Origin of the sequence: Microbacterium sp. OVT16B (genome assembly GCF_019969705.1) — a bacterium.
Taxonomy (GTDB): domain Bacteria; phylum Actinomycetota; class Actinomycetes; order Actinomycetales; family Microbacteriaceae; genus Microbacterium; species Microbacterium natoriense.
The window spans coordinates 2,320,110-2,377,082 of sequence record NZ_JAHXZA010000001.1; the positions used below are offsets into that span (position 1 = coordinate 2,320,110).

Here is a 56,973-nt window from a genome sequence, read left to right on the forward strand (position 1 = left end):
ATGCCGTAGGACTTGCCGTTGATCGTGTCGTAGATCTGCCCCTTCATCCCCTCGACGATGTCGTCGCCGAAGTTCGGGATCAGCTCGAGGTTGAGCGGCTGCACATCGCCGCCGGCGATGAGGCGGAGGCTCGCGTCGCCCGAGGCCGACACCAGGTCGTAGTCCCCCGTGCGCATGAGCTGCACCATCTCGTCGCTGGTGCCGGCGACGCGGCGGTTCACGACGCACCCCGTCTCCTCGGTGAACGCGTCGCTCCAGTCGGACTCGACGAAACCGCTCCAGGCGACGATGTTGACCTCTCCCTCATAGTCGCCGAGCTCCTTCTGCATCGGGATGTCGGGGACGTCGATCTCGAGCTGGCCTCCCCCCTCCGCGGGGGCATCGGTCGTTCCGGAACAGGCGGACAGGGAGAGCACGGCGACGGCGGTCATCGCCGACACGGTCAGGATCTTCTTACGCATGGATCGCTCCTTTGTGATCAGTGCTGCAGGTGGGTGTACGGGTGTTTCAGGGGAGCCGCGCCGCATGGTCAGGTGTCCACGCGACGCGGACGTGGTCCCCGCGGCCGAAGGCGGCTCCCGCCGCGGGGTGGTGTGCGTTCGGGCGTTCGGCGATGATGTCGGCTCCGGCGTCCGTCGAGACGAGGAATCGCGTCGCCGGCCCTGTGTAGACGACCTCGCGGACGACCCCCGTCAGCGAGACCTCGCCCTCGTCGTGCGCGTCGTCGGCGCCGAGCAGCCGAACGCGCTCCGGCCGGATGCTCATCGTGCGGCTGTCGCGCGTGAGCTCTTCCGCGAGGTCGCCCCCGATGAGGTTGGAGAGACCGAGGAAACGCGCGACGAACTCCGTCTGAGGGAACTCGTACACGTCGCGTGCTGTCCCGATCTGCTCGATCCGTCCGTTGTTGAAGACGGCGACGCGGTCGCTGAGGGTGAGCGCCTCTTCCTGGTCGTGCGTCACGAAGATGAACGTGATGCCCACTTCGCGCTGGATCTGCTTGAGCTCGATCTGCATCTGCTCGCGGAGCTGCTTGTCGAGCGCTCCGAGAGGCTCATCGAGCAGGAGCACCTGTGGACGCAGGATGAGCGCACGGGCGAGGGCGATGCGCTGCCGCTGTCCTCCGGAGAGCTGATGAGGGAGTCGGCCGGCGACATGGTCGAGACGAACCTGCTCGAGCGCACGACGCACGCGCTCGGTGCGCGTGGCCCTGCCCTCTCCCCTCACCTTGAGCCCGTAGCCCACGTTCTCCGCGATGGTGAGGTGCGGGAACAGCGCGTAGTCCTGAAAGACCGTGTTCACCTGCCGCGCGTGCGGCGGCGTGCGGGTGACGTCGACCCCGGACAGGCGGATGACGCCGCTCGTCGCATCCTCGAACCCGGCGATCATGCGGAGCACCGTCGTCTTGCCGGAGCCGGAGGGACCGAGCATCGAGAGGAACTCCCCCGATGCGACCTCGAGCTCCAGGTCGCGGACGGCGGTGAACTCGCCGAACGACTTCGTGACGCCGTGCAGAGTCACGGCGCCATCGGTCTTGGGGGGATCGGCGACTGCGTCGGCGACGGGGGCTGTGGCGATCATCTCGCGCTCCTCGGATCAACGTCGAACTCGGAAGGTTTCCTAAACATATAAACACAGAGGTAATATTTCAAGTACCGATTTTGTCGCGTTCACCGACAAGGGTGGAGAATCTGAGGATGGAACCGATTGCAGCGCCCACGGAGGCCGCCGCCGATTCCGCTGCGACGGCGTCTGAGAGCCGCGCGCAGCAGCATCCTCACCGCCTGCAGGGCGCGCTCTTCCAGCCGATCGGAGACGAGGGCCGCGCCGAGCTCGTCGAGCGCAGGCTCGTCGACGCGATCACCCGCGGCCATCTGCGGGCCGGCGAACGGCTTCCCACCGAGGCGGATCTCGCCAAGAGCCTCGGAGTCGCTCCTGTCACGGTCCGCGAGGCGCTCCTCGCCCTGCGCGGGCGCGGGCTCGTCACGACACGCCGCGGACGCAACGGCGGCAGCTTCGTCGCGGAGCACGCGGACCCGCTCTCCTTCGCCCGCGAGGCCGTCCGGTCGACCTCACGCGTGGCGCTGCGCGATCTCGGCGCGCACTATGCGGCGATCACCGGCGCCTGCGTGCGTCTCGCGGCACGCCGAGCCGATCCCACGGAGACGCAGCAGGTGCGGCGGCGCATCGAGCGGCTGAGCGAGCTGGACGGCGATCAGCAGCGCCGTCTCCTCGACGACGTCCAGATCGAGATCGTGGCGCTGAGCCAGTCCGCGCGTCTGACCAGGGAGCAGATGAAGCTGCAGGCAGAGCTCTCGCCGTACCTCCGCCTGGTCGCGTCGGAGAGCGATGACAGACTGCGACAGGCCCGGCATCTCGCCGCCGTCATCGACGCGGTCGAGGCCGCGGATCCGGATGCCGCGGGCGCCAGGACCGAGCTCATGGTCTCCGAGACCATCGACGCACTCATCCAGCTGCAGGCTGCAGCCGGCTGACAGATGACCGACATCGACGTGCACAGGAGGACGCGATGACCACAGGAACCGAGACCACAGCGGTCGAGGCCGCGGCCGAGATCGTCCGGGGATACTTCTCCGAGCCCATCCGCGCGCTGCGCGCCTGGGCTCCCCGGTTCGCAGCACAGGTGGCGGACGTTCGCGCCACCAGCCCGCTCACCAGCGCGAGGATCGATGCGCTCGTCGAGCCGCACGCCCTCGCATCCCTCGAGCTGCCCGGCGTTCCCGTGTACGGAGCGGGTTTCATCGCCGCGATCGATCTCCTCGCCGACGCGCGCAGCCACCTTGCGTGGTGGCAGGGCGCCGACCGCCGTCAGCTGGTGCTCGCCTCCCAGACGGTGAACAAGGAGGACATCGACTACAGTGCCCTGGAGTGGTATCGCGTGCCGATGACCACGGGAGAGTCGCACGTCGCCGGCCCGTACGTGGACTACCTCTGCAGCGACGAGTACACCATCACGATCGCCGTCCCCGCCGACATCGACGGGGAGCGCATCGGCGTCGCCGGCCTCGATCTGCTCGTGGCCGCCGTCGAGAAGGAGCTCACACCGCGCTTCATGGCACTCGGCCACCAGGTGACCCTCACCAACGGTGTCGGACGCGTGGTGGTCTCGACCGATCCGCGGTGCGCGACGGGCGACTCGGTGCGCGGCAGCCGGCTCGCCGCTCTCCCCCGGATCGCGTGCGAGGGTGTGGCCCTCGATGTGATCGTCGAGGAGATCTGACCCCGAAGGGGGCGCGAAGAAACCTCTTGACACCCGAGAGCACCGGGTGCACCCTGTTTACAGATCAACTCAGCGCCCGGTAGACATGCAGGCATCGCCGCAGCACCGGGCGCTGAGTCTTGCTACGACGTACCACTGCGACCGGAGCCTCGGCCCGCTCACTCCCGACCGGAACGGGCTTCTGCGGCGTACCCCTCGAGCATCACCGCGAGCTCGACGGGGCGGCTGAGCGGAACGCAGTGGCTCCCCGTGATGTCATCCGCGACGACACCGAGCCGCTCGAGTGCGAGCGCCCTGAGGAACTCCGGCGGGAAGAAGCGATCCTCGGTGCAGACGATGTACTTCGTGCTCACGCGGGGCCACTCGGCCAGCGGCCAGGGCGCCGCCATCGCGGCAGAAGACGGATGCGCGCGCTCCTTGCTCATCGCCTCCTCGGCGAGTTCGCGCGGCACGTCATGATAGAAGCTCACGAAGGGATCCTCGTTGCCCGTGAGGCCCCCGTCGCGCTCCGCGGCTGCGGCGACCGCGTCGCCGCAGCCGGTGCGCGTCCACCATTCGTCGGGCGACTCCCCCGGTGAAGGGATCATGCCGGCGAGGAGCACGAGAACGTCGGCCGACAGCCGCTCGGCGAGGATGGGAGCGGTGAAGGCTCCCATCGAGTGCCCCACCACGACCAGATCGTGCAACTCCCCCACCTCCGTGACGACGGCGTCGGCGTAGTCCGCGAACCCCTGGGTCTCGTCGCCCCCAGGCAGATCGGGCGCGAACACCTCGTGGCCGCGCGCGCGGAGCTCGGCCCCCACGAGGTGCCAGGACCAGCCGACGTCACCGGCGCCGTGGATGAGGAGGAACGCGCTCATGACCGTCTCCGCTCAGTACGCCAGCAGTGCTGCCCTGGTGGCACGGGTTCGCACGAGGAGCGCCTGTTCGTCCTGCGCGGCGAGCGGATCCCGCCCGGTGATCGCACGCTGACGCACCGATGCCAGCGTCGTCGCGTCCTTGATGAACTCGCGCATCAGCGGACGCCTGTCGCCCCGGAGCTGCGCAGCCCAGCTCATGCCGACCTTGCGGCCACCGGGGGTCGCCAGCATGTTCACCTCCTCGGGGGTGAACCACCCGGCCGCCGCGTACTCGCCCAGACGCGACCGCGTCAGGCGCGCCTCCTCCCGACGGAGCGCGACGATCCCGAAGATGAAGCCGACGAACAGCGGCACCTGCAGCGTGAAGTACAGCAGGAAGAAGTCGGAGAAGGTGGCGGTGCCGTTCCACAGCGCGTGCAGGAGCATCGCGCCGATCCAGCCGAGAACCCCGAACCCGAGGGCCGCTCCCGCTGACGCGTGACGACGCGCCGCCAAGCCGATCGCGAGGCCGGCGAGCGAGGTGAACATCGCGTGGGCGAAGGGCGACATCAGAGCGCGCACCACGAAGGTCATCGTCAGCTGGGGACCTCCGCCCTCGATGAGGCTGATCGCGAAGTACTGGATGTTCTCGGTGAACGCGAACCCGGCGCCGACCAGCGCGCCGTAGACCACACCGTCGACCGGCCCGTCGAAGCTCCGCCTGGCGATGAGGAAGATGAGGAAGACGCCGACGCCCTTCCAGAACTCCTCCACGACGGGCGCCTGCACGACCGCAGCGGCCGCGTCGCTGCGCGGGCCGAAGAAAGCACTGAGACCGAAGTCCACGAGCAGCGTGAGCCCGATGGCGGCGATCGCACCCCAGGCGATCGCGAAGAACACCAGGAGCTTGGGCTCGGGCTCCCACCTGTCGATCATGCGCACGACGAAGAACACGATCGTGAGCGGGATGAGCGCCAGCACGAGCCCGATGACGGATGCCCAGGTGCCCAGGAACATCGCGAAGTAGCCGATCAGCGCCATCAGCAGGAAGCCGAGGACGCCGAACAGGCAGTAGAGGGCGATGCGGCCGCCGCGCCGCGGCGCCGGGAGCGACGGGAGCCCCTGAGCCGGCGACGGCGCGACGGGAGCGGGAGGCGCGTAGGGAGTGGGCTGGGCGAGCACCGATCCGTAGACCGGCTGCTGGGCGAAGGCCGCCGGCGTGTAGTCCGACCGGGCGTACTGCTGAGCACCGTACTGCGGTGCGGGCGCGCCGTAGGGCGGCTGCGGCGGGGGTGCGTACTGCGGAGCGGGCGCCGCCGGCGGACCGGGCTGCGGCGCCGGCTGAGGCTGCCCGGCGGGCGGCGGAGTGTACGGCGATGGCTGGAACGGTCCTCCGGAACTCATAGGCACAGCATATTGGCCACAATCAGGATCCTCCCGTCATGGCGACTTCCTCCAGGCGGCGCAGCGGCATGGCGGCTACCGTAGAGGTATGCGGTTCGCTCATCTGCGCCGTGCCGACTCCCCCGCCGCTCATCTCGCGGTCGTGGAGGGCACCGACGCCATCCTCGTCTCTGATCTCCTGTCCGACCCTCCTGCCACCCTGCAGCAGCTGATCGGGGGAGGCGACGAGACTCTGGACGCCCTGCGCTCCGCGCTGTCGTCGGCGTCAGCGCCGCGTCATCCGCTCGACGAGTGGGCGTTCGCATCCGCCGTCCTCGCGCCGCCGGCCGTGCTGGCCGTCGGTCTCAACTACGCCGCGCACTCCAGCGAGCTCGGTCTGAAGACCGATGCCGCCCCCACCGTCTTCACCCTGTGGCCCAACTCGCTCACGGGTCACGGAGAGACGACGACCTGGCCGCGCGCGCTCAGCGAAGCGGTCGACTACGAGGCGGAGCTCGGCGTGCTCATCGGCACGCCGGCGAAGGACGTCGCCGAGGCCGAGGCCCTGAGCCACGTCTGGGGCTACACGGTCGTCAACGACATCACGGCTCGCAACGTCCAGTTCGCCGAGGCGCAGTGGTCTCGCTGCAAGTCCTTCGACGGGTTCACCCCGACGGGTCCGTTCGCGGTCACCGCCGACGAGATCCCCGACCCGCAGGATCTCCACATCTGGGCCGTCGTCGACGGCCACACCGTGCAGGACGCCACCACGGGTCAGATGGTGCGGTCTGTCGCGAAGCTCATCGCGCACCTGTCGCAGTCGCTCACGCTGCTGCCCGGCACTCTGATCTCCACGGGAAGCCCGGGCGGCGCCGGCTACTCGCGCGACCCGCAGATCTTCCTGCGCGACCGCTCCACGGTCACGGTCGGCATCGACGGCATCGGCGAGCTCACCACGCACTGCCGCATGATCGACTGACCGCGGTCGCCGTCAGCCGGCGCAGCCGCAGCTCTCACCGCGCTGGAGCCCGACGCCGAGGCGCACGGTCTTCGGCGCCATCGAGCCGTCGCCAGGGTCCGTCAGCAGAAGGTGCGCGGCGATCCTGCCCATCAGCTCCATCGGCTGACGGATCGTCGTGAGCGTCGGCGTCGTCGTGCGAGCCGCGAGGATGCCGTCGAATCCGACGATGAGCACATCGCGAGGCGCCTCGACGCCCTCGGCGCGCAGCACGTCCATGAGGGCGATGGCGACCTGATCGCTCGCGCAGACGAGCGCATCCGGCAGCGTGCCCGCGCGAGCACGGGCGACGACGTCGGCGAAGTCCGGCGCGATGTCGAGGTCGACCTCGTCGAGCTGCTCCCCCGTCACGGCGTCTCCGCGTTCGGACAGGATCCGGAAGAACGCGTCCCCGCGCTCCGCGTAGTCGTGCGAGAGGCGCGCGCCGATCCACCCCAGCGTCGACGCGCCGTGCACGTCGACGAGGTGATCGATGAGTAGTCGTTCGCCGCCGACGTTGTCCACGAGAACGTGGTGGCCGTCGCCGGTCTCGCTGCTGAGCACCACGACGGGGAGATTCGACGCCACCGAGGCGAGAGAGGCCATCGCCGACTTCCCCGGCAGCACCGCGAGCCCGTCCACCCGTCCCGCGGTGTCGGCGACATCGGACAGTCCTGTCCCGCCCGTGCTGAGCAGCACGGCGCGGCCGTTGCGCTTGCACTCCAGCACGAAGCCGCGCTGCACCTCGTCGACGTAGAGGGGGAACGTCTGGGGCTCGCTGAGGCGCGCATCCTCCACGGCATCCCAGGGCACGAGCCCCGCGTCGAGATCCAGTGTCTCGATGTCGACGCGCTTCTCGTGGGCGCCCGGCTGCTGCGGCAGAGCGCCGTCCTGCGGGCCGTCGAGGAGCAGATCGAACAGGTGGAGACCGAGGACTCCCGTGCGGCCCCTGGCGAGGTTGCGGGCGGAACCGCTCGGGACGTAGCCGATCTCCCGCGCCGCCTCCAGCACGGCATCCCTCGTCTCCGGGCGGACCTTCTCAGGCCTGCGGAATGCGAAGGACACCGTCGCGATGGAGACGCCCGCGCGTTCGGCGACGTCGTAGACGGTGGGGCGGCTGGACGCCATGGACACCTCGCTCTCTGGGCGATTCTACTGACGGCCGCAGACTCCGGCCGCCGTCAGGTCAGGGTGAGTCCGCTGCGCAGCGGGTACAGCGGATCTACGGTGTCCCCGGGAACATCGGCCCTCGATCGGCGCACGGCCTCCATGGACCGGGGTATCTCCACTGGCAGGGTTCCGCGGAGCGCGACCCTCCCGGAGAGCGCCGCGAGCACCGCCTCGTCCGAGCTGCCGAAGTCGACGACCAGCGCGGACGCGATGGGCACGAGCGGGGTGAGGATGCCGGGGCGGTCGAGGTTCACGATCACCACGAGCGGACAGTGCGCGGCGATGCGCTGCAGGCGCACGACCAGTCCGGGAGGGAACTCCAGGGATCCCTGATGGAACCATCGTTCGAGGAAGAGGTCGTCTCGCGGCTCGAACGGTGCGCCGATCCTCACGATCGCGACGTCGGCGTCCTCCGGACGCGGCACCGAGTCCGCGTACTCGTCCAGCGCGCTCTCGCGCACTCCCTCCGCATACACACGGAGGCGCGCGCCGCCGAAGAGCGGGAGCACCCCGTCGCGGTTCTCGAGCACGGTGACCGACTCCGCCTGCGCCCGGAAGCCCTCCGCGCGGAAGGCGGCCGAGCCGACGATGCGTTCGGCCTCGTCCTCATCGACGAACGGGTCGTCGAACAGGCCCAGCTGGAACTTCACGAGCAGGATCCGCCGCACCGACTCGTCGAGCCGCGCCTCCGGAACCGCACCGGACGCGACGAGCTCGAGGAGCAGTTCCACGCACTCCTCCCCTCCGAACTGGTCGGCGCCCGCGTCGAGGAGCATCCGCATGCGCTCGATCGGCGTGAGATGCTCGACGCCCCATGCCCGCGCCGGCAGCACCTGATCTCCGACGTGGTTGTCGTTGACGAGCTCCCAGTCGGTGACGACGACGCCGTCGTAGCCGAGCTCCTCGCGGAGGAGGTCAGTGATGATCTGACGGTTGTACCCGAAGCCGACCTCGGCGATGCGCTCGCCGTTGCGCACAAGATCGACGGGCATGCCGTAGTACGGCATCATGCCGGCGGTGCCCTGCCTGATTGCCTCGACGAACGGCTTCAGATGCTCCTCGAAGCGTCCGCCGGGGTAGACCTGCTCGCGCCCGTACGGGAAGTGCGCGTCCTCCCCGTCCAGCTGCGGCCCGCCGCCGGGGAAGTGCTTCGTGGTGCACGCCACGCTCTGCGCGCCGAGCTTCTCGCCCTGGAAGCCCTGCAGATACGCCGCGGTGATCTCGGAGACGCGGTCGGCGTCGTAGCCGAAGGTCTGCGCCTGACGCCCCCACCGCGCCTCGGTGGGCAGGTCGATCTGCGGATGCAGCGCCGCACGGATCCCCACGGCGAGGTACTCCTGACGCGCCGTGTCGGCGAAGCGCCGGATCAGGTCGATGTCGTCGATCGCGGCGAGCCCCATCGCCTCCGGCCACTGCGAGAACGGACCGGCGGAGAAGGCGACTCCCGTGTTCTCCACGAAGGCGTGCCGCGGGTCGGTGCTGATCGTGACCGGAATGCCGTGCGGCGTCTGCTCGGCGAGGCGCTGCAGGTTGTTGTTCCAGCGCGCCCCGTCGCGCGCCGTCCGCATGGCGTGCACGTTGAAGTGGCTGAGGTGCTTGCGGAGGACGACATCCGATGTCGGCGACTTGGAGATCGCGCCCGGGGTCTCGAGCACCTCGCCGTCGGGCCCGATCTCGATGACCGTCTGGAACATCAGCCCGGCCTTCTCCTCGACGGACAGACGTCCGAGCAGGTCCTCGGTGCGCTCAGCGGGAGCCAGACGCGGATCCTCGTACGGATCCATCGTCCCGTTTCCGTTGAGATCGCGGTACTCGACGCCGTCGCTCGACGTGCGGAGGTGGGGGTTCATGCGTGTCCTGCTTTCCGTGGGACGGGGAGATGACGAGAGATGCCGCCTACTTCAGCCCGGTCGTCGCGACACCGCGGATGAACCAGCGCTGCAGGAAGACGAACAGGAGGAGGATCGGCGTGATGACGAGGACCGAGCCGGCGAGCAGCAGGCCGTAGTCGGTCGCGTTCTGTCCCGTCGAGTAGAGCGACAGGGCGACGGGGAGCGTGTACATCTCCTGCGTCTGCGCTGCGACGAGGGGCCAGAGGAAGTTGTTCCAGGAGGACAGGAACGTGAGGATGCCGAGGGTCGCCAGCGGCGGCCCGCACAGCGGCATGACGATGCGCGTGAAGATGCGCCACTCCCCTGCACCGTCCAGTCGAGCCGCCTCCAGCAGCGGCTCGGGGATGCCGAGCATGAACTGGCGCATGAGGAACACCCCGATCGGCGCCGTCAGGAACGGCAGGATGAGTCCGGGGAACGTGTTCACCAGACCGAGCGCGGAGACCATGACGAACAGCGGGACGAACGTGACGACGCCGGGCACCATGAGGGTGACCATGACGAGCCCGAACAGCGCCTTCTTGCCGGGGAACTCCATCTTGGCGAGCGCGTACCCGACCATCGAGCAGAACACCATGTTGCCGAGCACGGTGACCACCGCGACGACGAGGCTGTTCACGAAGAAGTGACCGAAGTCGAGCGGACCGAACCAGGCGGCGAAGTTCTCGCCCGTGGGGTTCTCCGGCCACCAGGTCGGCGGTCGGCGGAGGATCTCCCCCTGCGTCTTGACGGAGCCCAGCACCATCCAGACGAAGGGGATCAGCCACAGCACGAGTCCGACGGCCAGGACGGTGTAGGTGAGAGCGCGGCCGCTGCGGCCCGTCGAACGGCGCCGCTTCGGACGGCGGTGCGCCGCAGCATCCGCAGCGGGGGCGAGCGTGGAGGTCGTCATGGCGTCAGTCCTTCGAACGGAGCAGCCGGAACTGCAGCAGGCTGATCAGGGCGATCGCGAGGAAGAGCACGTAACTCGCCGCCGACGCGAGTCCGTACTCCCCGAAGCCGAACTGCTGATACGTGTAGAAGGCGACGGAGAGCGTCGAGTCCAGCGGGCCGCCCTTGGTCATCACGAAGGCCTCCTCGAAGAACTGGAGGTAGCCGACGGAGATGAGGACGGCCCCGAGGAGCAGAGTCGGCCGGAGCAGCGGCAGCGTCACCGAGATGAGACGACGCCAGGGTGAGGCGCCGTCCATCGTGGCGGCCTCATTCACGTCTTCCGGCACGGCCTGGAGCCCCGCGAGGAAGATCACCATGAGCGTGCCGACGTTGCGCCACACCGCCATCATGATGAGCGATGGCAGCGCGAAGGCGGGGTCGTTGAGCCAGTTGGGGCCATCGATTCCGACCAGCGCGAGTGCCGAGTTCAGCAGCCCGTCCGGCTGCAGGATGTAGCGCCACACCACGGAGATCGCCACGATGCTCGTCACCACGGGCGCGTAGAAGCCCACGCGGAAGAACGAGACGATCCGTCCGCGCCCGTTGTTGAGCGCGAGAGCGAGAGCGAGAGCCACGATCATCGTGATCGGGATGCCGACGAGCACGAAGACGCCGGTGACCCCGAGGGAGGTGAGGAATCGGGAGTCGGCGAACAGGGTGAAGAACTGCTCGAGACCCACGAAGTTCACCGCGAACGGGGACCTGATGTCGCGCGCCGTGAAATCGGTGAACGACATCGCGAACGATCCGACGATCGGGAACAGCATGAAGATCGCGAACACGACGACGAACGGGAGGGCGAAGCCCCAGGCGACGAAGGCCTGACGCCTGCGACGCACCGCGCCCAGGCTTCGCTTCCCCTCGCCGCGAGGGCCGCGGACGGCCCTCGCGGCGGTGGCGGTGGATGCGGACATCGGGTCAGTCCAGCCCGATGGTGTCCGCTTCGCCCTGCAGCGTCTTCAGGACGTCGGCGACGTCGCCCGTCCCGCGACGGAGGGCCTCCAGCGCCTGGTCGCCCTTGGCAGCGACCTTGACCCAGCTCGTCGTCACCGGCGGCGCCTTGGCGGTCTCCAGCTGCGTGCCGAACGTCGCGAGTCCGGCATCGCCGGCGACGGCCGACTCCTTCCACGCCGCAGTGGATGCGGGCAGGTCACCGGTCGCCTCGAAGAACGCGGCCTGCGTCTTCGGCTGGCTCAACCAGTCGACGAGCTTCCATGCGGATGACGCGTTGTCGCTGCCGTCGAACACGACGAGGTTCGCCCCGCCGCTGAAAGACACGGAGCCGTCGAGAGCCGGAAGCACCGCCGTCGTGTACTTGTCGGCGAAGCCTTCGCCGCCGACGGCTTCGAGCTGGCCGCGCAGGAACGGCCCTTCGACGACCATCGGCGCGGTGCCGTCGACGAACTCGGCCTCGGTCGCGCCGGGAGAGGTGTCGACGTTCGGGTCGGCGATGCCGTCCGTGAAGAAGCTCTGGTAGTACTCCAGCCCCTTCGTCATCTCGGGGGTGTCGAGAGTCCAGTTCTTGCCGTCGGTGAGCTCGGCCCCGGCCGACCACGGCATCCACATGGCGCCCTGGAAGGAGTCGTTGCCCGCCGGCAGACGCATGCCCCACGTGGAGCCGCCCTTGCTCTGCATGTCGGCGGCCATCTGCGACAGCTCTTCCCAGGTCTTGGGCGCCTCGGTCCAGCCCGCCTTCTCCGCGATGTCGGTGCGGTAGTAGAGCACGCGCGTGTCCACGTACCAGGGCACTCCCGCGGCGCGGTCGCCCACCTTCGTCGTGCTCAGGGCCCCCTCGAAGAAGCCGTCGGTGGAGATCTGCTCCGGAACCGTCGCGAAGGCGTCGGCGAAGTCGGCCATCCAGGTCGTCCCCATCATTGCGATGTCGGGAGTGTTGCCGCCGGCGATGGCGGTCTGGATCTTGTTGTGCGCGGCATCCCAGGGGATCGGCGTCACGTCGATCTTCACATCGGGATTCTCCTTCTGGAACGCCTTCACGAAGTCGGGAAGGGCCTCGCCCTCCGCCCCCATGGCCCAGATCGAGATCGTGCCCGTCGCGGGTCCGTCGTCGATCGTCGTCGTCTCGCCGGGTCCGGATGCGGCGTCATCCGTACGCCCGCATCCGCTCAGCAGCAGGGTTGCAGCGGTCAGAGCCGCCACTCCCCCCAGCACGCTCGTGAACTTCACGTCTTCCTCCTCGAATCGCTCGCTCAGAATCTATGCGCTTAAACTCGCATGTCCTGCTATCTAAGCGCATAGATTCTCGATCGGCAACCCCTGCCGCGCGCACCCCGCTCCCGAAACGCAGAACAGCCCCGGCGCGGTGCGCCGGGGCTGTTCTGAGAAGGGATCAGATCTCTACGAGGTCATCCGGGGTGACGATCGGGATCGCCGCCGTCACGGCCTCGAGCCCGGACAGACGCGCCGGGGAGAGCTGCTTCGCGACCTCGTCGCGCGACATCAGCCCGGCCTCCACGACGAGGTCTGCGACGTTGCGATTCGTCAGCAGCGCCGTCTTCGCGAGGGCTGCGGCCGCCGCGTAGCCGATGAACGGGGTGAGGGCGGTGATGACGCCCACCGAAGCACCGACCATCGCACCGAGACGGTCACGGTTGGCCGTGATGCCGTCGACGCAGTTCACGCGGAGCGTCCACATAGCCTGGCGCATCCAGGTGATGGACTGGAAGATCGAGTGCGCGATGACGGGCTCGAAGGCGTTGAGCTGCAGCTGCCCCGCCTCCGCGGCCATCGTGACCGTCATGTCGGCGCCAGCGACGGCGAACGCCACCTGGTTGACGACCTCGGGGATGACGGGATTGACCTTGCCGGGCATGATGCTGGACCCGGCCTGCATGGCGGGGAGGTTGATCTCGCCCAGACCCGCCTGCGGCCCCGACGACAGCAGTCGCAGGTCGTTGCAGATCTTCGAGAGCTTCATCGCATTGCGCTTCAGCGTCGAGGAGAACGACATGAACGAACCGGTGTCGCTGGTGGCCTCGACGAGGTCGCCTGCGGTCACGAGGTCGAGCTCGGTGATCTCACGCAGGTGCTTGAGCACGGCGGGCGCGTAGTCGGGGTGGGTGGTGATGCCGGTGCCGATGGCGGTCGCGCCCATGTTGATCTCGAACATCAGCGACGCGTTCTCGGTGAGGCGCGAGTGGTCGTAGCCGAGCGTGGTGGCGAAGCCGTGGAACTCCTGACCGAGCGTCATCGGCACGGCGTCCTGGAGCTGCGTGCGTCCCACCTTGAGGACGTCGTGGAACTCGCGGGACTTGCCGAGGAAGGAGCGACGGAGGAGGTCGAGCTCCTCGAGCAGGGAGCGCAGCGTCAGCGACAGTCCGATCTTGACGGCGGTCGGGTACACATCGTTCGTGGACTGGCTGCGGTTCGTGTGGTCGATCGGCGACAGGAAGGCGTAGTCGCCCTTCTCCCGTCCGGCCATCTCGAGCGCGATGTTGGTGATGACCTCGTTCGCGTTCATGTTGGTCGAGGTGCCTGCACCACCCTGGATGACTCCGACCGTGAACTGGTCGTGGAACTCGCCGTCGATCACCCGCTGCGCCGCACGATCGATCAGGTCTGCGCGCTCGTGGTCGAGGACGCCGATCTCGCGGTTCGCGCGGGCACTGGCCTGCTTGACCATCGCGAGGGCGACCACCAGATCGGGGTACACCGAGATCGGGCGCTTCGTGATCGGGAAGTTCGCGTCGGCGCGGGCAGTGTGGATGCCCCAGTACGCGTCGGCGGGGATCTCCATGCTCCCGAGGGAATCGGTCTCTGTACGGGTGAGGGAGGGCGCGGCAGAAGCCATGTCACATCCTTGTGGGTCGTGGCGAGTGAGAAGTATGGGGGATGCCACAAGTCTACGCCTGCGCCACGGCCGCGCCCGTTCAGCGACCGCGTTTGCGGGAGAACGCCTCGAGTCGCTGCTCGGGCGAGAGGCGCGCCATCCGCTCCAGCCACTCCGGCGAGAAGTACGTGCCGGTGTCGGCATCGGTCACGGGGACCACCGCATGCGTGATCGTGTCGGGGTGCACGTGCACCAGCTGGAACGCCTGAGCGGCGTCCATCCCGTTGACCTCCGCCGCGGGCAGCGCCACGTTCATCGTGTAGCACGTCGCCGACGCCACGCTCACGGGAACGCCCGCGAACATCCCGTGCGAGGAGTAGTGCAGGTGGCCGGCGAGGATGCTGCGCACGTCGCTGCCGCGGACGATCTCGGCGAGCTCGTCCTGATGCCTCAGCTCGAGGATGTCGAAGAGCGGCAGATGACTCGGCAGCGGCGGATGGTGCATGGCCAGCAGCGTTCCGTGCGGGGCGGGCTCGCTGAGCAGATCGGCCAGCCAATCGAGCTGCGCGCGGTCGAGGTCCCCGTGATGCCAGCCGGGCACGCTGGTGTCGAGAGCGATCAGCCGGAGTCCGTCGAGGTCCCAGACGCCGGTGACCGGCTCCTCGGTGGGGCTCAGATCGAGGAGACCGGCCCGCAGCGCGGGGCGCTCGTCATGATTGCCCGCGACCCAGACGACAGTGGTGTCGAGCGCGTCCGCCACCGGTTCGACGGCGTCGCGGAGCCGGCGGTAGGCGTCGGGCTCCCCCAGGTCGGCGAGGTCACCCGTGATGACGATGGCCGCCGGATGGGGGTGCACCGCGCCGATCGCGTCGAGGGTTCGCCCGAAGTTCGCCTCCACGTCGTAGCGCCCACCCAGCCGCGCACCACCCGCGAGGAAGTGCGGATCGCTGACGTGGATGAGCACGTGCGATGCGGGCCGGTGTCTGCCGAACGCGTACTCGGCTCCCTGGGGCTCGGACATGGCTCCAGCCTAGGCGGCGGGACAGACGCCTCGCCGCCCGCCGTCACTCGACGGCCCCGCGGACGTACTCGGACAGCACGACACCCGACCCGAACGCCGTCGTCCCGATCTCGTCGAACCGCTCCGGACGGTAGGGGCGCGCGCCGAACAGCGGGATGCCGCTGCCGAACAGCAGCGGGTTCCGCTTCAGCACGAGGCGATCGATCTCGTCGGCGAGGGTCGCCGCGAGAGCGCCTCCCCCGCAGAGCCAGATGGCGCCGCCGCTTTTCTGCTTGAGATCCCTGACCACGCGGACAGGATCATCCGCCGACACCTCGAGGTTCTCCCCGCTCGCCGTGTTCGAGCGGGAGAACACGATCTGGCGCAGGTGCCGGTACGGGCTCGTGACGCCGAACGGCAGACCCACGGCGTAGGTGTTCCACCCCATCAGCACCGTGTCGAACATTCCGCCGTCGCGGGAGATCCCCTGCGCCTCGGCGATGGCGGTGGGGACGGTGTCCCCGAAGCGCTCGTTGATCGCCGCCATGTGATCGCCCTCGCTGAGGAGGGCGTCGAACTCCCCCTCAGGCCCGGCGATGAAGCCGTCGAGGCTCACGGCCACGTAGTAGACCAGTTCTCGCATCACTACTCCAATCACAACATCTGTCGTGAATGAAGAGTACATCAGCTGTAGTGGTTGCGCTACAGTGAGCGCATGGCGAAGAACGACACCCGCCGCCGGTCTCTGGCGGATGCAGGCCTCACCGTGCTCGCTCGCGAAGGATCACGGGGTCTCACCCACCGCGCCGTCGACCTCGAGGCCGGCGCGCCGACGGGCACCACGTCCAACTACTTCCGGAGCAGAGACGCCCTCGTCGCCGGACTCGTCGAGCGCATCGGCGAGCGTCTCGCCCCGACCGCCCAGGACCTCGACCGACGAGCCTCGGAGGCCCCGAGCAGGGCGCTGTTCGCCGACTACGTCCGCGACATCGTCCGTCGCCTCACCGGCGATCGCGAGGTCACGATCGCCCTGTTCGAACTGCGCCTGGAGAGCAGCCGGCGGCCCGAGGTCGCCGCCGTCCTCGGCGCGTGGCAGCGCGCGGGCTTCGATGGCGACGTCGCCTTCAACAGCGCGGCCGGACTCCCCGGCGGCCGACGCGAGATCGCCCTGTTCCACTACGCGATCGACGGTCTTCTGCTGGACAGACTGACCACTCCGATCGATCCGGACACCTCGACCGACGACGTGATCGACGACCTCGTCGCCGGTCTGCTGAGCTGATCCTCCTGGCGGGTCAGTGCCCGCCGATGACGATCAGCGCGATGCCGCCGATCACCGCGAGAGCGCAGACGACGAAACAGGCGTAGGCGCCGACCAGGGAGAGGCGCTTCTGCGCGTCGGTGAGCGGACTCTTCTTGGCCGCCTTGGCGGCCTGCTTGGCCGCGCGCTTGAGGTCCTTCTCCGTGATCACCGTGATCGCGTCGGTGAACTCGGCGGGGCTCACCACGGGAGCATGCCCGCCGCGGACGAGCAGACGGAGGCCCATCGCGTAGAACCCGACGACAGCACACGCTCCGATCAGTGCGGCGGCGAACACCAGGATGAAGGCGTTCCAGTCGATGACGACGTTCACTTCGACTCCTCACCGGTCGATGCCGCAGCATCCTTCTTCGCTGACTTGGCCTTCGACGACTTCTTCCTGTCGTCGGCGGCCTTCTTCGCGTCGGCCTTCGCCTTCTCGCGGGCGGCTGCACGCGCCTTGGCCTCCGCCTTCGCCTGCTCGATGCGCTGCTGCCTCCGCGTGGGCGGCGGGGTGTCGGGAAGCTCGACGGCGAGACCGGACTCCGCCACATCGCTCATCGCGTTGGCGTGCGTCACTGCGTCCTTGCGCGAGCGCAGGAAGAGGCCGATGATCACGCCGAGAGCGAGGACGGTGTCGATCGCGATGCCCCAGGGACCGAGCCAGGTGATCAGCAGGGCGGCGAAGGCTCCGACCGCGCCGGCGGCCGGAAGGGTCAGCAGCCAGCCGATCGCGATGCGCCCCGCTGTGCGCCAGCGGACGGTGGATCCTCGGCGGCCGAGGCCGGATCCGATCACCGATCCGGAGGCGACCTGGGTGGTCGAGAGCGCGAAGCCGAAGTAGCTCGACGCGAGGATCGTCGCCGCGGTCGAGCTCTCCGCCGAGAAGCCCTGCGCGGGCTTGACCTCCGTGAGCCCCTTGCCGAGGGTGCGGATGATCCGCCAGCCACCGAGATAGGTTCCGAGCGCGATCGTCACGGCACAGGCGATGATGACCCACAGGTAGGGGTCCGCCTGGTCGCGGCTCTGCCAGCCGACGGTGATGAGCGCGAGGGTGATGACGCCCATGGTCTTCTGCGCGTCGTTCGTTCCGTGCGCGAGCGCGACCATGGACGACGTGAAGATCTGCCCCCAGCGGAAGCCGTCGCGTCCGTCGGGCTTGTTGTCGTAGCGTCGCGTGATCGAGTACGCGATCTTGGTGGCGGCGAACGCGATGAGCCCCGCCGTGACGGGGGCGATCAGCGCGGGGAGGATGATCTTGGAGAGCACGGCTCCGAAGTCGATGCCGCCGACGCCGACCCCGACGAGGGTCGCGCCGATCAGGCCGCCGAACAGCGCGTGCGAGGAGCTCGACGGAAGGCCGAGCAGCCAGGTCAGCATGTTCCAGGTGATCGCGCCGATGAGACCGGCGAAGATCATCGGCAGGAAGATGCTCGCCTGATCCTGCAGCCCCTCCTCACGGATGATGCCGTGCGAGACGGTCTGCGACACCTCGGTCGAGAGGAACGCGCCGACCAGGTTGAGCCCAGCGGCGAGGAGCACCGCGGTCTTGGGCTTGAGGGCTCCGGTCGCGATGGGCGTCGCCATCGCGTTGGCCGTGTCGTGAAACCCGTTGGTGAAGTCGAAGAACAGTGCAAGTGCGATGACGAGCACGACGATGAGGGCTGCGGTTTCCACCGTTCGCTTTCGGTCGTTGAGGAAGAAGATTCGTGTCGACGGGATCGACGTGACGAACGAAGAGTTCATCGTGGGTTTGACTTCCGTTAACCGGCCCCGGTAAATCCTCCCACCCGCACAGGGGCCGGTCAACTCGACCTGGGCTAGCGTGGAACGGTGACTGATGCCCCGATCGCCGCCCGCCGCTCGACACTCCGCACCCACCACGGTGACACCTTCGAGGATCCCTACGAATGGATGCGCGACAAGGAGTCCGCCGAGGTCATCGCTCATCTCGAGGCGGAGAACGCCCACACGGATGCCGAGACGGCCCACCTCGAACCGCTGCGCGAGCGTCTGTTCCAGGAGATCAAGGGCCGCGTCCAGGAGACCGATCTGTCCGTGCCGACGCGCCGGGGCGACTGGTGGTACTACAGCCGCACCGAGGAGGGGGCGCAGTACGGCATCCACTGCCGCACCGCCGCAGTGGCAGACGACTGGACTCCTCCGCTGCTCGAGCCTGGTGTGCCCGTGCCGGGCGAGAGCGTCCTGCTCGACGGGAACGTCGAAGCCGAGGGGCACGAGTTCTTCTCACTCGGTGCGTTCGACACCACCGACGACGCGACGAAGCTGCTCTGGTCGACCGACTTCGAGGGCGATGAGCTGTACACGGTGCGGGTCCGCGACCTCGTCACCGGCGAGACGCTGCCCGATGAGATCCCGAACACCGGCGGTGCGTTCTTCACCCCCGACGGCACGGGCGTCCTCTACACGACCCGAGACGAGGCCTGGCGCCCCGACACCCTGTGGCTGCACCGTCTCGGCACGGACGTCGCCGACGATCTGCGCCTCTTCCACGAGCCCGACGAGAAGTTCTGGCTCGGGGCGGGCATCACGCGCAGCCGGAAGTACCTCGTGATCGCCGTCGGCTCGAGCATCACGAGCGAGGAGTACCTCGTCGACCTGTCCGGTGACCTCACCGCTGAGCCGACCATCGTCTGGCCCCGCAGCGAGGGCGTCGAGTACTCGGTCGAGCACGCCGTCGTCGACGGCGAGGACCGGCTCTACATCCTGCACAATCAGGATGCCCTCGACTTCGAGCTCGTCTCGGTCGCGGCATCCGCTCCGCAGGGCGCGCGCCATGTCGTGCTCCCGCACCGTCCGGGGAGGCGGCTGCTCGGGATGGACGCGTTCCGCGACTTCGCGACCGTCGAGTACCGCAACGAAGGCCTCGAGCGCGTGGCGCTGCTCGACTACGGCACGGATGCCGTCGAGGACATCGCCTTCGACGAGCCCCTCTACTCGGCGGGCGTCAGCGGCAATCCCGAGTGGCACGCGCCGTTCCTGCGCCTCGGCTACACGTCCTTCGTGACGCCGGGAACCGTGTACGAGCTCGACCTCGCGACCCGCGAACTCGTGCTGCGCAAGCAGGTCGCCGTGCTCGGCGGCTACTCCCCCGCCGACTACGGACAGGAGCGGGCGTGGGCCACGGCATCCGACGGCACCCGCGTGCCGATCTCGCTCGTGTGGAAGAGGTCCTTCGGCGACCCCGGCGCGGCGCTCCGCCCCGTCCACCTCTACGGTTACGGCTCCTACGAGCACTCCATCGACCCCGGCTTCTCGGTCGCGCGCCTCTCCGAGCTCGACCGCGGCGTGATCTTCGCGATCGCCCACGTCCGCGGCGGCGGCGAGATGGGGCGCCAGTGGTACGAAGACGGCAAGCTCCTGCACAAGCGCAACACGTTCACCGACTTCGTGGCCTGCGCCGAGCATCTGATCGCGAGCGGCGTGACCTCACCCGATCGACTGGTGGCGGAGGGTGCGAGCGCCGGCGGTCTGCTCATGGGCGCCGTCGCGAACCTCGCCCCCGAGTCGTTCGCGGGCATCCTCGCCGGGGTTCCGTTCGTCGACGCCCTCACGACCATCCTCGACCCCTCGCTTCCCCTCACCGTCATCGAGTGGGACGAGTGGGGCGACCCGCTGCACGGCGCCGACGTGTACGAGTACATGAAGTCCTACACGCCCTACGAGAACGTCCGCGACGGCGTCGACTACCCGCGCATCCTCGCCGTCACCTCGCTGAACGACTCTCGGGTGATGTACGTCGAGCCCGCGAAGTGGGTGGCGCGTCTGCGCGAGGCGGGAGCGGCCGACGTCCTTCTCAAGTGCGAGATGGTCGCCGGCCACGGCGGCGTGAGCGGCCGGTACAACTCCTGGCGCGAGCGCGCGTTCGAGCTGGCCTGGATCCTGGACGTGCTCGGCCTGGCGGAGTAGCACCCCGGACGCCGGATGCCGGACGCCGGATGGCGGATGCCGGATGCCGGATGGCGGATGGCGGCGGCATCCGGGCAGTCCGAGATCCGCACATTCGACCGAAATGCGGAAGCCCGCGCCGGATCGATCCGGATCTCGGGCGAGGTGCCGCACCTCGGCCGGATCGCACTTCTCCTCCACAATGGAGGCGATTCACGGATCCGTCCACAGGTGGCGCTATGGGCCCTGCGACGCACCTCCGCTCCCGCAGAATGTGCGGATGCTCCTCGAAGACTGGCTGCGTCTCCACGACGCGATCGCACACACCTCTGAGCTCTACGCCGCAGGGTTCGGCAAGCACGCGCTCGCCTCGGCCGTCGAGCGAGGTGTGATGCTGCGTGTACGCCGATCCTGGATCGCTCTCCCCGATTGCGACGGCGACCTCGTCAGAGCGATCACTGCGGGAGGGCGTCTCACCTGTATCAGCGAAGCGCGGCGCCTCGGCCTGTGGGCCCCGCCAGCTGACCCACGCGTGCACGTCATGGCGCCCGCAGGATCGGGGAAGATGGCGCTCGACGGCGTACGGATCCATTGGTCGAACGGTCCTGCTCCCGTTCGTCGGCGCGCACCAGCCGAACCGCTCGTCAACGTTCTGCACCATGTCGCGCAGTGCCTGGAGCCCTCGGCCGCGCTGGCGATCTGGAATTCCGCCCTCAACAAGAGGCTGATCGCCCCTCAGGTGCTCGAACGCGTCGCCTGGCGGGGGCGGCTCGAGAGGAGCCTCGCCTCCCGCGCGACGGCGCTCTCGGACTCAGGGCTCGAAACCGAGTTCGTCGAGATCATGCAGAGCATCGGGGTCAGCGTGCGACAGCAGGTCTGGATAGACGGTCACCCCGTCGACGCGCTGATCGGCGACCGGCTGATCGTGCAGCTGGACGGTTTCGCGCACCATGGCGCCACGGCACGACGTCGGGACCTCGAGGCCGACGCCCGTCTGAGGCTGCGCGGGTACACGGTGCTCCGCTTCGACTACCAGCAGGTGTTCTTCCGACCGGAGTATGTGCGCGACGTGGTTCGGATGGCGATCGCCCAGGGGCTGCACCTCGCCGGTTGACGCGCTGAGCTCCGGTATCCCTCCCGAGATCCGGATGCCGACGACGGATTCATCCGGAACACAGAAGGCCCGCGGGAACTCAGAACGGGGCACCACGTCTACTCCAGCCACGACCCGGACGCCAGACCTCAGGCCCATTCGACCACACGACACTCAGATCCGGCATCCCTCCCGAGATCCGGATGCCGACGACGGATTCATCCGGAACTCGGGCGATCTTCCGGTCCTCAGGCAGTCTGTCGGAACCGGACAGGCCGGACCCAGCCCGGGCTCAACCGAAGAGCGTGGCCGCGGCGTCGTAGCGGACCTGGGGAACCGTGTTCAGCTCGCCGAGAGCGTCGGCGAAGGGAACCCGCACGATCTCGGTGCCCTGCATGGCGACCATCTGACCCCACGCGGCGTCGACGACGGCATCCGCGGCGTGCATGCCGAGGCGCGTCGCGAGAACGCGGTCGAAGGCGGACGGCGCACCGCCGCGCTGGATGTGCCCGAGGATCGTGGCACGGGTCTCGATTCCGGTGATGCGCTCGATCTCGGGGGCGAGCTGATCCCCGATCCCGCCCAGGCGCGGACGGTTGAAGGCGTCGAGGCCCTTGTCGCTGTAGGCCTCGTCCATGTCGCGGAGCTTGAACCCCTCGGAAACGACGACGAGCGGAGCACGGCCGCGGTCGTGAGCGCTCGTGACGAGCTCGCAGATCTCCTCGAGCGACATCGGGACCTCGGGGATGCAGATGACGTGGGCGCCGGCCGCCATGCCGGCGTGCAGGGCGATCCAGCCGACGTGGCGCCCCATGACCTCGGCGACCATGCAGCGGCGGTGCGAGTCTCCCGTGGTCCGCAGGCGGTCCATCGCGTCGGTGGCGATGTTCACGGCCGTGTCGAAGCCGAACGAGTAGTCGGTCGCACGGAGGTCGTTGTCGATCGTCTTCGGCACGCCGATGACGTTGATGCCGTCCTTCGCGAGACGATCGGCCGCGGCGAGTGTGCCCTCGCCGCCGATCGCGATGATGCCGTCGATCTTGTGCCCGTACAGCGTCTTGGCGATGTTCTCCGCGCCGCCGCGGACTCCCTCGTACGGATTGGTCCGGCTGGTGCCGAGGATGGTGCCGCCGACCTTCGAGAGGCCCTTCACGTCATGGCGGGTCAGGGGGAAGAAGTCGCCGTCGACGACACCTCGCCAGCCGTCGCGGATGCCGACGAACTCGAGGTCGTACGCACGGGTTCCCTTGAGCACGATCGCGCGGATGACCGCGTTGAGTCCGGGGCAGTCGCCACCGCTCGTCAGGATGCCGATCTTCATGCTGCCGCCTTCGGTTGTTCGGGTAAGTGAGGGGAAGGCGACGTTGCCTGCGAACGACACTAGCGCCCCAGAACGATGGAGCGCCATTCCGGGCGGTGAAAACGGAGAATCTTACGGTCGATTCGAGACGAAACCGCAGAAGTTCGAGAGTCGTGCCGAATACGACGCGAATGGGCGTTAAGAACCGAGGTTCTTAACGCCCATTCGTCAGACGGCGCCGAGGGCCTGTCGCAGCAGGTGCATGAGGGCCGCCAGTTGCACGGGCTCCCCCGCCACGTCGTCGACGGCCTCGCCGTCGAGCGCGCGGGCCGCGAGCCCCTGCTTCTGGTCGATGAGCTCGGCGATCTTGGTGTCGATCGTGTGCGCGGCGATGATCCGCCACGCGGTGACCGGCTCGTCCTGTCCGATGCGGTGCACGCGGTCGATCGCCTGCGTCTGCTCCGCCGCCGTCCACGACAGCTCGGCGAGCACGACGTTCGAGGCCGCCTGGAGGTTCAGTCCGACGCCCGCTGCGGTGAGCGAGCAGACCGCGATGCCGACGGCGGGGTCGCCGTTGAAGTCGTCGATCGCCTGCTGACGCGCGGTGGTGGTCTGGTCGCCGCGGATCGAGACGGCGCGGATGCCGGCGGCGGCGAAGTGCGCCTCGGCCTGGTCCATGACGTCGATGTGCTTCGCGAAGAACACGACCTTGCCCACCGAGCGCTGCAGCTGCGCGGCGTAGTCCGCGGCGAGCTGAGCCTTCGCCTGGCCGATGCGGCGGACCATCGTGAAGACGTTGTCCCCGCCCGTTCCCGCCGCCTTGGACTCCTCGAGCTCGTTCTGCGCGACGAGACGGACGATGTCGTCGTCGATCTCTCCCGGCGCGAGACCGCGATCTCCGCGGGCCTCGATGATCCGCCGGTAGCGGACGGCGAGCCGTTCGCCGAGCTCGCGCTCCGCCTGGCGGATGCTGCGGCCGAACTCGTCGTCCAGCTGGACGGGGAGGTCGGCGATGAGCTTGTCGGGGAGGTCGGCGGCGACGTCCTTCTTCTTGCGTCGCACGATGCCCATGGAGATGACGGCGTCGCGGGCCTCGGGGTAGAACGACTTGTCGGCGGGCGTGAAGCCGGTCGCGTCGAGCTTCTCCATCAGTTCGGGTCCCGGCTTCTCGCCCGTGGTCCATCCCAGGAAGCGCCAGATCGCGTCGAAGTCCTCGACGTCGTTGATCAGCGGGGTTCCGGTGAGGGCCAGCATCAGCGGGTTGCCGCCGGGAGTCCGCTCCCGCACGCGCGACGCGAGCGAGAGGACGTTCTGGGAGCGCTGCGACGAGAGGTTCTTGATGAAGTGCGCCTCATCGACGACCATGCCGCGCAGGCCGATCGACGCGAGCCACGAGAGATGCCGGTCGAGGATCTCGTAGTTGACGATGAAGATGTCCGCGAAGGCGTCGATGTCGGCGCCGTCACCCTGGATGACGGTCGCGCGACGCTGCGGAGTCCACCGCTCGACCTCCCGCGCCCAGTTCATCTTGACGACGTTCGGCACCACGGCGAGCAGCGGGTACGCACCGGCGACGGAGGCCGCGAGGATGGACTGCGCGGTCTTGCCGAGTCCGGGCTCGTCGGCCAGCAGGAAGCTGCGGTGCCCGGCGCGCACGGCTTCGAGGAACCGCGACTGGTGGACCATGATCTCGAGGCCCTTGGGCGACAGGTGGTCGAACTCCGGCGCGGGGGGAAGGTCCATGGACGCGGCGGATCCGCCTGCACCGGTCTCGAACGCCTTGTAGAGCGGACCCATCAGCTCCCAGCCGTCCAGACGGCGGCGCGGGGTCGTGGTCACACGGGGCGTGAGGTCGGGAGCGAGGAACGGGTTCGCGAGCTGGCGCGACTCGACGGACGGCGGGGTCACCTGACGCTCCGCGATCGCGGCCGGGACGACCGGCGCCTGCACGGGCGCGACGTCGGCGATGATGAGCTCCTCCGGAGCGAGCTCGGCGCCGGACTCGAGCAGCCAGTCCCTGCGCATGCGCTTGGCGACCGGCGACGTGGCCTGGTCCGCTTCGAGGAGCTGGATCAGCGACGTGTCCCTCGCCGCGGTCTTGGCGAGGATCGTCGCGACGCCGTCGAGCCGCTTGAGCAGCTCGGAGCGTGCGGCATCGCCGATCTCGGCATCCGCTTTGACCCTGGCGCGCTCCTCGCGCACCAGGAAGGCGATGACCTGGAACTTGACGCGGTTCGTCGGTCCGAGCTTTCCTCGCTGCGACTTCGCCTCGATCTCGCGCACCTTGCGCGCGAGGATCGGGATGAGGGGGGCCTCATCGTCGCGACGGGACGTCTTCCTTCGCCGCGTGGCGGCGGTTGCCGTGGTCGGCATGCTCCTCCTGAGCGTGAGGGCCGCGGTGCCGATGTGCGCCGAAGCCGTCTCGATGTCCGCGTGTGGCGCGAGATCTCACCGGTGTCGGCGAATCGTTACCAGGACCGTACGAACAGTGGTACTGATTCCCGTCGATGCACGAAGGACGTGCGAGGATCACCGGGAACCGATCGTCAGTCTACGCCATACGTCTCGACGTCGGCGCGGCAGGACACGGAGAATTCATGCGCCCCGGGTGTCGAGCACCCGCTGCGCGTCGTCCACGTCGGCCGCCATCTGCTGCTTCAGCTTCTCGATGCCCTCGAACGCGACCATGCCGCGAAGGCGCTCCACGAACTCGACCGTGACGTCGTGTCCGTAGAGGTCGAGCTCCGTCTCCCCCATGACATGAGCCTCGACCTGACGCACCAGGACATCGTCGAAGGTCGGGTTGGTGCCGACGGAGATCGCCGATCGGTGGCGGATGCCGGTGTCGTGGTCGACCAGCCATCCGGCGTAGACGCCGTCGGCCGGGACGAAGGCGTCGGTGATCGTCGACAGGTTGGCCGTGGGGAAGCCGAGCTCCCGTCCGCGCTTCAGCCCGTGCACGACCTCGCCGCGCACGTCCACGTGACGGCCGAGCACCTCGGCGGCCCCGGCGACATCACCGGCCATGAGGAGTTCGCGGATCCAGGTCGAGGAGACGCGACGGTCCGATCCTTCGAGGAAGACGTCGTCGACGACCTCCACGGTGAATCCGAACCGCGGGCCCAGCTCGGCCAGCAGGGCCGGGGTGCCGGCCCCTCCGCGTCCGAACCGGAAGTCGTCTCCCACCAGCACGGTGGAGACCTTCAGCGCCGACACCAGGATGTCGGCGACGAAGTCCTCCGCGCTCCGAGCGGCGAGCTCCGCGTCGAAGGTCAGCATCAGGGTCGCGTCGATCTCCAGCTCGCTCAGGAGCTCGAGCTTGCGCTCGATCGTGACGACGTTCTCCGGGCAGAGATCGGGGCGCAGCACGGCGAGCGGGTTCCGGTCGAAGGTCACCGCGACCGCGCGCGCCCCCGAGGCCTCAGCCTGCTGCTTCAGACGGCGGATGACCGCGCGGTGCCCGGCGTGGACGCCGTCGAACTTGCCGATCGCGACGGCCGAGGGGCCGAAATCGACCGGAACCTCGAGCGGATCCCGGAAGACGATCATGCGGTCACCTCGGCGGACTCCTCCTGGGCGACCGGAGCCGGTCGATGCGTGCGCAGCCACCAGATGCCGAAGACGGGGAGGACGAGCGGGATGAACAGATACCCCCGCCCGAAGAGGGACCACACGGTCTCGTGCTGGAAGAGATCCGGCATGAGCAGACTGAGCGCACCGACGACGAGGACACCCGTCAACTCGAACACGATCGCGATCCATGCGACCGTGTACCACCCGCGCCTCTTGGCGAGCACGAGGGCGAGCGTCGCGAGGATGTAGACGACGGCGGCCAGTGCGGACAGTGAATACGCCAACGGGGCCTCGTCGAACCGGCGGAGGATCTGCACGAAGCTGCGGCCGGTCGCCGCCAGCGCCATGACGGCGTAGACGATCACGAGGACACGGCCGATGCCGGTCATCCGAGAAGGGGGTTCGGTGGTGCTCATAGCTCGATCCATCCTAGTTGCGGGTGGATGCGTCGGGATTCGCGCTCAGACGACCTGGATCGTCCAGATCGCGTGCATGCGCCAGACCATGATCGCGATGGCGAACGCGGCGACGCCGAGGATCACCGTGCTCCATCTGCTGCGCTCCATCAGGGCCCACAGCACGGCGCCGATCGGCAGGAGGACGGCGGACACCAGATACACCCAGAACTCGAGGAGATCTCCCGTCGGCGGGTTCCCCGCCAGCGGCGCCACGATCGAGACCACGACCTGCACGATCAGCAGCGCCTCGATGGCGGCGAGAGCTCCGACCGTGAAATCGCTGGGGCGGCGGCCCGCGAGTCCGGCCGAGATGCAGAACACGCCGGCGCCGACCGAGACGACGATCTGGACGATGGTCAGCCACAGGATCATCGTGCGACCTCCGGCATGTTCATCGCGCTCTTGAGGTCTGCACCGCGCTTCTCCACGACCCCGACGAGAACGCCGTCGTGATCGATCGCGGCGGCCAGAACTCCGTCGAGTCGCGACGCCTGTCCCGGCAGCCTCTTGCCGTGGCGCAGATCCCTCGCATCCTCCGCCGAGACGTCGAGCGGCTGCAGGACCCGTGCCGCCGCCTGCGCGGGTGTGAGAGTGGGCGTCCCCTCGAGGGCATCGATGCCGACGGCATCCGCGACGTCGAAGTCGCCGACCCGCGTGCGACGGAGCGCTGTCAGATGGCCGCCGACACCCAATCCCGATCCCAGGTCCCTCGCGAGCGAGCGGATGTAGGTGCCGGAGGAGCAGTCCACGATCACATCGAGGTCGATGACGCCCTCCCCGTCGCGGCGTGCCAGCACGTCGAAGCGGGACACCGTCACCTCTCTCGCGGCGAGCACGACCTCCTCACCCGCGCGCACGCGATCGTAGGCGCGCCTGCCGTCGACCTTGATGGCGGACACCGAGCTCGGGACCTGCGAGATCCGCCCGGTGAGCGAACGGATGCCGTCGGCGATGCGCTCCTCCGTGACGTCGGCCCATGCATCGGACGGCGCCTGGACGATGATCTCCCCATCGGCGTCGTCGGTGCCGGTCGTCTGCCCGAGACGGATCGTCGCGGCGTACGTCTTGTCGGCCCCGACGATGTACGTCAGCAGACGCGTCGCCCCTTCGATGCCGATGACGAGCAGGCCAGTCGCCATCGGATCCAGCGTGCCCGCGTGACCGACCTTGCGCGTTCCGAAAGCGCGTCTGGTGCGTGCGACGACGTCGTGGCTGGTCAGCCCAGCGGGCTTGTCAACGAGGAGGATGCCGGGCGAGACCATCCTCCCAGCCTACCGACGGCCGTCGGGGACGCTGCGCTCCGCCTCTCGACGGACGCACGGCGCGCGTCGGTCGCCTAGGCTGGCGAGATGCCCGCGATGACCTCTCCCGCGAGCGCGGGACTGCCGCGTCTGCCCGAGTGGTATCGCGGAGCCGCACGCGATCTCCCGTGGCGGCGCCCGGAGTTCCACGACGAGTACGGGGCGTGGGGAACGCTGGTCAGCGAGTTCATGCTGCAGCAGACACCGGTGAACCGTGTGATCCCGCACCTGGAGGCGTGGCTCACCCGCTGGCCCACGCCGGTCGCTCTGGCCGCGGCCTCTCCCGCCGAGGTCGTGCACCAGTGGGCGAACCTCGGCTACCCGCGCCGGGCGCTGTGGCTGCACAGGGCGGCCATCGAGATCACCGAGCGCCACGACGGGGTGGTCCCGCGCGATGTGGACGCGCTGCTCGCGCTGTCCGGCATCGGCGACTACACCGCACGCGCCGTCGCCGTGTTCGCCTACGGCGACCGGCATCCCGTGGTCGACACCAACACACGACGCGTGCTCGCCCGCGCGATCCAGGGACAGGCCCAGCCCGCGCCCCCGTCGCGTCGCGATCTCGGTCTCATGGAGTCGCTGCTGCCCGCTTCGGATGCCGAATCCGCGATCTTCAACGCCGCCGCGATGGAGCTCGGCGCGACGGTGTGCACAGCGCGGACGCCCCGCTGCGAGATCTGCCCGCTCCTCGACGGGTGCGCGTGGGTGGCGGCCGGCCGACCAGACACGGGCGACCGGCGTCGCCGGCAGGCGGCCTTCGAAGGCTCGGATCGTCAGGCCAGGGGCGCGGTTCTGCGGATGCTGCGGGAATCGGCCCCTCGTCCGGTGCCGATCCCTGCGATCCTGCCCGAGTGGCCCGATCCGCAGCAGCGCGACAGGGCGATCGACTCGCTCATCGCAGACGGTCTCGCCGAGGCCGATGGAGAGCTGCTCTCCCTCCCCCGGTGAGCCCGATGCGGGCCACCGGCTAGGAGTACCGTCCGGCGCGATGAGCCAGCACCGTCAGCTCGACCCTGTTGCGCACGCCGAGCTTCACGAACACCCGACCGAGGTGCACCTCGACCGTGCGCACCGACACGCGGAGATCGTCGCCGATCTCGCGGTTGGATCCTCCCGTCACGGCGCGCATCGCGACCTCCAGCTCCCTGGACGTCAGCACCGGCTCCCAGGCGCGGCGGCACGCACCGACGAGGCTGTCCCCCGCGTCAGCCGCACGATCCTCCCGTTCCGCCGCTGAGAGGCGTTCCTCGGCGTTGCGGGCCCATGCCTCGGCGCCGGCCGTCTGGAACAGGGTCAGCGCCGTCTGGAGATGCTCGCGAGCCACGGCTGGCTCGTCCCTGACCAGCGCACGGGTGCCGAGCATCGACTCGACCCTGGCACGGGAGAACGGGGACGCGAGAGTCCTGGTCGCCAGGACGATCTCGTCGCGCTCCCGTCGCCACCGCGCATCAGGCGTCGACGCGATGCGCGACATGAGCTCACGCGACAGAAGGGCGTCCGGCGGCTCGATCAACGGGGACGCGGGCGCTCCATCATCGCGGACGAGTTCGTCGAGCTCGGGGACGGAGAACTGCCCTCGGGGAGAGCCCCGGTCCACCCAGAGCCTCAAGAACGACGACGCCTCGTCGGCCTCTCCCCTGAGGAACGTCTCGACGGCGTGATCCACGAGCCGGTCGATGCGGACAGCGGACGGCAGCGACGCTGTCAGCGCCTCGGAGATCGGACCGATGCGTCCGCTCACGGCGAGGTCGAGTCGTCGCGCCAGCACCACCCCGAGACCGGCGAAGGGCATCGCGACGGGGAGGGCGAGCGCCGCCTCTCGAAGCCGCTCCCTGGCGTGGCCGAGATCGCCCCGCCAGACGAGCAGCAGCACCTCGACGACGGCGCGGTACGCCGCGACGAGCGGGCTGTGTTCGAAACCGGCGACGAACGGGTCGACCTCGGTCCCGAGTCCGGACCCGCCGGCCGCCAGGAACCTCAGCGCCTTATCGAGATCGCCGTCGACCGAAGCGCGGAGAGCACGGAGCATCCCTCCGGTGAGCGGCCCGGCTCCGACCTCGCCGTCGATCTCGTCCTCCCCGGCGATCAACCAGGCGAGGGTGACGACGGGGTCGCGCAGCGTGCTCTCGGCTCCGACTCTCGCGCAGCCTTCACGCAGCGCCTCCAGCCAGGTCCGCATTCCGCGTCGATCGCCGCGCTCCGCGCTGAGGACGGCGGCGAAGGCGGCTGCTCGCGCCCACGAGTACCAGTCCTCGTCGTCACCCGACTGTGGCCGGAGCGAACCGGGGTCCACCTCGGGGACCGCGCCCTGAAGGAACGCCTCGGCGACCACGAGTCCTCCGAGCCCCTGCAGGCGAAAGCGCTCCGTTCCAGCCGGGAACAGCGCGCCGAGCCAGGCCGCCGCCTCCGCGGCGTATCCGGCGCCGATGGCGGCGGCGCCGGCGACCTGACGCGCCTCGTCGATATCCGATCCGGTGGCGTGCGCGGCAGCCTCCGCCGCGAGGAGCAGTGCACCATCGGGATGTCCTGATTCGGAGAGTCTCCGTGCGATGCGGGTCAGCTCCGGCGCGGTCTCAGGGATGCCGTACGACGAGGCGCGCGCGCGATGCCAGTCCGCGTCCACTCCGGCGCCGGGCGCGCCGAAGATGCGGGCGAGCCTCTCGTGCACCGAGGCCTCGACGACCGGGTCCGCGGTCGCCCGCAGCCAGACCTCGAGAAGAGGATCGACCAATCGAACCCGCCCGGCGCGCACGACGAGGTGCGCGCCGATCGCACTCCGCATCAGCTCCTCGGCGCTCCGGCCGTCGAAAGCGAGCAGCGGCGCCAGCGCATCGTCCAGGCGCAGAGCGAGGGCGAGGAGGAGATCGCGGTCGCGCTCGCTCCATTCGATGCCGTCGTATCGCGCCGTGATCGACGCGACCAGCGGCAGCGGAGAAGGAAGCGGGCGCATCCCCGTGCGCACGGCAGGGTCGAGGATGCGCACGACATCGCGGATCGCCTCACGGTCGCCGTTCAGCTGAGCGGCGATGCGGGCCATCACATGTGGTGCGCAGGTCAGCGCCGCGTCTCGAAGGTCCGCGAGGACCTCTTCGATGTCCGGCGCTGCGAAGCGACTGCTCGAAACGTTGATGCTGTTCCCCCCGGATGTGCGAGAACCTCCTCGCACAGCCGAGGGTAGCAAAACCCCGGACGGGGATCAGCGATCGGCGTCGTCGTCCGCGTGGACGTACGGGTCCGCGTCGCCGGCGTGCGATGCCGAGGACGCGAGCCTGGCGACCTCTGCATCATGCTCCTGCGCCTGGCGGAGCAGCGCGGAGATGTGGTCCGCGTTCTCCGGCAGGGCGTCCGGGATGAACTCGAGCGTCGGCACGAGGCGCGTGCTGAGCTGCTTGCCCACCTCGCTGCGCAGCATCCCCGTGGCGGAGGTGAGAGCGGCGCCGCTGGCGAGACGCTCCTCCTCCGTGCCGAGGACGGTGTAGAACACGGATGCATGCTGAAGATCGCCGCTGACGCGGACGTCGGTGATCGTGACGAAGCCGAGGCGCGGATCGCGCAGCCCCTTCTCCAGCCGCTCGGCGAGGATCACGCGGATGCGGTCCGCAAGACGAGCCTGTCTTTCACCAGCCATTGTTCTCTCCCTCTACGAAGCCTTCGGGCGAGGATGCGCTCAGCATCCTCGCCCGAAGATATCGAACTCGATCAGCCGCGAGGCTTCTCGACCATCTCTGTGGTCTCGATCTCGTCGCCGATCTGGATGTCGTTGTACTTGCCCAGGCCGATACCCGCCTCGTAGTCCGTGCGGACCTCGGTGACATCGTCCTTGAAGCGGCGCAGCGACTCGATGGCGAGGCCATCGGCGAGCACGACGCCGTCGCGGATGACGCGAGCCTTGGCGTTTCGCGTGATCGTTCCCGACCGCACGATGACACCGGCGATGTTGCCGAACTTCGAGGAGCGGAACACCTCGCGGATCTCGGCGACACCCGACTGGACCTCTTCGTACTCCGGCTTGAGCATTCCCTTGAGGGAGCTCTCGATCTCGTCGATCGCGTTGTAGATGACCGAGTAGAACCGGATGTCGACGCCTTCACGGGAGGCGCGCTCGCGCGCCTTCGTGTCGGGGCGGACGTTGAAGCCCACGATGATCGCGTTGTCGATCGTCGCCAGGTTCACATCCGACTCGGTGATCGCACCGACGCCGCGGTGGATGATGCGCAGCTGCACCGAGTCGTCGACCTCGATCTTGAGGAGCGACTCCTCCAGCGCCTCGACGGCACCGGAGACGTCACCCTTGATGATGAGGTTGAGCGACTCGACCTTGCCGTCTTCGAGAGCACGGGTGAAGTCCTCGAGCGAGATGCGCTTGCGGGCCTTGGCCAGCTGGGCGTTGCGCTCGACCGCTTCACGCTTCTCAGCGATCTGGCGGGCCATGCGGTCCTCCTCGGTGACGATGAAGACGTCACCGGCACGGGGCACCGAGTTCAGACCCTGCACCTGCACCGGGCGCGACGGGTAGGCCTCGAGGACCTGCTCGCCGTTCTCGTCGGCCATGGCGCGCACGCGTCCGTAGGCGGTGCCCGCGACGATCGCGTCGCCGACCCGGAGGGTTCCGGACTGGATCAGCACGGTGGCGACCGAACCGCGGCCCTTGTCGAGCTTCGCCTCGATGGCGACGCCTCGAGCGCCCTTGTTCGGGTTGGCCGTGAGGTCGAGACCGGCGTCGGCGGTGAGCAGCACGGCGTCCAGGAGCTCCTGGATGCCGGTTCCCGCACGGGCCGAGACGTCGACGAACATGACGTCGCCGCCGTACTCCTCTGCGACGAGACCGTACTCGGTGAGCTGCTGACGGACCTTGGCCGGGTTGGCCTCGGGCTTGTCGACCTTGTTCACCGCGACCACGATCGGCACGTTCGCCGCCTGGGCGTGGTTCAGGGCCTCCACCGTCTGCGGCATGATGCCGTCGTCGGCCGCGACCACGAGGATCGCGAGGTCGGTGACCTGCGCACCACGGGCACGCATGGCGGTGAACGCCTCGTGACCGGGGGTGTCGATGAACGTGATGGCGCGCTCGATGCCCTCGTGCTCGGTCCAGACCTGGTAGGCGCCGATGTGCTGGGTGATGCCGCCGGCCTCACCCTCGATGACGTTGGTCTGACGGATCGCGTCGAGCAGTCGCGTCTTACCGTGGTCGACGTGACCCATGACGGTGACGACGGGAGGACGGATCTCGAGGTCGTCCTCGCTCTCGTTCTCCAGCTCGGCCTCGAGGTCGAGACCGAAGCCCTCGAGGAGCTCCTTGTCCTCGTCCTCGGGCGAGACCATCTGGATCTTGTAGCCGAGCTCGGCGCCGAGGACCTCGAAGGTCGCCTCATCCAGCGACTCGGTGGCCGTGGCCATCTCGCCGAGGTTGAAGAGGATCGTGACCAGGGTTCCGGGCTGCACCGTGTAACCGGTCAGCGTCTCGATCTTGTCGGCGAAGTCCGCGATCGACGCGCCGCGGCGCATGCGGATGACCTCTCCGTTGCCGCGGGTGACGTTGACGCCACCGACGACCGGAGCACTCCGCATCTCGAACTCTTGCCGCTTCGCCCGCCGCGACTTGCGCTGCTTGCTCTTGCCGCCGCCCTTGCCGAAGGCACCGGCGGTACCGCCGCCAGGACCACGACCGCGTCCACCGCCGCCACCCGGGCGACCGGCGAAACCGCCGCCGCCGGGACGTGCGCCGGGACCTGCGCCGGGTGCACCGGCGCCGCCGGGACGACCGGGGCCACCGGGACGCTGCTGGAACGGAGCGCCGGGACGACCGCCCTGTCCACCGCGCGGAGCGCCGGGACGGGGGGAACCTGGGCGCGGAGCGCCCGGGCGGGGCGCGCCGGGGCGCGGAGCCTGCGGACGCGGGATGTTGCCAGGCGTCGGACGCTGGCCCATGCCCTGCGCCGAAGCGAACGGGTTGTTGCCAGGACGCGGACCCGCGGGACGCTGACCCATCCCCTGCGAGGAGGAGAACGGGTTGTTTCCGGGGCGCGGCGCACCGGGCTTCGGAGCTCCGCCATCGGCGGGCTTCGGAGCTGCGGGACCGGGCTTGGCTGCGGCCTCGGAAGCCGCGGGAGCCGCCGGAGCGGCCTCTGCCGGAGCTTCGGCGACCGCGGGAGCGGCCGGAGCAGCGACCTCAGGGGCCGGAGCAGGCTTGGGGCCGGGCTTCGGACCCGGGGTGGGTCCGGAGGGCTTGGCCGCTGCCGGCTTGGCTGCGGCGGGCTTCGACGCCGGGGCGGCGTCTGCCGAGGACTTCAGCGAGGCATCGGACTCGATCGCGGCGCGCAGCTTGCGCGCCACCGGCGGTTCGATGGTCGAAGAGGGGCTCTTGACGAACTCTCCGAGTTCCTTGAGCTTTGCAAGTGCGATCTTGCTGTCGACGCCGAGTTCGGCGGCGATCTCATGTACGCGTGGTTTACCAGCCACAATTCTCCTGTCGGGTTCGGTCCACCCAGACAGGGCAGACCACTAGTCGCGGACGGGTCTCATTTCGAGCCGTTCACTTTGTTTCCATAGCTGTTCAGCCTTTGTTTCTTGGCGAATAATCTTCGATGGTCTGCGTGTCCAGAATCGTGGACACACGCAGTGCTCGTCCGAAAGCGCGGCGCCGCAGTGCGGCATCCATGCATTCCCGCGTCGGATGCACCCACGCGCCACGCCCCGGCAGCACAGCACTCTCATCGATGATGAGGATGTCGTTCTGGGACACCACCCTGAGCAGAGTGGAGCGGGGAGCACGCGCGCGACAGCCGACGCACGTTCGTACGGGTTCCATCTTACACCTGCGTTTCACCCGGACTCACCGCCCGAGGGGGCGAGTCCGGGAAGCGGATCAGTCCAGGACGCTGTCGGGCTGGATGTCGATCTTGGCGCCGGTCAGCTTCGCGGCCAGACGGGCGTTCTGCCCCTCCTTGCCGATCGCGAGCGACAGCTGGTAGTCGGGGACCAGCGCGCGGACGGCCTTCGTGCCGGCATCGAGGATGAACGAGCTCGTCACCTTGGCCGGCGACAGCGCGTTCGCCACGAAGGCCGCGAGCTCGGGGTTGTAGTCGATGATGTCGATCTTCTCCCCCGCGAGCTCCTCGGTCACCGCGCGGACGCGACGGCCGAGTTCGCCGATGCAGGCGCCCTTGGCGTTGATGGCCGGGTCGTTGGCCTTCACCGCGATCTTGGTGCGGTGCCCGGCCTCGCGGGCGAGCGAGACGATCTCCACGAGTCCGCCGGCGATCTCCGGCACCTCGAGCGCGAACAGCTTGCGCACGAGACCGGGATGCGTGCGGGAGACCGTGATCTGCGGGCCCTTGAGCCCCTTGGCCACGCTGGTCACATAGACGCGGAGGCGCGAGCCGTGGGTGTACTCCTCACCGGGGACCTGCTCCTCTGGCGGGAGGATGGCCTCGACGGAGCCGAGGTCGACGTGGATCATCCGCGGGTTCGGACCCTGCTGGATGACGCCGGCGACGATGTCGCCCTCCTTGCCGCGGAACTCGCCGAGCACCGCGTCGTCTGCGATGTCGCGCAGACGCTGACTGATGACCTGCTTCGCGGCGAAGGCGGCGATGCGGCCGAAGTCGTCGGGAGTCGCGTCTTCCTCGCCGATGACGGCGCCCTCTTCGTCGGTGACGACCTGGAGCACGTCGACGTGACCGGTCTTGCGGTCGAGGGAGACGCGGACGCCCTCAGGCGCGGGGCCGTCTCCAGCGACGTGCTTGTTGTACGCCGTCAGGATGGCCTGTTCGATGATCGACACGAGTTCGTCGAAGGGAATCGCCTTCTCCTTCTCGATCCCACGCAGCAGACTCAGTTCGATGTCCATGACGGCCTCTCTATTCAGCTCTCGCCTCGCGCAATCGACCGCGGGCATCGGTCCAGGATACCGGAAGCGGGCGGCATCCCGCCCTCTCCGCCGGTCAGGGCGACGCGGCGGGCGTGCAGCGATAGCCTGGGCGCGACGCCGGAACGCGGCGAGCCGCACCGCTGCGGCGACGGAACGCAGGAGGAACGCGTGACCAGGTTCGACACCATCGTTGTGGGTGCAGGCATGTCGGGGATGACGAGCGCACGGATGCTGGCGGATGCCGGCCAGCGGGTCGTCGTGCTCGAGGGACGCGATCGGATCGGCGGACGGATGAACACCGACCGCGCGTCCGGCTTCCCCGTCGACCTCGGCGCCTCGTGGATACACGGGATCGACGGGTCGCCGCTGTGGGATCTCACGCAGGCCCTCGGCATCCCGACCCTCGAGTACACGGTCGGCAGCTTCCAGGTCGGCGGTCGCCCGATCGAGAACTTCGACGGGGACGGCGCGGCGATGGATGCCGCCGCCACGGCGCAGTGGATCGCCGATGTCGACGAGGCCGATCGACTGCTCGTCGACGAGATCGCTTCCTCCGCTCCCGGCGACACCTACCTCGACGTGACCGAGCGCGCGCTGGACCGCTCAGGACTCGACGCGGAGCGCATCGACGAGATCCGCGAGTTCTTCCGCCATCGGGTCGAGGAGCAGTGCGGCGCCTGGATCGGCGATCTCGACGCGCACGGACTCGACGAGGATGCGATCGACGGCGACGAGGTCATCTTCCCACGCGGCTACGACGAGCTCCCGCGCCGGATCGGCGCCGGGCTCGACGTGCGGCTGAACCACACCGTCACCGGGGTGTCCCGCTCTGCGAGCGGCGTCGTCGTCACCGCGGAGGGCGAGGATTTCACGGCCGATCGTGTCATCGTCACGGTGCCGCTCGGAGTGCTCAAGACCGGGAGGATCGCCTTCACCCCACCGCTCCCCGATGAGGTGTCCGGCCCGATCGAGCGCTTGGGCATGGGCGTGTTCAACAAGGTGTTCGTCCAATTCCCCGAACGGTTCTGGAACGAGGACAGCTACGTCATCCGAGCGCTCGGCGAAGCGGGCGAGCACTGGCATTCCTGGTACGACGTCTCCGCGGTGAGCGGGCTGCCGACGCTCCTCACGTTCGCCGCCGGACCGTTCGGCCGGCGCATGCAGGAGCTGTCGGACGAGGATGTCGTGGCCGACTCCGTCGCCGCCCTCCGTGCGCTGTACGGCACGAGGGTCCCCGCGCCGACGGCGCACTGGATCACCCGCTGGGGGCAGGATCGCTTCTCGGACGGCTCCTACTCGCACCTGGCCGTCGGTTCGTCGCACCACGACCACGATGCTCTCGCCGGCCCGGTCGACGACGTCCTCCACTTCGCCGGCGAGGCGGCGTGGGGAGACGAGCCCGCGACCGTGGGCGCGGCGTTCTACTCGGGCCACAGGGCCGCGGAGAGGATCCTCGGCCGTCCCGTGGACCTCGCGGCGTTCGCCGCCGCGATCAGGGAGCGGGAGCAGACGGCAGATCGTTGATCGCGCGGATCAGGCGGAACAGCTCCCCCACGCGGTACTGATCGAGGTGCAGGGACAACCGCGGCAGATCGAGCAGATCCTCGTCGGCGACCTCGGGCTGGCGAGGCTCGGTGCGCTCGATGCGACCTGAGATCAGCATGCCGGCGAACCGCTCGTTGAGATCATCGATCTCGGCGTCGGTAGGTGCGTTCCTCAGCCGGAGCACGAGCGTGCCGCCGACCCAGCGCAGGGAGTCGTAGTTGCGCCAGAACCCGGTGATCTCCGCCGTCGCGGCCTCGATCGAGTCGGTGATGACGACACGATCGAAGTCGCCCTCGGAGATGACTCCGGTCGGAGCGAGATCCTCGTCGATGAACCGCTTGAGTCCGGTCCAGAAGGTGCCGCCCTTCTCATCGAGCAGCACGATCGGCATCGGCTCCGCCTTGCCCGTCTGCTGAAGGGTCAGCAGCTCGAACATCTCGTCCAGCGTTCCGAAGCCGCCGGGCAGGCAGATGAAGCCGCGCGATTCCTTCATGAGCATGAGCTTGCGGGTGAAGAAGTACTTCATCGCGACCACGTGGTCCGAGGCCTCGATGATCGCGTTCGCCTTCTCCTCGAAGGGCAGACGGATCGAGACGCCCAGCGAGAGGGCAGGACCCGCTCCCTCGGCCGCCGCCTGCATGATGCCCGGGCCCGCCCCGGTGACGACCATCCAGCCGTCGGCGGCGAGCGCCGACGCCACGTCCCGCGCCTGGCGATAGAGCGGATCGTCCTGCCTCGTGCGGGCCGATCCGAACACCGTGACCTTCGGCACTCCGCCGTAGGGGGCGAACAGGCGGAACGCATCCCGCATCTCGGCGAGCGCAGCCGAGGCGATCTTGAGGTCGAGGCGGTCGGCGCCGTCCTCTCCGAGGAGGATGGCCGTACGCAGCATCCGCATCACCAGTCGCCGGTCGGACCGCACTCCGGCGTCGTCGAGCACTCTGTTGATCTCGGCGCTGAGCGCTTCGGGGAGTGGTTCCTCAGTCATGCGTCCAGCGTGTCACGCGAACCGCCGCACAGCCGACGCAACGCCGCCGGTCAGCGAGCGTTCACCTCGGCGACCGCCGCCCTGACCTCCTCGTGCGGGAGCGCGTGGCTGACGTGTCCGTCACGGCCGACCATGTCCTCCGCCGCGACCAGTGCGTTCCACACCGCCTCGTCGACCGCCTCGGCGACCGCGGTGAGGAACGGGTCGATGCGCCCCCACGGGATGAAGCGCAGGGTCTCGTACTCTGCGCGGTCGTCCGAGGGGAACGAGGAGGTGAGGGCGCCCTCGTTCGCCGTGGACAGCGCGAGCATGATGTCGCCGGAGAAGTGCCCTCCTGCTGTGCCGCTGCGTCCGAGACCGATCGCTCCCCGCCGTGCCAGCGCGCCGCACTGACCGGGCAGCAGGGGCGCATCCGTGGCGATCACGACGATCGCCGATCCTGCCCCACCGGGGGCGCGCAGTCGTTCCCGCTCCCGATGGAACCAGTCGTCGCGCTCCATCGGGTTCGGCGCGGCAGAGCGCGACCCCAGCGGGATGCCGTCCAGGCGCAGCTCGTCGCGCGAGCCGAAGTTGGCCTGGATCAGCACGCCGACGGTGTACTCGTCATCGCCGTGCCGGACGACCCTGGATGAGGTGCCCGTCCCGCCCTTGAATCCGTAGCAGTTCATCCCGGTGCCGCCGCCGACGCTGCCCTCGGCCACTGGCCCCTCGGACGCGGCATCCAGCGCCTCCCGCGCGGTCGACGCCGTGACATGGCCGCCGTTGATGTCGTTGAGATAGCCGTCCCACGTCTCCCCCACGACCGGCAGCATCCACTGCGCGGCGACGTGCGGCGCCACCTCGGCCACCCACTGGTCGATGCCGCTGTGCACCGCACCCACGGAGTGCGAGCTCGTGATCCCGATCGGCATGGACAGCGCGCCGGACTCGTCGATCCACGCGCGCCCGGTGAGCTCTCCGTTGCCGTTGAAGGAGTGGACGGCCGCGGCGCAGGGCACGCCGACTCCGGAACGCCCTCGCGGCAGGATCGCCGTCACGCCGGTCCGCACCGCGCCTGCGCCCTCCCCCTCGATCAGCGTCCGCTGACCGACGGCGAGTCCCGGTACGTCGGTGATCGCGTTGAGCGGGCCGCTCCTCCCGGCGAATCCGATGCCGAGGTCGCGTGCCCTGACGGGGCGCTCCGTGCGCGCCGTCTCCGCGGATGACTCCATCACTGCTCCGATCAACTATGAACGATTGTTCAGATTCTAGTCACCGATTTCCCTGTTTTGCTTGACACACACAGGTTAACCCTTTTGAATCACTGTTCAGAAGATCGCATACGATCCTCACACCCGACCCGTCAGATTCCGGAGCCGCAGATGTCTCACCCGAATCCTCCGTCCGTGCCCACGACGACCACCACCACACTCGCACAGAGGCGTCTCGGCGTGTGGGCGATCGTGTTCTTCGTCGTCTCCGCCGCCGCTCCCCTGACCGTCGTCGCGAGCGCAGCGGCGACCGACTTCCGCCTCGCCGGCATCGGAGGGCCAGGAGCGATGCTCGCGAGCGGCGTCGTCCTCATCCTCTTCGCTTTCGGATTCACGGCGATGTCGCGCTACGTGCGCAACACCGGTGCGTTCTACGTCTACGGCGCGCGCGGTCTCGGCAAGCCGATCGGGATCGGCATCGTGTTCGTGACGATCTTCTCGTACGCGGCGCTGTGCATCTGCTTCTACGGATTCGTCGGCTTCTTCGGCGAGATGACGTTCGCTGCGCTCTTCGGCATCGAGCTGCCGTGGACCGTCTACGCGATCGTGGCTCTGCTGATCGTCGGCGTGCTCGGCTATCGCAAGATCGACGTCGGCGCGAAGGTCCTCGCCGTGCTGCTCACCGCGGAGGTCGCGATCCTGCTGATCCTCGCGATCGCCGTCCTCGCGCAGGGAGGGCCCGAGCCGATCTCGTTCGCCTCATTCGCTCCCGAGAACGTCTTCTTCGCCGCGGGCAGCGGTGCCCTGTTCGTCTTCGGCTTCGGCGCCTACCTCGGGTTCGAGAGCACGGCGATCTACACCGAGGAGGCGAAGGATCCGGCTCGGACCGTTCCCGCCGCCACCTACATCTCCATCGCCTTCCTCGCGGTGTTCTACGCCTTCACGTTCTGGATCCTCACCGTCGCCTTCGGCGTGGACGGCGTGCTCGAGCTCGCGCTGCAGGACGACTTCCAGGACATGGTGTTCCACGCCGGCGACCAGTACCTCGGCGCCTGGGCCGGAATCACGATGCGAATCCTCATCGTGACGAGCTTCTTCGCCTGCCTCCTCGCCTTCCACAACGCCAGCTCCCGCTACCTGTTCTCGCTCGGCCGCGAGCGGCTGCTGCCGTCATGGCTCGCTCAGACGCAGCCCACCACTCAGGCCCCCCACCACGCGAGTCTCGTCATGTCGATCGTCTCCCTCGTCGCCGTGCTCGTCACTCTCGTCACCGGGGCCGATCCCTTCCTGGGTTTCGCGCTGCCGGTGTACTCGATCGGCGTCGCGGGCCTCGTCTTCGCGCAGGCGGTGGCCGCGATCGCCGTGGTGGGCTTCTTCCTCAAGGACAGGAGGGACCACAGCGCGTGGCGCGTGATCGTTGCCCCTGCCCTCGGCGCCCTCGGGCTCATCGTCGGCTGGGTGCTCATCGCGATCAACTTCGACCTCGTGACCGGCCTCACTGGGCCGATCAACCTCGCCCTGCTGGCCCCGACGCCGGTGCTGTTCCTGGCGGGGATCGTGACCGGCTTCATCCTCAGGAGCCGCCGCCCCCAGCACTATGCTGAACTGACCACGCTCGTTCCCGACGACGAGTGACGTCGGGCGAGAAGGAGAAGGACGTGGCCGAGCAGCGAGGACGCGCCGTCCGTCGCGCGGAGCTGATCTCCGCCACCAGAAGGGTCGCCCGCCGGAGCGGCATCGGCGGCACGAACGTGCGGGCCGTTGCCGCAGAGGCTGCGGTGAGCACGGGGAGCGTGCTCTACTACTTCCCCAGCTTCGACGAACTGATGTACGCCACCGTTGAAGGCGTCCTCGAGGAGATGTACGAGCAGAGGCGGATGATCGCCGAGGGGCAGCCCGATCCGGCGAAGCGGCTCGTCGCGCTGATCACCGCGGGCGTGCCCGATGAGATCAGCGATCATCTGCGCATGGCGTACGAGAGCATCCCCCTGCTCCGCGAGCAGCCGGAGTATCGCCCGCTGCACCGTTCCATCGTCGAACGGCAGGTGTCGCTGTACCGCTCGACGATCGAGGTCGGCGCCGCGATCGGGGTGTTCCGACCCACGGCCGACCTCACCGTGATCGCGCGCAACATCGTCGCTCTCGAGGACGCCTACGACCTCTACCCGCTGATCGGGCTGGAGCACGGCGCCGCCACCTACCGGGCGAACATCGTGTCGTACGCGCAGACCGCGCTCGGCTGCGAGCTCACGCTCTAGACGCGACGAGAGCCGCGCCGCCCTCAAGGACGGACGCGGCTCTCGTCGTGATCAGCGGCGCGACAGCCGCTCGAGCGCGTCGTCGACGGAGACCGTGTCGCGGTCGCCGGTGGCACGGTCCCACAGCTCGACCTGGCCGTCTGCGGCACCCCGACCGACGATGACGATCTTCGGCACGCCGACCAGCTCGGCGTCTCCGAACTTCACGCCGGGAGAGACCTTGGGCCGGTCGTCGTAGAGCACGTCGAGTCCTGCGGACTCCAGCTGCGCCGAGATGTCGGCGGCCACGTCGAAGGCGACCTGATCCCGGCCCGCCGCCACGACCTGCACGTCGAAGGGCGCGACGGATGCCGGCCAGATGAGGCCCTTGTCGTCGTTGTTCAGCTCGGCGATGATCGCGAGGATGCGGGTCACGCCGATGCCGTAGGAGCCCATGGTGACGGTCACGAGCTTGCCGTTCTCGTCGAGGACCTTGAGTCCCAGCGCCTCCGCGTACTTGCGACCGAGCTGGAAGACGTGACCGATCTCCATGCCACGGGCGAGCTCCACGGGGCCGGAGCCATCGGGAGCGGGGTCGCCCGCGCGCACGTTCGCGATCTCCACGACGCCGTCCGCGGTGAAGTCGCGTCCCGCGACGACCGAGTGCGCGTGCTTCTGATCGATGTTCGCGCCCGTGATCCAGCTGGTGCCCTCGCTGACGCGCGGGTCGACCAGGTAGCGGATGCCGGTGGCCGACTCCTCACCGAGGATCGCGCCGGTCTCCGACCAGGGGCCGATGTAGCCCTTGACCAACAGCGGGTTGTTCTCGAAGTCGTCCGCAGTGGCGGTCTCGACCTCGGCGGGTGCGAAGGCGACCTCCGCGCGCTTCTCGTCGACCTCGCGGTCGCCGGGGATGCCGACGATCACGAGCTCGCGGGTGCCGTCGAGGTGGGTGAGAGCGAGCACGACGTTCTTCAGCGTGTCGGCGGCGGAGTACTCGCCGTCGAGATTCGCATTGGCGTGCGCGACGAGCGTCTCGATCGTCGGGGTGTTCGGAGAGTCGAAGATCACGGGGGACGCCTCGGCGTCGAACGGCACGGCGGCGGGAACCGCCGTCGTGAACGCCTCGACGTTCGCCGCATAGCCGCCGGCGCTGCGCACGAAGGTGTCCTCGCCGACGGGAGTCGGGTGCAGGAACTCCTCGCTGCGGGAACCGCCCATGGCACCGGCATCCGCCTGCACGATCACGTACTCCAGGCCGAGGCGCTGGAAGATCCGCTCGTAGGCGTCGCGCTGGGCCTGGTAGCTCACGTCGAGACCGGCGTCGGACGAGTCGAAGGAGTAGGCGTCCTTCATCGTGAACTCGCGTCCGCGGAGCAGGCCGGCGCGCGGACGCGCCTCATCGCGGTACTTGTCCTGGATCTGGTAGATCGTGAGGGGCAGGTCCTTGTAGGACGAGTAGAGGTCCTTCACGAGCAGGGTGAAGGCCTCCTCGTGCGTCGGGGCGAGCAGGTAGTCGCCGCCCTTGCGGTCCTGGAGCCGGAACAGCAGATCGCCGTACTCCTCCCAGCGGCCGGTGGCCTCGTACGCCTCACGCGGCATGAGCGCCGGGAAGTGCACCTCCTGGGCGCCCGCTGCGGCCATCTCCTCTCGGACGACGGTCTCGATCCTGGCCTTCACGCGCAGACCGAGCGGCAGCCACGCGAAGATGCCGGCCGCCTGCGGTCGGATGTATCCGGCGCGGATCAGCAGCTTGTGGCTGGCGATCTCGGCGCCAGCCGGGTCTTCACGGAGTGTGCGGAGGAAGAAATTGGAGAGACGAGTGACCACGGGCCCAGTCTAGTGACCCGTGGTCGCCCGCCTTCACGGGCTCAGTTGAGCGCAGGGAGACCAGAGGGGATGACGCCGCCCGCGTACAGGCTCGCCGCGAGCTCCTGTGCGGCCGTCAGCGCCACGCGCTGCGGCAGCGGACCGTAGGAGATGCGGGCGACGCCCAACGACTCGTACTGGGCCGCGGTGAGCGCGCCGGGGAGGCCGATCACGCTGACCTTGCGCTCTCCGATGCCCTCGACGAGCTGACGGGTCACCGCCTCGTCGAGGATTCCGGGGACGAAGACGGCGGTGGCGCCGGCCTCGAGATAGGCGCGCCCGCGGTGGATCGCGTCGGCGATGCTCTCCTCCACCGGACGACCTCCCCCGCGCACGAAGGCGTCGGTGCGGGCGTTGAGAGCGAACGGCACGCCCTCGGCCTCCGCGGCCTTCACGATCGCAGCGACGGCCGCGACCGACTCGTCGAGAGGTCGGAGACGATCCTCCACATTCGCGCCGACGACGCCGGCGGCGATCGCGAGACGCGTGGTCTCCCCCGCATCGCCGTACCCGTCGTCGAGGTCGGCGGTGACCGGGACGTCGACGGCCGCCGCGATGCGGCCGACCATGTCGATCATGATCTCGCGGGGAGTCGCGCCGTCGTCGTAGCCGAAGGACGCGGCAACGCCGTGGCCGGCCGTGGCGATGGCTCTCGTCTCGGGCAGCGCGGCGACCGCGCGCGCGGAGACGACATCCCACACGTTCACGACGCGAAGGATCTCGGGGGCTTCGTAGAGGCCGATGAGGGTCTGGGCTTTCGCAGCAGTGGTCATGAGACCACGCTAGTGCGGCGCACGGACACAGGGGCCGGTGGATCGCGCCGGATGACGCGTCGCTGAAAGCCTCGGAATCGCCGCGGCATAGTGTGGGGGCATGCCCCAGCGTCGATCGCATGTCGCCCCGTCCGCCGCGCAGACCGAGCTGGCCGCAGCGCTGGCACGCCTCAAGGAGGAGTCGGATGCGCCGAAGGACTTCTCCCCCGAAGCCCTCGCCGAGGCCGAGCGCGTCTCGCTCTCCGAGCCGGACCTGGATCTGAGGGACATCCCCTTCGCGACGCTCGATCCCGCCGGGTCGCGCGATCTCGATCAGGCGTTCCAGCTGGAGCGCGACGGATCGGGTTACACGGTCCGATACGCGATCGCCGATGTCCCGTCGTTCGTCGCCCCCGGCGGGGCTGTGGACGCGGAAGCCCGACGTCGCGGGCAGACGCTGTACGCCGCGGACGGCACGATCCCGCTGCATCCGCGCGTGCTGAGCGAGGACCGGGCATCCCTGCTCCCCGATGTCGATCGCCCCGCCCTCGTGTGGACGTTCTCGTTGGACGAGGCGGGCGTCGTCGGCGCGTTCCGCCTGGAGCGCGCCCTCATCCGCTCGCGAGCACAGCTGGACTATGTGAGCGCCCAAGCGTCCCTGGACCGTGGAGACGACGGCCCCGCGTCGCTGCTCCCCGAGATCGGCGCCCTGCGCATCGAACAGGAGAGGCTGCGCGGTGGCGCCAGCCTCAACCTTCCCGATGAGGAGGTGGTGCGCGCCCCCGACGGCGCGTACGCGATCGAGAGACGTCGGCCGCTTCCCGTCGAGGACTGGAACGCGCAGCTGTCGCTCATGACCGGCATGGCCGCGGCATCCCTGATGCTCGATGCCAGGGTCGGGGTGCTGCGCACGATGCCCCAGCCCGACGAGAGGTCCTTCGACGAGTTCCGCCATCAGACGGCCGCACTGGGTCGCCCCTGGACGACGGGGCGCTACGGCGACTATCTGCGCGGGCTCGACCGTGCGGATCCGCTGACCCTGCCGATCCTCGAAGCCGCGGCCTCGCTGTTCCGCGGGGCGGGCTACGTCACCTTCGACGGCGCCGTTCCCGACGACGTTGCCCAGGCGGCGATCGGGGCCCCCTACGCCCACACGACCGCTCCGCTGCGACGCCTGGTCGACCGCTGGTCTCTCGTCATCTGCCTCGCGATCTCACGGGGCGCCGAGGCGCCGTCCTGGGCGCGCGACTCGCTCGCCGAGCTTCCCGCGCTCATGCAGGAGTCCGGACAGCGTGCGTCGAAGCTCGACGCCGCGACGATCAACTGCGTCGAGGCCGCCCTCCTGACGCCGCTCGTCGGCGCGACGATCGAGGCGACCGTGATCGCCGTACACGGAACCAAGGGCAGGGTGCAGATCGCCGAGCCGGCCGTCACGGCGACGGCGCCGCTCCCCGCGGACGCCACCCCCGGTTCCACGGTGCGCCTCACCGTCGTGCGCGCGGACATCGCCCGCGGAGAGGTCGAGTTCGCGTTGTGACGGACATGGAAGACCTTCTCGCTCTCGCTGAGCGCTTCATCACCCGGAACTATCCCGACGCGACGATCGCCGTCGTCGGAGGGAGCACCGCCCGCGGCGAGCGCACCGCGTCGAGCGACATCGATCTGCTCCTGCTCGGCGACGGGCTCTTCGACGACTCCGGTCAGACGAGCCGGGCGGCGACATACGAGTTCGAGGGAGAGACGGTCGAGGTCTTCGCGTACACCCTCGACGGCTTCGACGCCTGGGCCCATCGCGGCGTCGCGCAGCACCGCCCCGTCATCGTGCACATGCTCACGGAAGGGCGCCCTGTCCGCGACGACGGACGTCTCGACGGACTCCGTCGCGCATGGACCGCGATCCTGGATGAAGGTCCGACGCTGACGGCCCAGGAGTCCGCCCTCCGTCGCTACATGATCACGGACCTCGTCGATGACCTGCGCGACGCCGTCGATCCGTTGGAGCGCCAGGTGACGGCATCCGCCCTCTTCGAGCGGATCGCCGAGCTCATGCTCCTCTCGGAGGGCCGGTGGATCGCTACGGGGAAGTGGCTGCCTCGGCGACTACGTGCCCTGAGCGAGGAAAGGACGGAGATGCTGAGCGCTCCCCTGCTCGCGGGAGACCACAGGAGCTTCGCCGACCGTGTCGACGCCGAGCTGGAGCGCGCGGGAGGGCGTGTGCGCGCCGGTTTCGTCCGCTGAGCTGACGCGAGACGGGACCTGCCGACGTAGGCTCGGCGGCATGGCCATCTCCCCGTATGTGCGCGATCTCCGCAGCCGAGTCGGACACGACCTCCTTCTCCTGCCCGGCGTGACCGCGGTGATCCGCGACGGCTCGCGCTTCCTCCTCGCGCGACAGCACGGATCGCCGAGCTGGGGAACAGTGGGCGGGAGCATCGAGCCAGGAGAAGAACCGCAGGAGGCCGTGGCCAGGGAGGTGCGGGAGGAGCTGGGCGTTGATCCCGTCGTCGGCGGCATCGTCGGCGCGTACGGCGGAAGCCATTTCGTCTTCGAGTACGCGAACGGCAACCGCGTGAGCTACGTCAGCATCGCCTACGAGTGCCGGCTGCCTGCGGGCGCGAACATCTCCTTCGTCGACGACGAGCTCGTCGAGACCGGCTGGTTCACCCGAGACGAGGTCGCGACGCTGCCCCGAGACCCCTGGGTCGATCGGATCCTCGAGGATGCCGCGCACAGGCCGGAGACCGCCGACGCGTGAACATATGACGCGGCCGAGCGCCTGCCCCGTCGGGCTACGGCGTCAGGATGCGGGAACGGCGGTCGTCGTCATCACGAGGAGCTGGGGATCGCTCAGGTCGAGCGTCACCGAGATCGAGGCGAACTCCGCCAGCGATGAGACGTGGGTGCCTCCGCAGAGGATCTCCGCCGTGCCCTCCGGGAGCTCGCACACCCAGGTGCGGCGGTCGACGATCGTCGGGCCGTCGGTCACGATGCGGCTCGGAGCGGATGCTGCCACCCACGCCGCCAGCTGCGCATTGATGCTCGCCTCACGATCGGCGAGGGTCGCCGAGAACGTCTCCGTGTCGAAGCCTGCCCTGCGCAGGCTCTTGCCGAGCCGGTACTCGTCGACGGCGCCGTCCTCGTGGATCCGGCTCGACTGATTCGCGCGCCCCTCGAAGTCGGGCGTCCCGAGGGCGTCCGCCCCTGGGTCCTTGCGCCACAGGTCCGCGACCGCGAGGTCCAGCGCCAGCGAAGCGAGGTGGCATGCCGTGTGTCCGCGGCTCAGCCCCGCGCGTCGACCGGCATCAGCCGCCAGCGTGACCTCAGCCCCCTCGACCAGCCAGTCCGGAACTGCACCATCGAGCCGATGGGCGACGAGCCAGGTCCATCCTTCCGCGCCGCGCTTGACCGGGATGTCGCCGCCCACCGCGAAAGCGCCGTCATCGGATGCCGCCGCCATGACGGCCTCGGCCACACTCGCGGTGTCTCCGCCGTGAGAGATCGCGCCGGCGTCTCCCGGCTGGTCCGGCCAGGTGTGGTCGACCGGGTGGAACGGCGTCGCGTCCACCACGACCACAGCGCCGTCGGCTCCGCCGCGCTCGACGCGGGTGACGATGCCGTCGCCCGTGAGCGCACCTGCGGCGAATGACACGACAGTGGACGAGGACATGGTTCTCCTAGGGATTCAGCCGAGGGACGAGCGGACGCTCAGTGCCCGGGCGGGATGGTGAAGCTGGCGAGCCTGTCGCCGTCGACCACGAAGATGCCGTCCGACTCGCCGTTGAAGACGCGACTCGCCCAGCCGAAGCGGATGCGCGTGGTGTCGCCCTCGGTCTCGGACGAGAGCACGGTCATGCGCGCCCCTGCGCCGATGGCGTCGCTGTCGGCCCACCCGCGGACGCCGTCGGGACCCGCCTTGACGGTGCCCCAGTCGCTCACGAAGCCTGCGGGGGTGAAGGCCGCGACGAAGGCGTCGGTGTCGGCCGCGTTGATCGCGTCGATCATCGCCTGGACGGGTGCGGGCAGCTGCGACATCTTCGTCTCCTTGCGGTTCTCGGTCAGACCGTGACGACCTGAGCGGCGCCGAGCGGGGCGTCGGGCCCCATCTCCGCGGCGATGCGGTTCGCCTCTTCGATGAGCGTGGCGACGATCTCGGCCTCCGGCACGGTCTTGATGACCTCTCCCTTGACGAAGATCTGGCCCTTGCCGTTGCCCGAGGCGACGCCGAGGTCTGCTTCACGGGCTTCACCCGGACCGTTGACGACGCAGCCCATGACGGCGACCCGCAGCGGGACCGTCATGTCCTTGAGGCCCTCGGTGACGTTCTCGGCGAGCGTGTAGACGTCGACCTGCGCACGTCCGCACGACGGGCAGGAGACGATCTCGAGCTTGCGCTCGCGGAGGTTCAGCGACTGCAGGATCTGGTGGCCGACCTTCACCTCTTCGGCGGGCGGGGCCGACAGGGAGACGCGGATGGTGTCGCCGATGCCCTCGCCGAGCAGGATGCCGAACGCGGTGGCGCTCTTGATCGTGCCCTGGAACGCGGGACCGGCCTCGGTCACACCGAGGTGCAGGGGCCAGTCGCCCCGCTCGGCGAGCTGACGGTACGCCTTGACCATCACGACGGGGTCGTTGTGCTTGACGGAGATCTTGAAGTCGTGGAAGTCGTGCTCCTCGAAGAGCGACGCCTCCCAGACGGCGCTCTCCACGAGAGCCTCTGCGGTGGCCTTGCCGTACTTCGCGAGGATCCGCTTGTCGAGCGAGCCCGCGTTCACCCCGATGCGGAGAGACACGCCGGCGGCCTTGGCCGCCTCCGCGATCTTGCCGACGTTGCCGTCGAACTCGCGGATGTTGCCGGGGTTCACCCGGACGGCGCCGCACCCCGCGTCGATCGCGGTGTAGATGTAGCGCGGCTGGAAGTGGATGTCGGCGATCACCGGGATCTGGCTCTTCATCGCGATGATCTTGAGCGCGTCGGCGTCGTCCTGGTGCGGCACGGCCACGCGGACGATCTCGCACCCTGATGCCGTGAGCTCGGCGATCTGCTGGAGAGTGGCGTTGATGTCGGTGGTCTTCGTGGTCGTCATGGACTGCACGGTCACCGGAGCGTCACCGCCCACGAGCACCTTGCCCACCTTGATCTGGCGGGACTTGCGGCGGGGGGCGAGGACTTCGGGGAGCTTCGGCATCCCCAGGTTCACTGCTGGCACCCCTCAAGCCTACGCCGCCCGCACGCACCGGGGCTGGATGACAGCCCCACGTCATCGGCCCGCCCTGGTCCGATCACCTGTGATAGTTTTCACCACATGCTCGCGAACCTCACCTGGTGGCCCGCCTCCTAGGCGGTGTGTTCGCGTTCCCACGAATCCAGACCGCCTCCAGGGGCGGTCTTTTCGTTTGAGCCGCGCCCGATACCTCGCACAGGAGACATCGATGACCCTCTCACGCCTCGCCGAGCTCAGCGCAGACCCGGCGGCATCCTTCGTGCTGATCGCGCGCGACGGAGCGGACACGGTCGAGCTGCTCACCGGCGACGTCGTCGACGTCGACCTGCTCGCCGACATCCCGCTGACCGTCGACGGCGCCGCACGGGAGGTCTTCGCGATGGTGCCCTACCGCCAGGTGCGGGAACGCGGCTTCGTCGCTCAGGATGACGGCGCCCCGCTGCGGTGCATCGTCGTCGACGAGCATCTGCACCTGCCGACCCCCGAGGTGCTCTCCGCACTCCCGTCGGCCTCCGTCCCGCTCCGCGACGACGGCTTCGACATCGCCGACGAGGAGTACGCCGCGATCGTCGAGCGCGTGATCGCCGACGAGATCGGCCGCGGAGAAGGCGCGAACTTCGTGATCCGCCGCGACTTCACCGCGAACATCGACGTCGACGACCGCACCGCCGCCCTCACCTGGTTCCGCGCCCTGCTCACGCACGAGCGCGGCGCCTACTGGACCTTCGCCGTCTTCACACCGGGCCACATCGCCGTCGGCGCGAGCCCAGAGGCGCACGTGGTCGCCCGCGACGGCATCGTCACGATGAACCCGATCTCCGGCACCTTCCGCCATCCCGCGGGCGGAGCCACGAAGGAGACCCTGGTGGACTTCCTCTCCTCCACGAAGGAGACGGAGGAGCTCTTCATGGTCGTCGACGAGGAGCTGAAGATGATGAGCGCCGTCTGCTCCGACGGCGGCCGCATCACCGGGCCGCACCTCAAGGAGATGTCGCGCCTCACGCACACGGAGTACATGCTCCGCGGCCGCAGCCGCCTCGACCCGCGCGAGATCCTCCGCGAGACGATGTTCGCCCCCACGGTGACCGGCTCCCCCATGCAGAACGCCTGCGCGGTCATCCGCCGTCACGAGCGCAAGCCCCGCGGCTACTACTCCGGGGTCGCCGCCCTGTTCACGCCGAACGCCGAGGGCGGTCACGACCTCGACGCGCCCATCCTCATCCGCACGGTGTACCTCGAGGACGGTGCGCTCAGCGTTCCGGTCGGCGCCACCCTCGTGCGCCACTCCGACCCGTACGGCGAGGTGAGCGAGACTCACGGCAAGGCCGCCGGTGTACTGGGGGCGATCGGCGCCATCGATCGCGACCGGGTCGCCGAGGCGCGCAGCGATGCCGACGCCCCGACCGAGCCGCGCCCTCTCGCCGAGGACCCGACCGTCGCCGAGCTGCTCTCCTCCCGCAATGCGCGACTGGCGGAGTTCTGGCTGAACCCGCAGGGCGAGGAGTTCACCGGTCCGTTCACGGGACGCACGGCCCTCGTGGTGGATGCCGAGGACCGCTTCACCACGATGCTCGCCCATCAGCTGCGCCACCTCGGCCTCGACGTCACGATCGCCCCGTGGAACGAGGTGCAGGATGCCGCAGTCGACGCGGCGGACCTCGTGGTGGCGGGCCCTGGACCCGGGGACCCGAGGGACCTGTCCAGCTCCCGCATCTCGCGGATGCGGGAGGTCGTGGCGCGCCGTCTCGACGCCGGGGCTCCGCTGCTCGCCGTGTGCCTGAGCCACCAGATCCTCGCCGATCGGCTCGGCATCGCTCTCACTCCCCTCGCGACACCGCACCAGGGGCTGCAGAAGTCGGTGCCCGTGTTCGGCGAGAACGCCTCGATCGGCTTCTACAACACCTTCACCGCGCGAGTGGATCCCGGCACGACGAGTGTGGATGGGGCCGAGGTGTCGGCGGATGCCGCGTCCGGCGACGTCTACTCGCTGCGCGGAGAGCGCTTCTCCTCCGTGCAGGGGCACCTCGAATCGATCCTGTCGCGAGACGGCATCCGCACGCTCGATCGGCTCGTCACGCACGCCCTGGCCTGACGAGTCCCGCGACCGAGCAACGGCACCGGGGATCGTCGACGGCTCAGCCTCCGAGCAGGTTCACCGGGTTGAACAGGTCGGCCACCAGGAGAAGCGCGCCCATCGCGATGAGCAGTGTCGCCACGACCACGGTGAGCGGCACGAGCTTCGTCGCGTCGACCGGCGCGGGCGGGGGCCGGCGGAAGAGCTTCGCCCAGGCCCGCTTGATACCGTCCCACAGCGCGACGACGATGTGACCGCCGTCGAGCGGAAGCAGCGGGATCAGGTTGAACACGAACAGCGCGACGTTCAACGATCCGAGCAGCCCGAGCAGCACCGAGAACCGGTTCAGGATCGGCGCATCCGTCGCCGCGACCTCTCCGGCCAGACGCCCGACGCCGACGACGCTCAGCGGGCCGTTCGGGTCGCGCTCGCCCCCGGTGATCAGCGAGGCGCCGATGTCCCACAGCTTCACCGGCAGCGTCACGATCAGAGACGCCACGCGGGCGACGCTGTCGGCCGCCATCTCCGGCCCCGCCGTCAGCGGCTGCTGCACGAAGCCCATCTGGGCTCCCATGCCGACATAGCCGACGGTCTTGACGACCTGCTCGCCCTTCGCATCGAGCACGGGCCGACCGCTCGCGTCGGTGAGCTTGCGCTCGGCGGCGACCGGCGTGATCTCCAGCGTCTTCTCGGCGCCGTCCCGCAGCACCACCAGATCCAGCGTCTTTCCGGGAGACGCCTGCACGATCGATGTCGCCTCCGCGAAGTCGGAGACGGGCTGTCCGTCGAGCGACACCAGCACATCCCCCGGCTTGATGCCCGCCTCCGCAGCGGGCGCCTCCGGGTCATCCGCCCCGCACTCAGTCGCCGTGGAACCGGCGGGGAGCACGCACTGGCTCACCGAGGCGATCGTGGTCGTGCCCTGCTGCACGCCGATCCCCGAGACGAGGACGGTGAAGATGACGACGGCGAGGATCAGATTCATCAGCGGGCCGCCGAGCATCACGATGACGCGCTTCCATACCGGGAGCCGGAAGAAGACGCGCTCCTCCGCCCCCTCCGCGATCGTCTCGTCGTTCGCCGACCTGGCGTCCTGGATGAGAGTGCGGAAGACGCCCTTAGCCGGACCCGAGCCCTTCGAGTCGGGGTACATGCCCGACATCGAGATGAAGCCGCCCAGCGGCAGCAGCTTGAATCCGTACTCGGTCTCGCCGATCCGCTTCGACCAGATCCGCGGACCGAAACCGATCATGTACTGGCCGACGCGCACGCCGAAGAGCTTCGCGGGGAGGAGGTGGCCGATCTCGTGCAGTCCGATCGAGAGGCCGAGGCCGATCAGCATGAACAGGATGCCGCCCACATAGAGCAGTGTTTCCACGTGCCTACGCTACTGGTCGCAGCCTAGGAATCAGCCCGGCGCCGCCCCGAGGATAGGCTGAGGATGTGACCTCCCGCCAGCTGCGACTTCTGCGCGCGGCATCGGCGTCCTCGATCGCCACGCTCCTGGCGGCGGTCTCGCACACTCTCGCCGGCGGTTCCGCCCCGCATCCGCTGCTGGTGCTCGCCGTCTCCGCGTTCCTGGTGCCGCCGGCGGCGCTGATGATCGGCGCGGCGCCGTCGAGGCTGCGTGTCGCCGTCACCGTGCTCGTGAGCCAGGCCGCGTTCCATCTGCTCTTCCAGGTCCTCGGCGCTCCTGTCGGCGGTGGCGTCATCGGCGCCGCCGGACACACGCACCATCTCCTGCCGCTCGGACCCGTCGCCGTCGCCGCGCTCCCCGACGCCACGATGCTCCTCGGCCATGCCGCAGCGGCCGTCGTCACCGTGCTCCTGCTCTGGCGCGGCGAGTCGACGGTCCGCGCGATCGCCGGCTGGGTCCGCGCCGTGCTCCGCCGCGCCGCCGCTGCCGCCCCGGTGCTCCACGAGCGCCCCGCTCCGCTCCGCCCCGAGGTCCGCCCGCTGGCCGACGCCGTGCCCATCGCCGCGGTCTGCCGGCGCGGGCCGCCTGTCTCCGCCTGATCTCCGAACCGCCTCGACGAGGCGACCACCCCGCGGGATGCCCGCGCTCACCGGCGCGCCCGCAGATCATGCAGTCCACAGACAGGAGTTCCCTCATGCGTTCCACCACCACCACCATCACCGCCGGCATCATCGGCGGCGCCGTCCTCGCCGTCGTCCTCCCGCTCGCCGCGAGCGCTCACGTCAGCGTCTCCCCCGACGAACTCGTCGCGGGAGACCACGGCGTCCTCACCTTCTCCTTCTCCCACGGATGCGAGACGTCTCCGACGACCGCGCTGAAGGTCACCATCCCGAAGGGCCTCGCCTCCGTGTCGCCGACCGCGGACGGCGACTGGATGATCGACGTCGAACGCGGAGGCGACGGACTCGTCAGCTCCGTGACCTACACCGCGCTGACGCCCGTGCCGATCGACCTCCGGGGCGCGGTGAGCATGGGCGTCGGCCTCGACGAGGACACGCCCGACACTCTCGCGTTCCCCGTCGTGCAGACGTGCGTCGAGGGCAGCACGGAGTGGACCCAGCTCGCGAAGGACGGGGAGGACCCGCACAGTCTCGACACCCCGGCGCCGGTCGTGACCGTCGCCCCGGCCTCGGCCGAGGGCGGACACGACATGCCAGACGGGCACGCGGAGACGTCCGCGACGTCGGATGCCGGGGCGACGGCATCCGATCCCCTCGCGGTGGCTCTGGGAGCGGGCGGTCTGTTCGCCGGCCTCGCAGCCCTGGTCGTCGCGGTGCTCGCGTACCGCCGCAGGGCCTGAGCCCGGGACCCCGCCTTCGTCGCGCCGTCCGCCCGCATCGGGAGGCCTGCGCGACGAAGGCAGGGGCCGTGCCGCATCCGGCAACGGGATCGAGCCATGAGATCATGGTGGGGACATGTCGATTGAACAACAACCGAGCCTGCCTCCCGTGCTCCGCCCCGCGAACCCGCCCCGGCGCGAGCTGTCCGAACTCGCCACCCGATTCGCCCGCGAGGTCCGCGGCGATCTCACCGGAGTCGCCCTGACGGGGATCACCCTCGCCACGGCCGACCTCCGCGCCGGCGAGGCGTTCGTCGCGATCCAGGGCGTGAACCGCCATGGCGGCGAGTTCGCCGCCACCGCCGCCGAGAAGGGCGCCGTCGCGATCATCACGGATGCCGCGGGCGCCATGATCGCCGAACCCGTCGGACTCCCGACCGTCATCGTCGATGACCCGCGAGCCGTCCTCGGCGCCCTCAGCGCCTGGGTGTACGGCACCGGCGCGGACGACGAGCTGCCGCTGCTCTTCGCGACGACGGGCACGAACGGGAAGACCAGCGTCTCGCACCTGCTCGAGGGCATCCTCGAGCAGCTCGGCGTCGTCACCGGGCTCTCCTCCACCGCCGAGCGTCACATCGCCGGCGAGGTCATCGTCTCCCGTCTGACCACCCCCGAGGCATCGGAGATGCACGCGCTGCTCGCCCTCATGCGCGAGCGGGCCGTCGAGGCCGTGGCCGTCGAGGTCAGCGCGCAGGCCCTCTCCCGTCATCGTGTCGACGGCATCCTCTTCGACGTGGCCGGCTTCACCAATCTCAGCCACGACCACCTCGACGACTACGCCGACATGGAGGAGTACTTCGAGGCGAAACTGCCGCTGTTCCGTCCTGACCGGGCGCGCCGCGGGGTCGTCTGCCTGGATTCCCCCTCGGGTGCGACCGTCGTCGCCCGCGCGGAGATCCCCGTGGTCACCGTCGGCACCCCCTCCATCGCCGCCGATCCCGAGGCCGCTGCGCGCGCCGACTGGGTCGTGTCGATCGACGACGAGCGCGCCGCGGGCACCACGTTCACGATGACCGGCCCGGCCGGCGTCCTCACCACGACCGTGCCCGTCATCGGACCGCACATGGCGGCGAACGCCGCTCTCGCCATCGTGATGCTGCTCGAGGGCGGCTACGACTGGGACCGCATCGTCACGGCTCTGGAGCGCGACGGCGGCATCGAGGCCTATCTCCCCGGGCGCACGCAGCTCGTCTCCGGCGAGGCGGGCCCCGCCGTCTTCGTCGATTTCGGCCATTCGCCTGACGCGTTCGAGAAGACCCTCGCCGCCGTGCGCCGGGTCACGCCGGGCCGCGTCCTCATGCTGTTCGGCGCCGACGGAGACCGCGACGCGAGCAAGCGCTTCGACATGGCGCGCACCGCCGTCGAGGGCAGCGACATCCTCGTCATCACCGATCACCATCCGCGCTTCGAAGACCCGGACTCGATCAGGGCCACGCTCGTGGAGGGCGCGCGCACCGCACGTCCGGATGCCGAGATCCACGAGTACTCACCGCCCGAGAAGGCGATCGCCGCCGCCGTCGGCCTGGTCGGCGAAGGAGACGCGATCCTGTGGGCCGGTCCGGGTCACCAGGACTACCGCGACATCCGCGGGATGCGCACTCCGTACTCGGCCCGCGAGCTCGCCCGTCGCGCTCTCAAGGCTGCGGGCTGGCCTGTGCCCGACTCGCACTGGCCCGTGCCGTACCCCGACGAGGACTGAGGTCTCGCCGAGGATCCGCGATCTGACGCCGGATCGACGGGGCTAGGCGGGCGCGCCTGCGGCGATGAACCGGTCTGCGGTGCGGCGCGCCCAGAGCTCCGCCTCGGCCAGGGACTCCACCGTGAGAGTCTCCGGCGGCTCGTGCGCATCGACCACCCTGGCGATGGTGTCCACGATGCCGAGGAACGACAGCCGTCCTTCGTGGAACGCGTCGACCGCCTGCTCGTTCGCCGCGTTGTAGACCGCCGGGAACGTGCGACCGGCGCGCCCCACCGCCTTCGCGAGAGCGACGGCGGGGAACGCCACGTCGTCGAGCGGCTCGAACGTCCAGGAGGATGCCTTCGTCCAGTCCAGCGGTCGCCCGACACCGCCGACGCGGTTCGGCCAGTCGAGGCCGAGGGAGATGGGCAGGCGCATGTCCGGCGGCGAGGCCTGGGCGATCGTCGAGCCGTCGATGAACTCGACCATGGAGTGCACGATCGACTGCGGGTGGACGACGACGTCGATGTCGTCGTACGCGATGTCGAAAAGCAGATGG

51 protein-coding genes (2 of these 51 running past the window's edge) are annotated in these 56,973 nt (G+C 69.2%); 17 read left to right on the forward strand and 34 right to left on the reverse strand.

Annotated elements, in window-relative coordinates; genetic code table 11:
• Together LC438_RS11100 and LC438_RS11105 are read right to left on the reverse strand one after the other, a co-directional pair.
• On the reverse strand, positions 1 to 461 hold the beginning of the coding sequence (locus LC438_RS11100; RefSeq protein ID WP_223586599.1) for an extracellular solute-binding protein. The gene continues 724 nt to the left of window position 1, outside the view; 461 of the gene's 1,185 nt are visible here — the first part of the coding sequence; its start codon is at positions 459 to 461; its stop codon lies beyond the left edge, outside the window.
• A gap of 46 nt (positions 462 to 507) precedes the next feature.
• Positions 508 to 1,578 (reverse strand): ABC transporter ATP-binding protein, encoded by a 1,071-nt coding sequence (locus tag LC438_RS11105; protein ID WP_223586600.1) that lies wholly within the window; start codon positions 1,576 to 1,578, stop codon positions 508 to 510.
• Positions 1,579 to 1,694: 116 nt separating this feature from the next.
• On the opposite strand from LC438_RS11105, the gene LC438_RS11110 reads away from it, so the two are divergent.
• Complete coding sequence (locus LC438_RS11110; protein WP_223586601.1) at positions 1,695 to 2,492, forward strand: FadR/GntR family transcriptional regulator; 798 nt, start codon at positions 1,695 to 1,697, stop codon at positions 2,490 to 2,492.
• Positions 2,493 to 2,527: 35 nt separating this feature from the next.
• On the forward strand, positions 2,528 to 3,238 hold the full coding sequence (locus LC438_RS11115; protein WP_105674573.1) for a cache domain-containing protein: 711 nt from the start codon (positions 2,528 to 2,530) through the stop codon (positions 3,236 to 3,238).
• A 158-nt stretch (positions 3,239 to 3,396) separates the two neighbouring features.
• Here LC438_RS11115 and LC438_RS11120 read toward each other — a convergent pair whose 3' ends face one another.
• Together LC438_RS11120 and LC438_RS11125 are read right to left on the reverse strand one after the other, a co-directional pair.
• On the reverse strand, positions 3,397 to 4,098 hold the full coding sequence (locus LC438_RS11120; RefSeq protein WP_223586602.1) for an alpha/beta hydrolase: 702 nt from the start codon (positions 4,096 to 4,098) through the stop codon (positions 3,397 to 3,399).
• A 12-nt stretch (positions 4,099 to 4,110) separates the two neighbouring features.
• Positions 4,111 to 5,481, reverse strand: coding sequence for a PrsW family intramembrane metalloprotease (locus LC438_RS11125; protein ID WP_223586603.1), 1,371 nt, complete (start codon positions 5,479 to 5,481; stop codon positions 4,111 to 4,113).
• Between the two features lie 88 nt (positions 5,482 to 5,569).
• On the opposite strand from LC438_RS11125, the gene LC438_RS11130 reads away from it, so the two are divergent.
• Entirely contained in the window at positions 5,570 to 6,439 is an 870-nt protein-coding gene (locus LC438_RS11130) for a fumarylacetoacetate hydrolase family protein (protein WP_223586604.1), read from the forward strand.
• 12 nt (positions 6,440 to 6,451) lie between these two features.
• On the opposite strand, the gene LC438_RS11135 is transcribed toward LC438_RS11130, so the two are convergent.
• The 8 genes from LC438_RS11135 to LC438_RS11170 form a co-directional block, all read right to left on the reverse strand.
• A complete protein-coding gene (locus LC438_RS11135) occupies positions 6,452 to 7,585 on the reverse strand; it encodes a LacI family DNA-binding transcriptional regulator (protein ID WP_223586605.1) in 1,134 nt (377 codons plus the stop codon).
• Positions 7,586 to 7,638: 53 nt separating this feature from the next.
• On the reverse strand, positions 7,639 to 9,477 hold the full coding sequence (locus tag LC438_RS11140) for a glycoside hydrolase family 3 protein (protein WP_223586606.1): 1,839 nt from the start codon (positions 9,475 to 9,477) through the stop codon (positions 7,639 to 7,641).
• Positions 9,478 to 9,523: 46 nt separating this feature from the next.
• The gene (locus LC438_RS11145) at positions 9,524 to 10,411 is read right to left on the reverse strand and encodes a carbohydrate ABC transporter permease (protein ID WP_105674584.1); all 888 of its coding nucleotides are present in this window, start codon (positions 10,409 to 10,411) and stop codon (positions 9,524 to 9,526) included.
• A gap of 4 nt (positions 10,412 to 10,415) precedes the next feature.
• Complete coding sequence (locus LC438_RS11150; protein WP_223586607.1) at positions 10,416 to 11,366, reverse strand: carbohydrate ABC transporter permease; 951 nt, start codon at positions 11,364 to 11,366, stop codon at positions 10,416 to 10,418.
• Between the two features lie 4 nt (positions 11,367 to 11,370).
• On the reverse strand, positions 11,371 to 12,636 hold the full coding sequence (locus tag LC438_RS11155; protein ID WP_223586608.1) for an extracellular solute-binding protein: 1,266 nt from the start codon (positions 12,634 to 12,636) through the stop codon (positions 11,371 to 11,373).
• Positions 12,637 to 12,799: 163 nt separating this feature from the next.
• On the reverse strand, positions 12,800 to 14,260 hold the full coding sequence (locus LC438_RS11160) for an aspartate ammonia-lyase (RefSeq protein ID WP_105674591.1): 1,461 nt from the start codon (positions 14,258 to 14,260) through the stop codon (positions 12,800 to 12,802).
• A gap of 79 nt (positions 14,261 to 14,339) precedes the next feature.
• On the reverse strand, positions 14,340 to 15,260 hold the full coding sequence (locus tag LC438_RS11165) for a metallophosphoesterase (RefSeq protein WP_223586609.1): 921 nt from the start codon (positions 15,258 to 15,260) through the stop codon (positions 14,340 to 14,342).
• 43 nt (positions 15,261 to 15,303) lie between these two features.
• On the reverse strand, positions 15,304 to 15,882 hold the full coding sequence (locus LC438_RS11170) for a dihydrofolate reductase family protein (RefSeq protein ID WP_223586610.1): 579 nt from the start codon (positions 15,880 to 15,882) through the stop codon (positions 15,304 to 15,306).
• A 72-nt stretch (positions 15,883 to 15,954) separates the two neighbouring features.
• Here LC438_RS11170 and LC438_RS11175 point away from each other — a divergent pair, with 72 nt between their 5' ends.
• Complete coding sequence (locus LC438_RS11175; protein WP_105674597.1) at positions 15,955 to 16,521, forward strand: TetR/AcrR family transcriptional regulator; 567 nt, start codon at positions 15,955 to 15,957, stop codon at positions 16,519 to 16,521.
• Positions 16,522 to 16,534: 13 nt separating this feature from the next.
• On the opposite strand, the gene LC438_RS11180 is transcribed toward LC438_RS11175, so the two are convergent.
• Together LC438_RS11180 and LC438_RS11185 are read right to left on the reverse strand one after the other, a co-directional pair.
• Complete coding sequence (locus LC438_RS11180) at positions 16,535 to 16,873, reverse strand: peptidase (protein WP_105674599.1); 339 nt, start codon at positions 16,871 to 16,873, stop codon at positions 16,535 to 16,537.
• Positions 16,870 to 18,216: an inorganic phosphate transporter gene (locus tag LC438_RS11185; protein ID WP_105674718.1), complete on the reverse strand. Its 1,347-nt coding sequence runs from the start codon at positions 18,214 to 18,216 to the stop codon at positions 16,870 to 16,872. The genes LC438_RS11180 and LC438_RS11185 overlap by 4 nt, the downstream gene beginning before the upstream one ends.
• A gap of 156 nt (positions 18,217 to 18,372) precedes the next feature.
• On the opposite strand from LC438_RS11185, the gene LC438_RS11190 reads away from it, so the two are divergent.
• Positions 18,373 to 20,469 (forward strand): S9 family peptidase, encoded by a 2,097-nt coding sequence (locus LC438_RS11190; protein WP_223586611.1) that lies wholly within the window; start codon positions 18,373 to 18,375, stop codon positions 20,467 to 20,469.
• A 259-nt stretch (positions 20,470 to 20,728) separates the two neighbouring features.
• Complete coding sequence (locus LC438_RS11195; RefSeq protein WP_223586612.1) at positions 20,729 to 21,562, forward strand: endonuclease domain-containing protein; 834 nt, start codon at positions 20,729 to 20,731, stop codon at positions 21,560 to 21,562.
• Between the two features lie 271 nt (positions 21,563 to 21,833).
• On the opposite strand, the gene LC438_RS11200 is transcribed toward LC438_RS11195, so the two are convergent.
• The 6 genes from LC438_RS11200 to truB form a co-directional block, all read right to left on the reverse strand.
• On the reverse strand, positions 21,834 to 22,862 hold the full coding sequence (locus tag LC438_RS11200; RefSeq protein ID WP_105674605.1) for an ATP-dependent 6-phosphofructokinase: 1,029 nt from the start codon (positions 22,860 to 22,862) through the stop codon (positions 21,834 to 21,836).
• 207 nt (positions 22,863 to 23,069) lie between these two features.
• Complete coding sequence (locus LC438_RS11205; RefSeq protein ID WP_223586613.1) at positions 23,070 to 25,214, reverse strand: DEAD/DEAH box helicase; 2,145 nt, start codon at positions 25,212 to 25,214, stop codon at positions 23,070 to 23,072.
• A gap of 222 nt (positions 25,215 to 25,436) precedes the next feature.
• The gene (locus LC438_RS11210) at positions 25,437 to 26,390 is read right to left on the reverse strand and encodes a bifunctional riboflavin kinase/FAD synthetase (protein WP_223586614.1); all 954 of its coding nucleotides are present in this window, start codon (positions 26,388 to 26,390) and stop codon (positions 25,437 to 25,439) included.
• The gene (locus tag LC438_RS11215; protein WP_374197877.1) at positions 26,387 to 26,830 is read right to left on the reverse strand and encodes a hypothetical protein; all 444 of its coding nucleotides are present in this window, start codon (positions 26,828 to 26,830) and stop codon (positions 26,387 to 26,389) included. Before LC438_RS11215 ends, LC438_RS11210 begins: the two co-directional genes overlap by 4 nt.
• 45 nt (positions 26,831 to 26,875) lie before the next feature.
• A complete protein-coding gene (locus tag LC438_RS11220) occupies positions 26,876 to 27,244 on the reverse strand; it encodes a hypothetical protein (protein WP_223586615.1) in 369 nt (122 codons plus the stop codon).
• Positions 27,241 to 28,134: a tRNA pseudouridine(55) synthase TruB gene (gene truB / locus LC438_RS11225; protein ID WP_105674615.1), complete on the reverse strand. Its 894-nt coding sequence runs from the start codon at positions 28,132 to 28,134 to the stop codon at positions 27,241 to 27,243. Before truB ends, LC438_RS11220 begins: the two co-directional genes overlap by 4 nt.
• A gap of 87 nt (positions 28,135 to 28,221) precedes the next feature.
• On the opposite strand from truB, the gene LC438_RS11230 reads away from it, so the two are divergent.
• Positions 28,222 to 29,121 carry an A/G-specific adenine glycosylase gene (locus tag LC438_RS11230; protein WP_374197878.1) on the forward strand — a complete coding sequence of 300 codons (900 nt, stop codon included), beginning with the start codon at positions 28,222 to 28,224 and terminating at the stop codon, positions 29,119 to 29,121.
• 19 nt (positions 29,122 to 29,140) lie between these two features.
• Here LC438_RS11230 and LC438_RS11235 read toward each other — a convergent pair whose 3' ends face one another.
• The 5 genes from LC438_RS11235 to nusA form a co-directional block, all read right to left on the reverse strand.
• Complete coding sequence (locus LC438_RS11235; RefSeq protein WP_223586616.1) at positions 29,141 to 31,210, reverse strand: LuxR C-terminal-related transcriptional regulator; 2,070 nt, start codon at positions 31,208 to 31,210, stop codon at positions 29,141 to 29,143.
• A 159-nt stretch (positions 31,211 to 31,369) separates the two neighbouring features.
• Positions 31,370 to 31,801, reverse strand: coding sequence for a 30S ribosome-binding factor RbfA (gene rbfA / locus LC438_RS11240; RefSeq protein ID WP_105674619.1), 432 nt, complete (start codon positions 31,799 to 31,801; stop codon positions 31,370 to 31,372).
• 71 nt (positions 31,802 to 31,872) lie between these two features.
• Positions 31,873 to 34,632, reverse strand: a complete 2,760-nt coding sequence (gene infB / locus LC438_RS11245; RefSeq protein ID WP_105674621.1) for a translation initiation factor IF-2 — start codon at positions 34,630 to 34,632, stop codon at positions 31,873 to 31,875.
• A gap of 94 nt (positions 34,633 to 34,726) precedes the next feature.
• On the reverse strand, positions 34,727 to 34,981 hold the full coding sequence (locus LC438_RS11250) for a YlxR family protein (protein ID WP_105674623.1): 255 nt from the start codon (positions 34,979 to 34,981) through the stop codon (positions 34,727 to 34,729).
• Between the two features lie 57 nt (positions 34,982 to 35,038).
• Positions 35,039 to 36,022 (reverse strand): transcription termination factor NusA, encoded by a 984-nt coding sequence (gene nusA, locus LC438_RS11255; protein ID WP_105674625.1) that lies wholly within the window; start codon positions 36,020 to 36,022, stop codon positions 35,039 to 35,041.
• A 189-nt stretch (positions 36,023 to 36,211) separates the two neighbouring features.
• On the opposite strand from nusA, the gene LC438_RS11260 reads away from it, so the two are divergent.
• Positions 36,212 to 37,567 carry an NAD(P)/FAD-dependent oxidoreductase gene (locus LC438_RS11260; RefSeq protein WP_223586617.1) on the forward strand — a complete coding sequence of 452 codons (1,356 nt, stop codon included), beginning with the start codon at positions 36,212 to 36,214 and terminating at the stop codon, positions 37,565 to 37,567.
• On the opposite strand, the gene LC438_RS11265 is transcribed toward LC438_RS11260, so the two are convergent.
• Positions 37,536 to 38,576 carry a TIGR00730 family Rossman fold protein gene (locus tag LC438_RS11265; RefSeq protein ID WP_223586618.1) on the reverse strand — a complete coding sequence of 347 codons (1,041 nt, stop codon included), beginning with the start codon at positions 38,574 to 38,576 and terminating at the stop codon, positions 37,536 to 37,538. The two genes, LC438_RS11260 and LC438_RS11265, sit on opposite strands and share 32 nt — an antisense overlap.
• A 50-nt stretch (positions 38,577 to 38,626) precedes the next feature.
• Complete coding sequence (locus LC438_RS11270; RefSeq protein ID WP_223586619.1) at positions 38,627 to 39,787, reverse strand: P1 family peptidase; 1,161 nt, start codon at positions 39,785 to 39,787, stop codon at positions 38,627 to 38,629.
• A gap of 174 nt (positions 39,788 to 39,961) precedes the next feature.
• Between LC438_RS11270 and LC438_RS11275 the strand changes: the two genes are divergently transcribed.
• The gene (locus tag LC438_RS11275) at positions 39,962 to 41,401 is read left to right on the forward strand and encodes an APC family permease (RefSeq protein WP_223586620.1); all 1,440 of its coding nucleotides are present in this window, start codon (positions 39,962 to 39,964) and stop codon (positions 41,399 to 41,401) included.
• 23 nt (positions 41,402 to 41,424) lie between these two features.
• Positions 41,425 to 42,024 carry a TetR family transcriptional regulator gene (locus LC438_RS11280; RefSeq protein WP_105674722.1) on the forward strand — a complete coding sequence of 200 codons (600 nt, stop codon included), beginning with the start codon at positions 41,425 to 41,427 and terminating at the stop codon, positions 42,022 to 42,024.
• A 51-nt stretch (positions 42,025 to 42,075) separates the two neighbouring features.
• Here the strand turns inward: LC438_RS11280 and LC438_RS11285 are convergent, their stop codons facing one another.
• Together LC438_RS11285 and LC438_RS11290 are read right to left on the reverse strand one after the other, a co-directional pair.
• Positions 42,076 to 43,833, reverse strand: a complete 1,758-nt coding sequence (locus LC438_RS11285; protein WP_223586621.1) for a proline--tRNA ligase — start codon at positions 43,831 to 43,833, stop codon at positions 42,076 to 42,078.
• 41 nt (positions 43,834 to 43,874) lie between these two features.
• Complete coding sequence (locus LC438_RS11290) at positions 43,875 to 44,645, reverse strand: isocitrate lyase/phosphoenolpyruvate mutase family protein (RefSeq protein WP_223586622.1); 771 nt, start codon at positions 44,643 to 44,645, stop codon at positions 43,875 to 43,877.
• A 100-nt stretch (positions 44,646 to 44,745) separates the two neighbouring features.
• On the opposite strand from LC438_RS11290, the gene LC438_RS11295 reads away from it, so the two are divergent.
• From LC438_RS11295 to LC438_RS11305, 3 genes are read left to right on the forward strand one after another with little or no spacing between them, the layout of a single operon-like run.
• Positions 44,746 to 46,161, forward strand: a complete 1,416-nt coding sequence (locus LC438_RS11295; protein ID WP_223586623.1) for an RNB domain-containing ribonuclease — start codon at positions 44,746 to 44,748, stop codon at positions 46,159 to 46,161.
• Positions 46,162 to 46,166: 5 nt separating this feature from the next.
• Positions 46,167 to 46,862, forward strand: coding sequence for a nucleotidyltransferase domain-containing protein (locus tag LC438_RS11300; RefSeq protein ID WP_223586624.1), 696 nt, complete (start codon positions 46,167 to 46,169; stop codon positions 46,860 to 46,862).
• A gap of 40 nt (positions 46,863 to 46,902) precedes the next feature.
• Complete coding sequence (locus LC438_RS11305) at positions 46,903 to 47,379, forward strand: NUDIX domain-containing protein (RefSeq protein ID WP_223586625.1); 477 nt, start codon at positions 46,903 to 46,905, stop codon at positions 47,377 to 47,379.
• A gap of 42 nt (positions 47,380 to 47,421) precedes the next feature.
• Here the strand turns inward: LC438_RS11305 and LC438_RS11310 are convergent, their stop codons facing one another.
• From LC438_RS11310 to ispG, 3 genes are read right to left on the reverse strand one after another with little or no spacing between them, the layout of a single operon-like run.
• A complete protein-coding gene (locus tag LC438_RS11310) occupies positions 47,422 to 48,291 on the reverse strand; it encodes a hypothetical protein (protein ID WP_223586626.1) in 870 nt (289 codons plus the stop codon).
• 38 nt (positions 48,292 to 48,329) lie between these two features.
• A complete protein-coding gene (locus tag LC438_RS11315) occupies positions 48,330 to 48,656 on the reverse strand; it encodes a hypothetical protein (RefSeq protein WP_105674647.1) in 327 nt (108 codons plus the stop codon).
• 23 nt (positions 48,657 to 48,679) lie between these two features.
• The gene (ispG, locus tag LC438_RS11320; protein ID WP_223586627.1) at positions 48,680 to 49,831 is read right to left on the reverse strand and encodes a flavodoxin-dependent (E)-4-hydroxy-3-methylbut-2-enyl-diphosphate synthase; all 1,152 of its coding nucleotides are present in this window, start codon (positions 49,829 to 49,831) and stop codon (positions 48,680 to 48,682) included.
• Positions 49,832 to 50,054: 223 nt separating this feature from the next.
• Between ispG and LC438_RS11325 the strand changes: the two genes are divergently transcribed.
• Complete coding sequence (locus tag LC438_RS11325) at positions 50,055 to 51,938, forward strand: chorismate-binding protein (RefSeq protein ID WP_223586628.1); 1,884 nt, start codon at positions 50,055 to 50,057, stop codon at positions 51,936 to 51,938.
• Between the two features lie 43 nt (positions 51,939 to 51,981).
• On the opposite strand, the gene LC438_RS11330 is transcribed toward LC438_RS11325, so the two are convergent.
• Entirely contained in the window at positions 51,982 to 53,298 is a 1,317-nt protein-coding gene (locus LC438_RS11330) for an RIP metalloprotease (protein ID WP_223586629.1), read from the reverse strand.
• A gap of 65 nt (positions 53,299 to 53,363) precedes the next feature.
• Between LC438_RS11330 and LC438_RS11335 the strand changes: the two genes are divergently transcribed.
• The 3 genes from LC438_RS11335 (at position 53,364) to LC438_RS11345 (ending at position 56,435) form a co-directional block, all read left to right on the forward strand.
• The gene (locus LC438_RS11335) at positions 53,364 to 53,936 is read left to right on the forward strand and encodes a hypothetical protein (RefSeq protein WP_105674655.1); all 573 of its coding nucleotides are present in this window, start codon (positions 53,364 to 53,366) and stop codon (positions 53,934 to 53,936) included.
• A gap of 95 nt (positions 53,937 to 54,031) precedes the next feature.
• Positions 54,032 to 54,697 carry a YcnI family protein gene (locus tag LC438_RS11340; RefSeq protein WP_223586630.1) on the forward strand — a complete coding sequence of 222 codons (666 nt, stop codon included), beginning with the start codon at positions 54,032 to 54,034 and terminating at the stop codon, positions 54,695 to 54,697.
• Between the two features lie 115 nt (positions 54,698 to 54,812).
• On the forward strand, positions 54,813 to 56,435 hold the full coding sequence (locus LC438_RS11345) for a Mur ligase family protein (protein ID WP_223586631.1): 1,623 nt from the start codon (positions 54,813 to 54,815) through the stop codon (positions 56,433 to 56,435).
• Positions 56,436 to 56,477: 42 nt separating this feature from the next.
• Here the strand turns inward: LC438_RS11345 and dxr are convergent, their stop codons facing one another.
• Positions 56,478 to 56,973: the final stretch of a 1-deoxy-D-xylulose-5-phosphate reductoisomerase gene (dxr, locus tag LC438_RS11350; RefSeq protein WP_223586632.1), read on the reverse strand. The gene runs 596 nt beyond the window's last position; only the last 496 of its 1,092 coding nucleotides appear in the window; the start codon falls outside the window, past its right edge; it ends in the stop codon at positions 56,478 to 56,480.

Bases quoted from the DNA above. Each gene is read 5' to 3' on its own strand.
- LC438_RS11105 (WP_223586600.1), bottom strand. From the start codon at position 1,578: ATGATCGCCACAGCCCCCGTCGCCGACGCAGTCGCCGATCCCCCCAAG.
- LC438_RS11110 (WP_223586601.1), top strand. From the start codon at position 1,695: ATGGAACCGATTGCAGCGCCCACGGAGGCCGCCGCCGATTCCGCTGCG.
- LC438_RS11115 (WP_105674573.1), top strand. From the start codon at position 2,528: ATGACCACAGGAACCGAGACCACAGCGGTCGAGGCCGCGGCCGAGATC.
- LC438_RS11120 (WP_223586602.1), bottom strand. From the start codon at position 4,098: ATGAGCGCGTTCCTCCTCATCCACGGCGCCGGTGACGTCGGCTGGTCC.
- LC438_RS11125 (WP_223586603.1), bottom strand. From the start codon at position 5,481: ATGAGTTCCGGAGGACCGTTCCAGCCATCGCCGTACACTCCGCCGCCC.
- LC438_RS11130 (WP_223586604.1), top strand. From the start codon at position 5,570: ATGCGGTTCGCTCATCTGCGCCGTGCCGACTCCCCCGCCGCTCATCTC.
- LC438_RS11135 (WP_223586605.1), bottom strand. From the start codon at position 7,585: ATGGCGTCCAGCCGCCCCACCGTCTACGACGTCGCCGAACGCGCGGGC.
- LC438_RS11140 (WP_223586606.1), bottom strand. From the start codon at position 9,477: ATGAACCCCCACCTCCGCACGTCGAGCGACGGCGTCGAGTACCGCGAT.
- LC438_RS11145 (WP_105674584.1), bottom strand. From the start codon at position 10,411: ATGACGACCTCCACGCTCGCCCCCGCTGCGGATGCTGCGGCGCACCGC.
- LC438_RS11150 (WP_223586607.1), bottom strand. From the start codon at position 11,366: ATGTCCGCATCCACCGCCACCGCCGCGAGGGCCGTCCGCGGCCCTCGC.
- LC438_RS11160 (WP_105674591.1), bottom strand. From the start codon at position 14,260: ATGGCTTCTGCCGCGCCCTCCCTCACCCGTACAGAGACCGATTCCCTC.
- LC438_RS11165 (WP_223586609.1), bottom strand. From the start codon at position 15,260: ATGTCCGAGCCCCAGGGAGCCGAGTACGCGTTCGGCAGACACCGGCCC.
- LC438_RS11170 (WP_223586610.1), bottom strand. From the start codon at position 15,882: ATGCGAGAACTGGTCTACTACGTGGCCGTGAGCCTCGACGGCTTCATC.
- LC438_RS11175 (WP_105674597.1), top strand. From the start codon at position 15,955: ATGGCGAAGAACGACACCCGCCGCCGGTCTCTGGCGGATGCAGGCCTC.
- LC438_RS11195 (WP_223586612.1), top strand. From the start codon at position 20,729: ATGCTCCTCGAAGACTGGCTGCGTCTCCACGACGCGATCGCACACACC.
- LC438_RS11200 (WP_105674605.1), bottom strand. From the start codon at position 22,862: ATGAAGATCGGCATCCTGACGAGCGGTGGCGACTGCCCCGGACTCAAC.
- LC438_RS11205 (WP_223586613.1), bottom strand. From the start codon at position 25,214: ATGCCGACCACGGCAACCGCCGCCACGCGGCGAAGGAAGACGTCCCGT.
- LC438_RS11210 (WP_223586614.1), bottom strand. From the start codon at position 26,390: ATGATCGTCTTCCGGGATCCGCTCGAGGTTCCGGTCGATTTCGGCCCC.
- LC438_RS11215 (WP_374197877.1), bottom strand. From the start codon at position 26,830: ATGAGCACCACCGAACCCCCTTCTCGGATGACCGGCATCGGCCGTGTC.
- LC438_RS11220 (WP_223586615.1), bottom strand. From the start codon at position 27,244: ATGATCCTGTGGCTGACCATCGTCCAGATCGTCGTCTCGGTCGGCGCC.
- truB (WP_105674615.1), bottom strand. From the start codon at position 28,134: ATGGTCTCGCCCGGCATCCTCCTCGTTGACAAGCCCGCTGGGCTGACC.
- LC438_RS11230 (WP_374197878.1), top strand. From the start codon at position 28,222: ATGCCCGCGATGACCTCTCCCGCGAGCGCGGGACTGCCGCGTCTGCCC.
- LC438_RS11235 (WP_223586616.1), bottom strand. From the start codon at position 31,210: ATGGCCCGCATCGCCGCTCAGCTGAACGGCGACCGTGAGGCGATCCGC.
- rbfA (WP_105674619.1), bottom strand. From the start codon at position 31,801: ATGGCTGGTGAAAGACAGGCTCGTCTTGCGGACCGCATCCGCGTGATC.
- LC438_RS11250 (WP_105674623.1), bottom strand. From the start codon at position 34,981: ATGGAACCCGTACGAACGTGCGTCGGCTGTCGCGCGCGTGCTCCCCGC.
- nusA (WP_105674625.1), bottom strand. From the start codon at position 36,022: ATGGACATCGAACTGAGTCTGCTGCGTGGGATCGAGAAGGAGAAGGCG.
- LC438_RS11265 (WP_223586618.1), bottom strand. From the start codon at position 38,576: ATGACTGAGGAACCACTCCCCGAAGCGCTCAGCGCCGAGATCAACAGA.
- LC438_RS11270 (WP_223586619.1), bottom strand. From the start codon at position 39,787: ATGGAGTCATCCGCGGAGACGGCGCGCACGGAGCGCCCCGTCAGGGCA.
- LC438_RS11290 (WP_223586622.1), bottom strand. From the start codon at position 44,645: ATGACCACTGCTGCGAAAGCCCAGACCCTCATCGGCCTCTACGAAGCC.
- LC438_RS11295 (WP_223586623.1), top strand. From the start codon at position 44,746: ATGCCCCAGCGTCGATCGCATGTCGCCCCGTCCGCCGCGCAGACCGAG.
- LC438_RS11300 (WP_223586624.1), top strand. From the start codon at position 46,167: ATGGAAGACCTTCTCGCTCTCGCTGAGCGCTTCATCACCCGGAACTAT.
- LC438_RS11305 (WP_223586625.1), top strand. From the start codon at position 46,903: ATGGCCATCTCCCCGTATGTGCGCGATCTCCGCAGCCGAGTCGGACAC.
- LC438_RS11310 (WP_223586626.1), bottom strand. From the start codon at position 48,291: ATGTCCTCGTCCACTGTCGTGTCATTCGCCGCAGGTGCGCTCACGGGC.
- LC438_RS11315 (WP_105674647.1), bottom strand. From the start codon at position 48,656: ATGTCGCAGCTGCCCGCACCCGTCCAGGCGATGATCGACGCGATCAAC.
- LC438_RS11325 (WP_223586628.1), top strand. From the start codon at position 50,055: ATGACCCTCTCACGCCTCGCCGAGCTCAGCGCAGACCCGGCGGCATCC.
- LC438_RS11340 (WP_223586630.1), top strand. From the start codon at position 54,032: ATGCGTTCCACCACCACCACCATCACCGCCGGCATCATCGGCGGCGCC.
- LC438_RS11345 (WP_223586631.1), top strand. From the start codon at position 54,813: ATGTCGATTGAACAACAACCGAGCCTGCCTCCCGTGCTCCGCCCCGCG.